General features: G+C 59.8%; 52 protein-coding genes (2 of these 52 only partly in view). 21 read left to right on the top strand and 31 right to left on the bottom strand.

From position 1 onward, the window contains the following. A protein-coding gene (locus tag AC1RKH_RS02730; protein ID WP_493061001.1) for a nitrite/sulfite reductase crosses the window boundary here: on the bottom strand, positions 1–1601 show its 5' portion. It extends 73 nt beyond the left edge of the window; only the first 1601 of its 1674 coding nucleotides appear in the window; it begins with the start codon at positions 1599–1601; the stop codon falls past the left edge of the window. A 264-nt stretch (positions 1602–1865) separates the two neighbouring features. Between AC1RKH_RS02730 and ccoN the strand changes: the two genes are divergently transcribed. Then, complete coding sequence (ccoN, locus tag AC1RKH_RS02725) at positions 1866–3293, top strand: cytochrome-c oxidase, cbb3-type subunit I (protein ID WP_493061000.1); 1428 nt, start codon at positions 1866–1868, stop codon at positions 3291–3293. Between the two features lie 58 nt (positions 3294–3351). After that, positions 3352–3573: a cbb3-type cytochrome c oxidase subunit 3 gene (locus AC1RKH_RS02720; protein WP_123424435.1), complete on the top strand. Its 222-nt coding sequence runs from the start codon at positions 3352–3354 to the stop codon at positions 3571–3573. Positions 3574–3706: 133 nt separating this feature from the next. Here the strand turns inward: AC1RKH_RS02720 and AC1RKH_RS02715 are convergent, their stop codons facing one another. Beyond that, entirely contained in the window at positions 3707–4201 is a 495-nt protein-coding gene (locus AC1RKH_RS02715) for a hypothetical protein (RefSeq protein ID WP_493060999.1), read from the bottom strand. A gap of 70 nt (positions 4202–4271) precedes the next feature. After that, complete coding sequence (locus AC1RKH_RS02710) at positions 4272–5042, bottom strand: helix-turn-helix domain-containing protein (protein WP_493060998.1); 771 nt, start codon at positions 5040–5042, stop codon at positions 4272–4274. 79 nt (positions 5043–5121) lie between these two features. Here AC1RKH_RS02710 and AC1RKH_RS02705 point away from each other — a divergent pair, with 79 nt between their 5' ends. Then, positions 5122–5814: an aspartate/glutamate racemase family protein gene (locus AC1RKH_RS02705; protein ID WP_493060997.1), complete on the top strand. Its 693-nt coding sequence runs from the start codon at positions 5122–5124 to the stop codon at positions 5812–5814. Between the two features lies 1 nt (position 5815). Here the strand turns inward: AC1RKH_RS02705 and AC1RKH_RS02700 are convergent, their stop codons facing one another. Beyond that, positions 5816–6337 carry a GNAT family N-acetyltransferase gene (locus AC1RKH_RS02700; RefSeq protein WP_493060996.1) on the bottom strand — a complete coding sequence of 174 codons (522 nt, stop codon included), beginning with the start codon at positions 6335–6337 and terminating at the stop codon, positions 5816–5818. A 182-nt stretch (positions 6338–6519) separates the two neighbouring features. Between AC1RKH_RS02700 and pdxR the strand changes: the two genes are divergently transcribed. The 4 genes from pdxR (at position 6520) to AC1RKH_RS02680 (ending at position 10185) form a co-directional block, all read left to right on the top strand. Further along, complete coding sequence (gene pdxR / locus AC1RKH_RS02695) at positions 6520–7953, top strand: MocR-like pyridoxine biosynthesis transcription factor PdxR (RefSeq protein ID WP_493060995.1); 1434 nt, start codon at positions 6520–6522, stop codon at positions 7951–7953. Positions 7954–8078: 125 nt separating this feature from the next. After that, a complete protein-coding gene (locus AC1RKH_RS02690) occupies positions 8079–8372 on the top strand; it encodes a putative quinol monooxygenase (protein ID WP_123424429.1) in 294 nt (97 codons plus the stop codon). Between the two features lie 268 nt (positions 8373–8640). Further along, entirely contained in the window at positions 8641–9348 is a 708-nt protein-coding gene (locus tag AC1RKH_RS02685) for an ATPase (protein ID WP_493060994.1), read from the top strand. 75 nt (positions 9349–9423) lie between these two features. Beyond that, on the top strand, positions 9424–10185 hold the full coding sequence (locus AC1RKH_RS02680; RefSeq protein WP_493060993.1) for a lytic polysaccharide monooxygenase auxiliary activity family 9 protein: 762 nt from the start codon (positions 9424–9426) through the stop codon (positions 10183–10185). Positions 10186–10262: 77 nt separating this feature from the next. Here the strand turns inward: AC1RKH_RS02680 and AC1RKH_RS02675 are convergent, their stop codons facing one another. After that, a complete protein-coding gene (locus AC1RKH_RS02675; RefSeq protein WP_493060992.1) occupies positions 10263–15164 on the bottom strand; it encodes an NAD-glutamate dehydrogenase in 4902 nt (1633 codons plus the stop codon). A 504-nt stretch (positions 15165–15668) separates the two neighbouring features. Between AC1RKH_RS02675 and AC1RKH_RS02670 the strand changes: the two genes are divergently transcribed. The 11 genes from AC1RKH_RS02670 to AC1RKH_RS02620 all read left to right on the top strand — a co-directional run bounded on the left by AC1RKH_RS02670 (position 15669) and on the right by AC1RKH_RS02620 (position 28863). Then, positions 15669–16022 (top strand): hypothetical protein, encoded by a 354-nt coding sequence (locus tag AC1RKH_RS02670; RefSeq protein WP_493060991.1) that lies wholly within the window; start codon positions 15669–15671, stop codon positions 16020–16022. Positions 16023–16155: 133 nt separating this feature from the next. Continuing rightward, positions 16156–16338, top strand: coding sequence for a hypothetical protein (locus AC1RKH_RS02665; RefSeq protein ID WP_493060990.1), 183 nt, complete (start codon positions 16156–16158; stop codon positions 16336–16338). Then, complete coding sequence (locus AC1RKH_RS02660) at positions 16325–17284, top strand: AAA family ATPase (RefSeq protein ID WP_493060989.1); 960 nt, start codon at positions 16325–16327, stop codon at positions 17282–17284. Before AC1RKH_RS02665 ends, AC1RKH_RS02660 begins: the two co-directional genes overlap by 14 nt. Positions 17285–17289: 5 nt before the next feature. Then, a complete protein-coding gene (locus AC1RKH_RS02655) occupies positions 17290–18234 on the top strand; it encodes a DUF58 domain-containing protein (protein ID WP_493060988.1) in 945 nt (314 codons plus the stop codon). Next, complete coding sequence (locus AC1RKH_RS02650; RefSeq protein ID WP_493060987.1) at positions 18231–18725, top strand: DUF4381 domain-containing protein; 495 nt, start codon at positions 18231–18233, stop codon at positions 18723–18725. Before AC1RKH_RS02655 ends, AC1RKH_RS02650 begins: the two co-directional genes overlap by 4 nt. Further along, on the top strand, positions 18718–19794 hold the full coding sequence (locus AC1RKH_RS02645; protein ID WP_493060986.1) for a vWA domain-containing protein: 1077 nt from the start codon (positions 18718–18720) through the stop codon (positions 19792–19794). The genes AC1RKH_RS02650 and AC1RKH_RS02645 overlap by 8 nt, the downstream gene beginning before the upstream one ends. Then, positions 19791–21542, top strand: coding sequence for a VWA domain-containing protein (locus tag AC1RKH_RS02640; protein ID WP_493060985.1), 1752 nt, complete (start codon positions 19791–19793; stop codon positions 21540–21542). The genes AC1RKH_RS02645 and AC1RKH_RS02640 overlap by 4 nt, the downstream gene beginning before the upstream one ends. Then, on the top strand, positions 21539–23179 hold the full coding sequence (locus AC1RKH_RS02635) for a BatD family protein (protein ID WP_493060984.1): 1641 nt from the start codon (positions 21539–21541) through the stop codon (positions 23177–23179). Before AC1RKH_RS02640 ends, AC1RKH_RS02635 begins: the two co-directional genes overlap by 4 nt. Before the next feature lie 169 nt (positions 23180–23348). Beyond that, positions 23349–24593 (top strand): exonuclease SbcCD subunit D C-terminal domain-containing protein, encoded by a 1245-nt coding sequence (locus tag AC1RKH_RS02630; protein WP_493060983.1) that lies wholly within the window; start codon positions 23349–23351, stop codon positions 24591–24593. Continuing rightward, positions 24590–28231 carry an AAA family ATPase gene (locus AC1RKH_RS02625; protein WP_493060982.1) on the top strand — a complete coding sequence of 1214 codons (3642 nt, stop codon included), beginning with the start codon at positions 24590–24592 and terminating at the stop codon, positions 28229–28231. The genes AC1RKH_RS02630 and AC1RKH_RS02625 overlap by 4 nt, the downstream gene beginning before the upstream one ends. Next, positions 28228–28863 (top strand): glutathione S-transferase, encoded by a 636-nt coding sequence (locus tag AC1RKH_RS02620; protein WP_493060981.1) that lies wholly within the window; start codon positions 28228–28230, stop codon positions 28861–28863. Before AC1RKH_RS02625 ends, AC1RKH_RS02620 begins: the two co-directional genes overlap by 4 nt. 65 nt (positions 28864–28928) lie before the next feature. On the opposite strand, the gene AC1RKH_RS02615 is transcribed toward AC1RKH_RS02620, so the two are convergent. The 14 genes from AC1RKH_RS02615 to AC1RKH_RS02550 all read right to left on the bottom strand — a co-directional run bounded on the left by AC1RKH_RS02615 (position 28929) and on the right by AC1RKH_RS02550 (position 42852). Beyond that, entirely contained in the window at positions 28929–29186 is a 258-nt protein-coding gene (locus tag AC1RKH_RS02615) for a hypothetical protein (protein WP_493060980.1), read from the bottom strand. After that, the gene (locus AC1RKH_RS02610; protein ID WP_493060979.1) at positions 29183–29395 is read right to left on the bottom strand and encodes a hypothetical protein; all 213 of its coding nucleotides are present in this window, start codon (positions 29393–29395) and stop codon (positions 29183–29185) included. The genes AC1RKH_RS02615 and AC1RKH_RS02610 overlap by 4 nt, the downstream gene beginning before the upstream one ends. A 115-nt stretch (positions 29396–29510) precedes the next feature. Then, on the bottom strand, positions 29511–29636 hold the full coding sequence (locus tag AC1RKH_RS02605; RefSeq protein ID WP_259740217.1) for a hypothetical protein: 126 nt from the start codon (positions 29634–29636) through the stop codon (positions 29511–29513). A 210-nt stretch (positions 29637–29846) separates the two neighbouring features. Further along, positions 29847–30026 carry a hypothetical protein gene (locus AC1RKH_RS02600; RefSeq protein WP_401114868.1) on the bottom strand — a complete coding sequence of 60 codons (180 nt, stop codon included), beginning with the start codon at positions 30024–30026 and terminating at the stop codon, positions 29847–29849. A gap of 158 nt (positions 30027–30184) precedes the next feature. Beyond that, positions 30185–31360 carry a lactonase family protein gene (locus tag AC1RKH_RS02595; RefSeq protein ID WP_493060978.1) on the bottom strand — a complete coding sequence of 392 codons (1176 nt, stop codon included), beginning with the start codon at positions 31358–31360 and terminating at the stop codon, positions 30185–30187. Beyond that, positions 31347–31637: a DUF5629 family protein gene (locus AC1RKH_RS02590; RefSeq protein WP_493060977.1), complete on the bottom strand. Its 291-nt coding sequence runs from the start codon at positions 31635–31637 to the stop codon at positions 31347–31349. The genes AC1RKH_RS02595 and AC1RKH_RS02590 overlap by 14 nt, the downstream gene beginning before the upstream one ends. A gap of 220 nt (positions 31638–31857) precedes the next feature. After that, positions 31858–34233: an efflux RND transporter permease subunit gene (locus AC1RKH_RS02585; RefSeq protein WP_493060976.1), complete on the bottom strand. Its 2376-nt coding sequence runs from the start codon at positions 34231–34233 to the stop codon at positions 31858–31860. Positions 34234–34256: 23 nt separating this feature from the next. Beyond that, positions 34257–35309, bottom strand: a complete 1053-nt coding sequence (locus AC1RKH_RS02580; RefSeq protein WP_493060975.1) for a WD40/YVTN/BNR-like repeat-containing protein — start codon at positions 35307–35309, stop codon at positions 34257–34259. A gap of 1007 nt (positions 35310–36316) precedes the next feature. Then, entirely contained in the window at positions 36317–38974 is a 2658-nt protein-coding gene (gene pepN / locus AC1RKH_RS02575; RefSeq protein ID WP_493060974.1) for an aminopeptidase N, read from the bottom strand. Positions 38975–38986: 12 nt separating this feature from the next. Next, entirely contained in the window at positions 38987–39817 is an 831-nt protein-coding gene (locus AC1RKH_RS02570) for a DUF2797 domain-containing protein (RefSeq protein ID WP_493060973.1), read from the bottom strand. Next, complete coding sequence (locus AC1RKH_RS02565; protein ID WP_123424406.1) at positions 39814–40074, bottom strand: YeaC family protein; 261 nt, start codon at positions 40072–40074, stop codon at positions 39814–39816. The genes AC1RKH_RS02570 and AC1RKH_RS02565 overlap by 4 nt, the downstream gene beginning before the upstream one ends. A gap of 44 nt (positions 40075–40118) precedes the next feature. Continuing rightward, the gene (locus AC1RKH_RS02560) at positions 40119–40994 is read right to left on the bottom strand and encodes a rhomboid family intramembrane serine protease (protein ID WP_493060972.1); all 876 of its coding nucleotides are present in this window, start codon (positions 40992–40994) and stop codon (positions 40119–40121) included. Further along, complete coding sequence (locus tag AC1RKH_RS02555; RefSeq protein ID WP_493061375.1) at positions 40991–41965, bottom strand: metallophosphoesterase; 975 nt, start codon at positions 41963–41965, stop codon at positions 40991–40993. Before AC1RKH_RS02555 ends, AC1RKH_RS02560 begins: the two co-directional genes overlap by 4 nt. Further along, positions 41962–42852, bottom strand: coding sequence for an NAD(+) kinase (locus AC1RKH_RS02550; protein ID WP_095077121.1), 891 nt, complete (start codon positions 42850–42852; stop codon positions 41962–41964). Before AC1RKH_RS02550 ends, AC1RKH_RS02555 begins: the two co-directional genes overlap by 4 nt. A gap of 120 nt (positions 42853–42972) precedes the next feature. Between AC1RKH_RS02550 and AC1RKH_RS02545 the strand changes: the two genes are divergently transcribed. Next, a complete protein-coding gene (locus AC1RKH_RS02545; RefSeq protein WP_493060971.1) occupies positions 42973–43923 on the top strand; it encodes a DUF1853 family protein in 951 nt (316 codons plus the stop codon). Between the two features lie 104 nt (positions 43924–44027). On the opposite strand, the gene AC1RKH_RS02540 is transcribed toward AC1RKH_RS02545, so the two are convergent. The 4 genes from AC1RKH_RS02540 to AC1RKH_RS02525 all read right to left on the bottom strand — a co-directional run bounded on the left by AC1RKH_RS02540 (position 44028) and on the right by AC1RKH_RS02525 (position 47587). Beyond that, positions 44028–45311, bottom strand: coding sequence for an arsenic transporter (locus tag AC1RKH_RS02540; RefSeq protein ID WP_493060970.1), 1284 nt, complete (start codon positions 45309–45311; stop codon positions 44028–44030). A 44-nt stretch (positions 45312–45355) separates the two neighbouring features. Continuing rightward, positions 45356–45703, bottom strand: coding sequence for a metalloregulator ArsR/SmtB family transcription factor (locus tag AC1RKH_RS02535; protein ID WP_493060969.1), 348 nt, complete (start codon positions 45701–45703; stop codon positions 45356–45358). A gap of 123 nt (positions 45704–45826) precedes the next feature. Continuing rightward, on the bottom strand, positions 45827–46930 hold the full coding sequence (locus AC1RKH_RS02530; protein ID WP_493060968.1) for a DUF2855 family protein: 1104 nt from the start codon (positions 46928–46930) through the stop codon (positions 45827–45829). Positions 46931–47029: 99 nt separating this feature from the next. After that, on the bottom strand, positions 47030–47587 hold the full coding sequence (locus AC1RKH_RS02525; RefSeq protein WP_493060967.1) for an NADPH-dependent FMN reductase: 558 nt from the start codon (positions 47585–47587) through the stop codon (positions 47030–47032). 184 nt (positions 47588–47771) lie between these two features. Here AC1RKH_RS02525 and AC1RKH_RS02520 point away from each other — a divergent pair, with 184 nt between their 5' ends. Further along, positions 47772–48008, top strand: coding sequence for a hypothetical protein (locus tag AC1RKH_RS02520; RefSeq protein WP_123424398.1), 237 nt, complete (start codon positions 47772–47774; stop codon positions 48006–48008). 87 nt (positions 48009–48095) lie between these two features. Further along, a complete protein-coding gene (locus AC1RKH_RS02515; RefSeq protein WP_493060966.1) occupies positions 48096–48989 on the top strand; it encodes a LysR substrate-binding domain-containing protein in 894 nt (297 codons plus the stop codon). Here AC1RKH_RS02515 and AC1RKH_RS02510 read toward each other — a convergent pair. The 8 genes from AC1RKH_RS02510 to AC1RKH_RS02475 all read right to left on the bottom strand — a co-directional run. Next, on the bottom strand, positions 48955–49569 hold the full coding sequence (locus AC1RKH_RS02510) for a GNAT family N-acetyltransferase (RefSeq protein WP_493060965.1): 615 nt from the start codon (positions 49567–49569) through the stop codon (positions 48955–48957). The genes AC1RKH_RS02515 and AC1RKH_RS02510 overlap by 35 nt on opposite strands. A 14-nt stretch (positions 49570–49583) precedes the next feature. After that, positions 49584–51839 (bottom strand): Orn/Lys/Arg family decarboxylase, encoded by a 2256-nt coding sequence (locus AC1RKH_RS02505; protein ID WP_493060964.1) that lies wholly within the window; start codon positions 51837–51839, stop codon positions 49584–49586. A 266-nt stretch (positions 51840–52105) separates the two neighbouring features. Continuing rightward, entirely contained in the window at positions 52106–52864 is a 759-nt protein-coding gene (dnaQ, locus tag AC1RKH_RS02500) for a DNA polymerase III subunit epsilon (RefSeq protein WP_493060963.1), read from the bottom strand. Between the two features lie 89 nt (positions 52865–52953). Next, a complete protein-coding gene (locus AC1RKH_RS02495) occupies positions 52954–53727 on the bottom strand; it encodes a 1,6-dihydroxycyclohexa-2,4-diene-1-carboxylate dehydrogenase (protein ID WP_123424393.1) in 774 nt (257 codons plus the stop codon). Between the two features lie 151 nt (positions 53728–53878). Continuing rightward, a complete protein-coding gene (gene benC / locus AC1RKH_RS02490; RefSeq protein ID WP_493060962.1) occupies positions 53879–54892 on the bottom strand; it encodes a benzoate 1,2-dioxygenase electron transfer component BenC in 1014 nt (337 codons plus the stop codon). A 10-nt stretch (positions 54893–54902) separates the two neighbouring features. Beyond that, entirely contained in the window at positions 54903–55391 is a 489-nt protein-coding gene (gene benB, locus AC1RKH_RS02485) for a benzoate 1,2-dioxygenase small subunit (protein WP_493060961.1), read from the bottom strand. Continuing rightward, complete coding sequence (gene benA, locus AC1RKH_RS02480; RefSeq protein WP_493060960.1) at positions 55388–56752, bottom strand: benzoate 1,2-dioxygenase large subunit; 1365 nt, start codon at positions 56750–56752, stop codon at positions 55388–55390. The genes benB and benA overlap by 4 nt, the downstream gene beginning before the upstream one ends. 268 nt (positions 56753–57020) lie before the next feature. Continuing rightward, on the bottom strand, positions 57021–57671 hold the 3' portion of the coding sequence (locus AC1RKH_RS02475; protein ID WP_493060959.1) for an AraC family transcriptional regulator. Its footprint extends 306 nt past the window's final position; the window shows 651 of its 957 coding nt (coding positions 307–957); the start codon falls outside the window, past its right edge; the stop codon is at positions 57021–57023.

Raw genomic sequence — 57671 nt, 5'->3', positions numbered from 1 at the left:
TCGACAAACAGCTCCTCGCTCTCGCGGTAACGGACGAAGGTCGCGATGATCCGCTCGATCACCTGCGGCACTTCGGCCGCGCTGAACGAGGGCCCGATGACTTTGCCCAACGCGCTGTTCTTGCCCTGTGAGCCGCCGAGGGTGACCTGGTACCACTCGCTGCCGTTCTTATCGACGCCGAGGATGCCGATATTGCCGATGTGGTGGTGACCGCAGGCATTCATGCAGCCGGAGATGTTGAGGCTGATGTCACCCAGGTCATGCAGGTAATCCAGGTCGTCGAAACGTGCCTGAATCGCTTGGGCGACAGGGATCGACTTGGCATTGGCCAGCGCGCAGAAATCACCGCCGGGGCAGGCGATGATGTCGGTCAGCAAGCCGATATTGGCGCAACCCAATCCGTGCTCGCAGGCCAGGCACCACAACGCGTACAGGTCGGCCTTGGGTACATCCGGCAGGACAATGTTCTGTTCATGGGCAATGCGGATTTCGCCGAAACCGAACTGCTCGGACCAGTCGGCCACCGCATTCATCTGCGCGTCCGTGACGTCGCCGGGCGGCGAAACCACGCCGGGTTTGGTCGACAGCACCACACTGGTGTAGCCAGGCACTTTGTGCGGCTGCACGTTACGCGCGACCCAGCGCGCGAACGCCGGGTTCTCGGTCAGGCGAGTGCCGAAGTCCAGGTCGGTGTCGGCCAGTTGCTTATAGCTGGGCGGCACGAATGCGCTGGCGACGCGCTGGTATTCGACGTCGGTCAATTGCGCCGGGCCATCCTTGAGGTGTTGCCATTCCTGCTCGACTTCCTGGGCGAAGGCCTCGATGCCCAGCGCCTTGACCAGAATTTTGATCCGCGCCTTGTACTTGTTGTCACGCCGACCGTGGCGGTTGTAGACCCGCAACACCGCCTCGACGTAGGACAGCAAATGCTGCCACGGCAACCCTTCACGGATCTGCAAGCCGAGGATCGGCGTACGCCCCAGACCGCCGCCGACAATCACCCGCAGCAGCATCTGCCCCGCCGCGTCGCGGTAAATGTAGAGGCCGATGTCATGCATCATGATCGCCGCACGATCCTGTTTCGCCGAGCAGATAGCGATCTTGAATTTGCGCGGCAAAAACAGGAACTCCGGATTGATGGTCGACCACTGCCGGAGGATTTCCGCCAAGGGCCGAGGATCAATCAGCTCGTCTGCCGCGACACCGGCAAAGGCCTCGGTCGTGATATTGCGCACGCAGTTGCCGGAAGTCTGGATCGCATGCATTTCGACCTCGGCCAGGCGCTCGAGAATGTCCGGCACCTGGGCCAGTTCGATCCAGTTGAATTGCATGTTCTGCCGGGTGGTGAAGTGCCCGTAACCGCGATCGTAATCCCGGGCGATGCTCGCCAGCGTACGCATCTGCCGAGCACTGAGGGTGCCGTAAGGAATGGCGACCCGCAGCATGTAGGCGTGCTTTTGCATGTAGAGGCCGTTTTGCAGGCGCAACGGCAAAAACTCTTCCTCACTCAAGGCACCTGCCATGAACCGTTCGACCTGATCGCGAAACTGCGCAACCCGCTCAAAGACCAGGGCCCGGTCGTAGTCATCGTACTGATACATGTCGCTACCTCATCAGGGTTGATCGGGCTCTGCGGCTCGTTTCTGGGGGAGTGACTATGCAACAGCAGCTCAGGGCGTTACAGATTCAGCTAAAAACTAAAAAACCATATCAGGGCGCGTCAGATCACCGCAGGCAGGCCTCTGATCTGATCCGTATTAATGCAGTTTTTCTGAGCCTGTTTTGTTTATCCCATGCTTTCTACAGTGAACGGCATGCCAGACCGGGTGGCCTGGCAAGACTTTGCAACCGTGGAAGCATTGACCATGAGCACAGCAACAATCGGACAGGCCTATAACTACAAGGTCGTCCGCCAATTCGTCGTGGCAACAGTGGTATGGGGTGTTATCGGGATGGCGATGGGCGTGTGGATCGCCTCGCAACTGGTGTGGCCGGAGGCGAACCTTGATTTGCCCTGGACCACCTTTGGCCGCTTGCGCCCGCTGCACACCAGCCTGGTAATTTTCGGCTTTGCCGGCAGCGCACAGTTTGCCGCCAGTTACTACGCGGTGCAGCGCACCTGCCAGGTGCGGCTGTACTCCGACAAACTCGCCGCGTTCACCTTCTGGGGCTGGCAATCGGTGATCGTCAGCATGCTGATAACCCTGCCGCTGGGCTACACCACCACCAAGGAATACGCCGAGATCGAATTCTCCGGCGCGGTGTGGATGACGGTAGTCTGGGTCGCCTACGCCATTGTGTTCTTCACCACCGTGGTGCAGCGCAAGACCAAGCACATCTACGTCGGCAACTGGTTCTTCGGTGCGTTCATTGTGGTGATCGCCATGCTGCACGTGGTCAATCACCTGTCGATTCCGGTGGGCTGGTTCAAGTCCTATCCGGTGTATTCCGGGGCCACCGACGCCATGGTGCAGTGGTGGTACGGGCACAACGCGGTGGGCTTTTTCCTGACCACCGGTTTCCTCGGGATGATGTATTACTTTGTGCCGAAACAGGTCGGTCGTCCGGTGTATTCCTATCGATTGTCGATCGTGCACTTCTGGGCGCTGATCACCCTGTACATCTGGGCCGGCCCGCACCACTTGCACTACACCGCACTGCCCGACTGGGCGCAGTCGCTGGGCATGGCCATGTCGCTGATCCTGCTGGCGCCGAGCTGGGGCGGGATGATCAACGGCATGATGACCCTCTCGGGCGCCTGGCATAAGTTGCGCACCGACCCGATCCTGCGCTTTCTGGTGTTGTCGCTGGCGTTCTACGGCATGTCGACCTTCGAAGGGCCGATGATGGCCATCAAAACGGTCAACGCCCTCTCCCACTACACCGACTGGACAATCGGCCACGTGCACGCCGGTGCTCTGGGCTGGGTGGCGATGATCACCTTCGGTTCGCTGTACCACATGATCCCGAAAGTCTTCGGCCGCGAGCAGATGTACAGCACGCCATTGATCAACCTGCATTTCTGGCTGGCGACTATCGGTACGGTGTTGTACATCGCTTCGATGTGGGTCAACGGCATCACCCAGGGACTGATGTGGCGCGCCATCAACGACGACGGCACACTCACCTACTCCTTCGTCGAAGCCTTACAGGCCAGCCATCCGGGCTTTATCGTGCGTTTCGCCGGCGGTGTGTTCTTCCTCAGCGGCATGTTGCTGATGGCCTACAACACCTGGCGCACCGTGCGGGTCGCCGATCTGGAATTCGCCAGGAGCGAAGCGCAGATCGCTTGATCCGGCCCATGACGCAAGCCTTACAGGCTTGCGTCTTTAATCTCAGGGAAAGTTCGTCATGATTGAAGTCATGTTGGATCTGTTGGGCGTGGCGTGCCTGTATTTATCGGTGGAGTATTGCTTGAAGCATCAGTCGGCCGAGAGCCTGGACGATGCCAGTCTGATCCCGTTTGCCGATGACCCGGAAGTGGCACGGCGGGTGGAGCTGGCCACCGGCAAGACTGTGAAAGCAGTTGCACCTGAAGAAGCCAAGCCAGGCTGGGGAAATCTGGAGGTTTGATGCAGCCCAATGTGGGAGCGGGCTTGCTCGCGATGGCGGCGTTACATCCGACATTTATGTTGAATGTAATGGCCTCTTCGCGAGCAGGCTCGCTCCCACATGGGTTACTTGTCGGTCACAAAACCTGTATTGCTCAACCCCGATCGCGAGGTATCAAGAGCTGCAATTGCTGAGCAAGGAAATTCGCATCGAAGGCAAAGGTGTCCGGGTCTTTCAGACCATTGGTCTTGCGCCACTGCCAGTCAGTCGAAGGTGGCTGGCACACCAGCGACACACTGCCGTAACGCGCAGCGGTCAGGCCCATCACCGCCAGTGAAATCAGCCCACCGACACCCATCACTTCGGGCACGATTTCCACCGGTTTGCCGGCAATCAGAATGCTCAGTTTTTCGGTCTTGAAGGTCGAGCTCTCGACCGGCACGTTCGCCCCGAACGCCACATAGGCTTCGCGGCTCACCTCCAGCAAATGCGGGGCCTTGACCGGTTCCAGCCACTGTTCGATCTGCCCGAACAACTCCCCAATACGCGTCGCCCACACCGCCGATTGGCTTTCAAACAGCTGTTTCTTGTGCGCTTCGCTTTCTGCGTAGTGGCGAAGCATCTCACCCAATTGCTGTACGTCGTCCATTGCTGTGTTCCTTTGGTTGAAGCAGTACTGCGGACTTTGAGCATGGCAGATGCACGCTGGCGGCGTACGACTAAAAGCGTGAGCGGTATTGGCTGGGGGTCATCCCCAGCAGTTTGCGAAACGCACTGCCCATGTGCGACTGATGGGCGAAACCGCAGTCCTGGGCGATTGCCGCCAGTGGCAGCGAACTGCGCTCGATCAGCCGCCGCGCCGCCTGAACCCGGACCTCGACCAGGTACGCGTGAGGCGTGAGGCCGATGGCCCGGGTGAAGTCACGCAGCAAACGCAGTTCGGTCTGGCCGCTGGTAGCCGCCAATTGCGCCAGGGTCAACGGTTGCTCGAACTGCTCGGTGATCTGCTCCAGCACCCGCGAGAATGCGTGTGGTGCTTGGCGTTGGGGTTTATCGAGGATCGGCAAACCGGCGAAGGCCAAGGCGCACTCGTCCAGCGCAAACCGGTCAGGCTGTGGATCGAGCAGCAACCGCCGGGCTTCGCGCCCCAGTGCCAACGCCTGAACATGCCCACCAGACTGCACCCGTCGGGTAAACAGGGATCCCGGCTCGTCAGCCAACGGCTCGCTCCAGCGCGCCAACAGGTATTCGCCACCCGTCGCCGATTCGGAAAACACTTCAACACCCGCCGGGGTGTAGGCCAACATACCCGGCCAGGTGTCAAAATCCACCCGATGATCCGAATCGATGGCGTGTACGCCCTGCTGACGCTCCAGCGTCACGCCAAGGGTTTGCCCGGTCGCTGGATCGCGAGCACTGTAGGCCGCACGCGGCAGGAGTTGCAGGCAGAGTTTGCCCCCCAGCAGTCTCTGACTCAGCGGGCCGGGCATGTGAAATTTCCTGATAGATCGAGCCAATGCGACACGGGAAACTCGCTTGTACAGAAGTCAGCCATCACAGGAGCACAGCATGCGCACGATCGGTCTTATTGGCGGCATGAGCTGGGAGTCCAGCGCCGAGTACTATCGCCTCATCAACCAGCAGGTTCGTGACCGGCTCGGGCCGTTGCGTTCAGCGCAGTTGCTAATGTACAGCGTCGACTTCGGGCCTGTCGAACAGGCCCAGCATGCCGGGCGCTGGGATGACGCAGCGCTGATTCTGGTGGACGCCGCCCGCCGGCTTGAAGCCGGCGGTGCCGAGTGCGTGGTGCTGTGTACCAACACCATGCACAAGGTGGCCGAACAGATTCAGGCAGCGATTTCAGTGCCGTTTCTGCACATTGCCGACCCGGCGGGTCAAGCTGCGGTGGACGCGGGTGCGATGACCGTCGGCTTGCTGGGCACGGCCTTCACCATGGAACAGGACTTCCTCAAGGACCAGCTCAGGGCCAAGGGTTTGACCGTGCTGGTCCCGGATGCCGCCGAACGGCAGGCCGTGCACCGGATCATCTACGACGAACTCTGCGTCGGGGTGATCAGCGAAGCCTCACGCCAGGTTTACCAGCAGGTGATTCAAGCGCTGGCCGCACGCGGCGCCCAGGCGATCATCCTCGGCTGCACGGAAATCTGCCTGCTGATCAAACCCGAACACAGCGAGCTGCCGCTGTTCGACACCACTGAGCTGCATGTCCGGGCCGCCGTGGCCTTCGCCCTCGGCGACTGACTCATGAGGCCCTGAGCGTACGGCGCAAGCGCGCCATGCTCAGGGTGTCCGCCAGCACTCCGTCACGGACCGCGTACTCGCGAAACAAGCCTTCAGTGTCGAAGCCAAACTTGCGGTACAGCGCGATCGCGGCTTCGTTATCCGCGTACACCGTCAGTTCGACCCGTTGCACATTCATCCAGTTATCGGCGAGGTCGAGCACCGCCGCGAGCAACCGCGAGCCAACGCCCTTGCCTTGCCACGCGACCGCCACACCCATGCCGATGTTGGCGCAATGGCTACGACGAATTCGCGATAGCTGCTCCAGGCCGATGTTGCCGATGACCTGGCCCTGATGCAGCGCCACCAGTTTCACCACCCGCTCGTTCTCCGACTCCAGACGCTTGCGCCAGACTTCAGTGGACTGAAACGGCATTTGCAGCACCTGGCGAGCGACTGCCGGATCGTTGTAGAGCGCAGTGACGCCCTCGATGTGAGCTTCGTTGAAACGCTCGAGGGTGATGACAGGATCGGTGGCGGACATGGTGATTCTTCCTTGAAAATGGCATGGCTACTGAGTCTAAACGGATCTTCACCTGGGAGACGACAGTAACGTCATCGCGCCTGCATGAAACAGCCACAACGAGTAGTCACCCGAAAAACACCAGCAATCTGGCACCATGCACGCCAGTCCAGAACGCCAACTACCGCAGGAGCCTCGCGAGTATGGAACTTCATCTTGTGATCAACGGCCGCAAGGACCTCGCAGGTCAGCTGTACCAGCAACTGCGCAGCGCCATTGAGTCGGGGCGTCTGGTCGCCGGGACGCAGCTGCCTCCCAGCCGCTTGCTTGCCGAGCAACTGGGTATCTCGCGCAAAACCATTTCCGACACCTACACGCAATTGACCTATGAGAACTTCCTCACCGGCCGGATCGGCAAAGGCACCTACGTCAATGCCCGCCCCTCGACAATCGTCCGCAAACAGAGCCATGGCGAGTTGGCGAGCGCCGAAAGCATCGAGCGTTGGCGCAGCATGCCGTCGTTCTTGCGCCATCCCACCCAGGAAGGTTCGCTGCGTTATGAATTCATCGGAGGCGCCACCAGCAAGGCGCAGTTTCCTCAAGATGACTGGCGCCGTTGCACCGCCCATGCGCTGCGGCAGATTTCCAGCTCGCAGGGCTTTTACAGCCAGCCGGAAGGTCTGCCAGCGCTGCGCAACGCGATTGCCCGGCATATCGCCTTTTCCCGAGGGGTCAATTGCCAGGAAGACGACGTGGTGGTGTGCAACGGCGCGCAACAAGCGCTGGACCTGATCTCCCGCGTACTGACCCAACCCGGCAGCCTCGTGGCCATGGAAGATCCCGGTTACCCGCCCGCACGCCTGCTGTTCGGCTCTCACGGTGCCGAGGTGGTCGGGGTGCCGGTGGACGAAGAAGGCATTCAGGTCGAGCTGATTCCCGACGGCACCCGGCTGATCTATGTCACGCCCTCGCACCAGTTCCCGCTCGGCATGCCGATGAGCCAGGCGCGGCGCGAAGCCTTGCTGGTGAGGGCTCACGAGCTGGGCGCGATCATCATCGAGGACGACTACGACAGTGAGTTCCGCTACGAAGGCCGGCCCACCGACTCCCTGCAGAGCATGGATGAGCGCGGGATCGTCGCCTATGTCGGGACCTTTTCGAAAACCCTGCTGCCGGAGTTGCGTCTGGGTTACGCAATTCTGCCTCCGGCTATTCTCGAAGCAGTGATCCGCGCCAAGCAACTGACCGACCGGCACACCTCGACCCTGCCGCAATGGGCGTTGGCCAAATTCATTGCCGAAGGCTGCCTGCTGAAACACATCCGCCGCTGTCATACGGTCTATGCCGGGCGTCGTGAGCGCATCCTCGCACGCGTTGCCGGGGACCTTTCGCCGTGGCTCGAAGCCGTACCGACCACGGCCGGTTTTCACATGGTGTTGCTGTGCAAGGTCAACGTGGATGTCCCTCTGGTCATCGCCTTGGCGAAAAAAGTCGAGGTCGGGCTGTATGGCCTGAACGACTTTTTCTATCAGCAACCGCCACGGGCCGGGCTGTTCATGGGCTTCGGCGCCATCGAAACCCTGGACATCGATGTAGCTCTGGACCGTTTGCGCGATATTTTGCAGCAAGTCTGTTGAGGTCTATTGGTATGGCGCTTTTACTGCCAATTGGCTGTTGGCCGCTACCCGACACAGGCCTATCCTGCACAAGCGTTATCCCACCGTGAGCGAGACCCGCCCGGCTTGATACAGGAGCGTGTGCGATGCCCAATGAAATAATCAATACGGTCCAGGTGCAGGCCGCCGCTGGCCGCTCGGATGAACTGGGCAAGCAATTGCAGAAGATCGTCGAAACATTGCGTGAGCTCCCAGGCTGCGATTCCTACATGGTCGACCGCTGCCCGGAAGACGACAATCGATGGACGGTCAGTGCCCGCTGGCAGTCCGAAACCGCCATGCAGTCACACTTCTACTGCCCGCAAGTTCAAGGCTTCATCAGCCTGATCGACAGCCGACTGGCCAGCAGTGTCGACTTCAATAGCTTCCCCATCATTTAAAACGTCAATACGATGAAATACCGACGTTATTGAAACGCTAATAGCCGCAAACCCAGCCATAAGTAACAGGGTCTGAAACCACTATTCAGACCCTGTTTATTTCGTTAGGCAATCACCGGCATCATTTTAAATCCCTAATAAATTTTTAATCTGACCAGCGGAACAATTGGCTATTTTATTTCCAGCCCACAGGTTTAGTCTTGAACTACGCCGATACCTCTCGGCAACTTAAGATCCTCGATTAAACTTGTTTCACTGGAGACGAACCATGAAACTGATCCTGGTAACTGGCGTCACCCTCACTGCCTTATTAACGGGTTGTTCGGTGCCCACGGCTCCGCAAGAGCAAGCCGTGCTGAGCAGTTACTTCACCGAACCGGTCATGCGCGCAAGTACCGCCCTTGTTCCCAACGGTCCAAAGGTGTCACTGGGTATTGTCTACAGCCAAAACACCCAGAACAGCCGTGCCTACCTCAAGAATTATCAGGCCAACGCCGGCACCGGTTTCGGCCAGAGCCTGCTGGTGCAACCGATCCACGACGCCTATGTTTCCACGTCCCGGCCCGATATGGCGGTGGATTGGGTCAAGGCCTCCCTGCAACGGCAGTTCGGCTCGGTGACGGTTTACCCGGACATGCAAAGTCTCAAGGCTGCGAAACCGGATGTAGCGGCAATCGTCGACACCCACACTCAGCTCATCACCTCACGCAGTTCCGATGTACAGGCCGACGTCGCGGTGAACTTCTATGACACCAGGCTCAATTACATCGGCACCGCTCAAGGTCACGATGCAAAAAGCCTGAGCCCGGTGTGGGCGGATTTCAAACCGACCCGCGAGATAGTTGCCGACATCAATGAGCAACAGAACACTCAAGTTCGCGCATTGCAAAAGTTTGACCAGTCGCTCAGCATTTTACTGACCAAGCCGTCAGATAAACTTTCGTTATCGAGCGCTGAGTTACAACCAGTTAAATAGCCAACTTCACGCTCTCTTCCAGGCCCGAACACACAGCCAAACAGAACTGTCTACTGTCAACTCTGACAGTAGACAGTGTTTGATCCCGCCTTCTCTAATTCACCTCGACAGACAGGAAACGGGCCGCTGGCCTTTCGTCCGGTCTTTGGTGGTTTCATTGAATGGAGTGTCAATGCGATGGCTTCAAAATACGAACAACTCTCTGAAAGTGAGCTGAAGGAAATTGCGCGCAAAGAGGCGATGAAGCCCATGCACGGCAGGATTACTACGCCAAAATCCCGCGCTCAGTTCCTCCTTGAGGAAGGCAAGCTGGATCCCGGTCAAGCCAATGAGCTTGAGGGCGGAAAACTCTTCCCCGAACTCCGGGGTAATTTGCCGGACCCAGATGCTCCAGATGACGTATACAACCGCGAACCTCCCGCTGATGGGCTGATTGCCAGTGGCGGACATTCTGCCGATGCTCGCGCCCTGCTCAACGCAACCGGGACTCACTGGAAAAAACACGATGTCAGGTCGGGCCAGGACTTTACAGTCACCTGGGAATACAGCCAGACCCACAAAACCCGTCGATGGAAATACTTGATCACCAAAGAGAGCTGGAACCCTGACGAACCACTGGCGAGGAAACACTTCGAAGAAAAACCGGTCGAGGTATTCCTGAACACATTCCAGCCGTATTACGCCCCTGGATCCGACGTTTTGTATCCACCGCCCATTCACCAACATAAAATGAAACTGCCAGATCGCAAGGGATACCACCTCATTCTCGCCGTTTGGGACGTGGCCGATACGGCAGCCGCCTTTTATCAAGTGATTGACCTGAAGTTCCCCGACTGACCGGCAATGCTCACCGGCCACAACGAAAAAAGCCCCGTCTCTCTCGAGACGGGGCTTTTTTATTCAGCGCCTGATGATCAGGCAGCAGGCTCCAGTTCAGCGATTGCAGTGGTCGTGACAGGCACCACTGCTTGCCCGCTCAACGCCAGGTCCAGCAGTTCGCGGTTGGCCACCGCGTACATGGCGTAGTCGGTGCCGCTGGCGGCACGGATGTCCACCAGCATGGCGCGCCAGCGCTCGACCATGTTCTGGTTCTGGTCCATCCACAAGGCCAGACGCGTTTCCACGTCCTGCTCGCCCTCGCCCATTTGCAGGACCGAGATGGTGATCGCCCGTTGCTGCCAGTCGATGTCATCACGGAACGCTTCACGGGCCAGCGCTTGCCAGTTGTTTTCCACCGGCAGGGCGCTGATCTGTTGCAGGTACCAGGTCAGGTCCAGCGCGCTGCCCACGGCGAAGTAGGCCTTGGCCACGTCCGCTGCGTTCTGGCCGGTCACATCCGCCGCCTCGATGATCGGCAGCAAGGTGTACAGGTGACTAGTACCTGCAACCATGCGCGCCAGCAACTCGGGTACGCCGGCTGCGACGTAAGCCTGATAACGGGTCTGCCAGCCTTCACGGGTCGGACCTTCCAGCAGTTCGTCGAGCTTGAGGCCCAGCGCTGCCAGATGTGGACCGAAGTGTGCGACGTCTCGCGCTGCGTTCTGCTCGTTGCGACGGCTGCGCAGGAACCAGCGAGTGGCACGACGGCCGAGACGCATCAGCTCATCCATCAGCTCCAGTTGTACGTCGGCCGAAACCTGGTAATCCAGGGCTTCGATCTGACGGAACCAGTGCGGGAGATGGAAAATGTCACGCACGATCACATAGGCGCCGGACACGTTCGCCGGGCTCATGCCGGTCGACTCTTTGAGTCGTTGAACGAAGGTGATGCCCATGTGGTTGACCAGGTCGTTGGCGATCTGGGTGCTGACGATCTCGCGCTTCAGACGGTGACGACGCATGGCCTCGGAGAACTTGCTCACCAGCATCGGCGGGAAAGCGGTCTCCATGTCGCGGGTCAGGTAGTCGTCGTCCGGCACCAGGGAGTTGAGCAACTGCTCCTTGAGGTCGATCTTGCTGTAGGAGATCAGCACCGAGAGCTCGGCACGGGTCAGGCCCTGGCCTGCCGCAACGCGCTCGTTGAGTTGATCTTCCGTTGGCAGGAACTCGATGGCACGGTCCAGCTTGCCACGGCCTTCCAGGTCGTTCATCAGGCGCTTGTACTCGGCAATCCGCACGTAGGCACGACGGGCCGCCAGGGACAGGGCCTGGGTCTGCTTGTAGTTGTTGCCGAGGACCAGACCGCCGACTTCTTCAGTCATGCTGCCAAGCAACTGGTTACGTTGCTTCTCGGTCATGTCGCCAGCCTGAACCACTTCGTTCAGCAGGATCTTGATGTTCACTTCGTGGTCGGAGCAGTCCACGCCACCGGCGTTGTCGATGAAGTCGGTGTTGGAACCGCCGCCATTGAGGCCGAATTCGACACGACCCAGCTGGGTCATACCGAGGTTACCGCCCTCGCCCACGACTTTGCAGCGCAGTTCGTTGCCGTTCACGCGCAGTGCATCGTTGGCCTTGTCGCCGACATCGGCGTGGCTTTCGGTGCTGGCTTTGACGTAGGTACCGATACCGCCGTTCCACAACAGGTCTACCGGCGCCTTGAGCAAGGCGTTCAGCAGTTCGGTCGGGGTCAGCTTGTCGGCCTGAATGTCGAAGCGCTCTTTCATCTGCGGGGAAATCGCGATGCTTTTCGCACTACGGGAGAAGATCCCGCCGCCTTCAGACATGATGCTGGTGTCGTAGTCGGACCACGCCGAACGTGGCAGATCGAACAGACGCTGACGCTCAGCGAAGCTGTTGGCAGGCTCAGGGTTCGGGTCGATGAAAATGTGCAGGTGGTTGAACGCAGCGACCAGTTGCAGCTTGTCGGACATCAGCAAGCCGTTACCGAACACGTCACCGGCCATGTCGCCGACACCGACCACAGTGATGCTGTCTTCCTGGACGTTGATGCCGCGCTCGCGGAAGTGACGTTGAACGCCAACCCACGCGCCTTTGGCGGTGATGCCCATTTTCTTGTGGTCATAACCGGCCGAGCCGCCGGACGCGAAGGCGTCACCGAGCCAGAAGCCGTAGTCGATCGCAATACCATTGGCGATGTCGGAGAAGGTCGCAGTGCCCTTGTCCGCAGCCACTACCAGGTACGGGTCATCGTCGTCATGACGCACGACGTTGGCCGGTGGTACCAGCGCGCCGTCTTTCAGGTTGTCGGTGATGTCCAACAGACCGGAAATGAAGATGCGGTAGCAGGCGATGCCTTCTGCTGCGATTTCATCACGGCTGCCGCCCAGTGGCAGGCGACGCGGCAGGAAGCCGCCCTTCGCACCCACCGGCACAATGACCGAGTTCTTCACTTGCTGGGCTTTTACCAGGCCCAGGACTTCGGTACGGAAGTCTTCTTCACGGTCGGACCAGCGCAGACCACCGCGAGCAACGTTGCCAAAGCGCAGGTGCACGCCTTCGACGCGTGGCGAGTAGACGAAGATTTCGAACTTCGGAACCGGTTTCGGCAGCTCTGGAATCAGGTGCGGGTTGAACTTGAAGCTGAAGTAGGACTTGTTCTGACCGTTGGCATCGGTCTGGTAGAAGTTGGTCCGCAGTGTCGCTTTGATCAGGTCCAGGTAGCGACGCAGGATGCGGTCTTCGTTCAGTACTTGAACGTCGTCCAGCGCAGCCAGGATCGCGTGTTCCAGACGCAGTTGCTTGTCGTCGAGGTCGTCGCTGGTCAGCTTGCGGGCCAGGTAGAAACGGGTCTTGAACAACCGGGTCAACTCGCGAGCGATGTCGGTGTGGTTGTTCAGGGTGCTGGCGATATAGCCCAGGTCGAAGCCCAGACGAATCTGCTTCAGGTAACGGGCGTAAGCGCGCAGCAGCGCCACGTCGCGCCATGGCAGGCCGGCGGTCAGTACCAGACGGTTGAACCCATCGTTTTCGGCGTCGCCACGAACGATGTGGACGAAGGCGTCCTGCAGGGTGTCGTTGAGCTGCTGGATGTCGAGGTTCAGGCCTTCAGCGGCGGTGAACGCAAAATCATGAATCCAGAACTCGCGACCGTTGTTGTGACGCAGGCGATACGGGAACTCGCCGAGCACGCGCAGGCCGAGGTTTTCCAGGATCGGCAGTACATCGGACAGTGCCAGCGGAGTATCGGCGTGATACAGCTTGCAGTGCAGCAACTGCTGGCCGGTGGACTGAGCCAACGGCTGATAGAAGCTCATCACCAGCGGATTTTTTTCGCTCAGGCTCAGCAGGTGCTGCATGTCGACCACAGCCGAATGGGCTGCGAAACGCTCGCGGTAGCCGGCCGGGAAGCCTTTCGGGAAGTCGGCCAGCACGTTGGTGCCCTGGGCTTCGCCAAAGCTTTCGACCACCAGGCTTGCGTAGTCGTCCTGCCAGCTGCGGCAGGCTTGCACCACTTCTTTTTCCAGCAGCAGCGGGTCGATGTCCAGACGGTTCTTCGGGTCGACCCGCAGAATCAGTTGTACACGGGCCAGCACGGACTCGGAGAAGAAAGTCCAGAACTCGCAATCGCTGGCTTTCAGGCGATCCATCAGCACTTGCTGGATCTTCTGACGCACTTCGGTGGAATAGATGTCGCGTGGCACGTAGGCCAGGCAGTAGCAGAAGCGGCCGTACGGGTCTTTGCGCAGGAACACGCGAATCTTGTTGCGTTCCTGGATCTGCACGATCGACATCACGGTGCTGAACAGCTCGTCGACCGGGGTCTGGAACAGATCGTCACGCGGCAGTACTTCAAGTACCTGGGCCAGTTCCTTGCCCAGGTGCGCCTTGGCCTGGAAGCCGGAACGCTGTTCGATGACGTCGACCTTGCGACGGATGTACGGAATGACCCGCACGCTTTCGCCATACACCGACGAGGTGTACAGGCCCATGAAGCGGCATTCCTTGATGACTTTACCGTTGGCATCGATCTGGCGGATCGACACGTAATCCGGGTAAGCCGGACGGTGCACGCGGCTCGGGTGCGCAGCCTTGGCGAACGACAGCGGAGTCGGTTCGCGCAGGTAGTTCACGGCGTAGTCTTCGATACGCAGGTCTTCGGCCGTCAGGCCGGCACGCAGCAATCGGGTCAGGCCCAGGAACGAGTTCTGGTCGTACTCGATATAGCCGCCATCCTTGTCGTCACGAACCACGAATTCTTCGTAACCGAGGAACGTGAAGTGGTTGCCCACCAGCCACTCGAGGAAACCTTTGATCTCGCTCTTTTCTTCGGCATCAACGGCAAATTTGCTTTTGTCGATACCTTCGATCAGCTCCTGGACCTTGGCTTTCATCGGTTCGAAATCGGCGACCGCAACGCGGACTTCACCGAGAACCTGCTCCAGCTCCTTGCTCAATACATTGAGTTCGGCGGTATGCGCGCAACGGTCGATCTCAAGGTACATCAGCGATTCTTGCTGAATACCGTCGCCGTGGGTGCCTTTAGGCAGGATTTCCAGCAGCTCGCCCTTGGCGCCGCGACGCACGCTCAGCACGGTGGTTTGCAAGGTATGGATGCTGTAACCGCGACGGTTCAGTTCGGTGCGCACCGAGTCCACGAGAAATGGCAGGTCGTGGTGCAGCACTTCGACCGCGGTGTGGGTCGACTGCCAGCCGTGGCGTTCGTAATCGGGGTTGTAAACGCGCACTTGTGGTTGCGCGTGGTCAAAGCGCTCAAGCAGGCGCCAGGCAGAAAGAGTGCAGCCGGCGAGGTCGGACAACCGGCGCTGGGTCAGTTCATCCAGGGAAATAATGCCGAAAAATTGTTCAGCGAACAGCGCCACTTGTGGCAGTGCCTGTTCACTGATGTGCTGCGCCAGTGCCGCTTGCAGTTGGTGCTGGAAGTCGGCTTTGCTGGCTGCGGTGAAGAACGCCATCTGTGGTACTCCGCTTGGGCTTGTTATTGATGGAAGCGTCGCGTGCAAAACCCCTTTCGGGGCGATCCGTCACCCTGTTCCTGAATCTCGGGCAGAGGTTATCAGGGTGACAGTTGGGTGAAGCTGGACGAGACACTCAGGTCACATTCACCTTCCATGAATGGGCATCTGCAAAAACGACTGCGCGATCGATTGCGCACTGTCTTTACAGGTATCCATTGGTTGCGCAGCTTATCGGGTGCGACAACCTGCCTGCTTGCGATGCTGCGACATATTCGGTCATCGGCACGTAACTCATCGGCAGCGCATCGAACAACACTAGCACTCGTGCGAGAAAAAGACGGCTTTATGCCCGTATTTGCGGCACATCCGTACCAGAAATGACCAGCAACACCCGGGATGTTCACGACACATGATCTGACAGTCAGGCGAGCAGAAATTCCCTCCGGCTGGCAGAATTGCCTTTTGTGGCCTTCACCACGCTCGCCGAGCCAGGAATTTCCCATGCAAATGACTACCGCCCACCTGATCGCCAACCCGTGCGACGACGAAGAAGACAACATGGCCATGCTCTGCTGCCACAGCAATCAGGGCGACATGTTTTTGATGACGCGTTACCCGGACGAAGACGAGCTGGAGATTACCCTCGATGGCGAGCCGTCCACCCTCGACGGTGTGAAAGTCACCCTCAGCCCTACCCGCCTGCTGATCGAAATCGCCGCCGCTGATGCCGATGCGCTGAATGGCGATGACTCTTTGGAAATCATTCACAACACCGACGCCGCCGACCTGGCGGAAGTCGAAGAAACCCTGCAGAACATCCTCAAGGGCACTGGCACTTATATCAGCCAGCTCTGAGCCTTGGAATTTCCGCGCCTGTGCCGGCGCCATCGCGAGCAAGCTCGCTCCCACATTGGATTTATGCCGGATGCTGATTTTGCAACCCATACAGATCCCCTGTGGGAGCGAGCTTGCTCGCGATGGCGCCCGAATGAACACCACCATTCACCAGCCCCGCCAATTTCCAACAATCGCCAATCAATTCACGCTCTTTGCGCAAAATGCCGTTAGTCGCCACCCCCTGCGATGGATTAAAGTAACGCCCCCAGCCCTGGCGTTATTAGAACGCCTTGGCTCACCCTCTCCAGGAACAGTCATCGATGGAACATCGTGAAGCGCTGCTTGCGCTGCGAACCTTTCTTTCAACGCAGATTCTCGGCCAGGAAAAACTCATCGAGCGGTTGCTCATCGCACTACTTGCTGACGGCCATATGCTGGTCGAAGGCGCACCTGGCCTGGCCAAGACCAAGGCCATCAAAGAGCTTGCCGAAGGTATCGAAGCGCAGTTCCATCGCATCCAGTTCACTCCCGACCTGCTGCCTGCCGACATCACCGGTACCGAGATCTATCGCCCGGAAACCGGCAGCTTCGTGTTCCAGCAAGGGCCGATCTTCCACAACCTGGTGCTGGCCGACGAAATCAACCGGGCACCGGCCAAGGTCCAGTCGGCCTTGCTCGAAGCCATGGGCGAGCGGCAGGTCAGTGTCGGGCGCAGCACTTACGAGCTGTCGCCGCTGTTTCTGGTCATGGCCACCCAGAACCCGATCGAGCAGGAAGGCACCTATCCGCTGCCCGAAGCCCAGCTCGACCGCTTCCTGATGCACGTCAAAATCGGCTTCCCGGACGCGGCCGTCGAGCGGCGCATTCTGCAACAGGCCCGTGGTGAAGCGCTGAACGGCGAGACCAAGCCCGAGCGCCGAGTCAGCCAGCAAGCGATTTTTGCCGCACGCAAGGAAATTCTCGGTTTGTACATGGCTGACGCCGTGGAGGAATACCTGGTGCAGTTGGTCATGGCAAGCCGCACGCCGGGCAAGTTCGACCCGGAAATGGCCGAGTGGATTGCCTACGGCGCCAGCCCGCGTGGCTCCATTGCCCTCGACCGCTGCGCGCGTGCTCACGCCTGGCTGGCCGGTCGCGATTTCGTCAGCCCCGAAGACATTCAAGCGGTGCTGTTCGACGTATTGCGCCATCGCATCATTCTTTCCTTCGAAGCCGAAGCCGCGGGCATTGACCAGGACCGTGTGGTCCAGCGGATTCTTGACGTCGTAGCTGTCGCTTGACCCTCATGAGCACACCGCTTGCGCCCGAACCGGGTATCCACGTCAGCCTCTCCGAGCTGATCAAGATGCGCCATCGCGTGCGCGAAGTGCAGTTGTTTTCCACGCCGAGCCAGCGCAGCCCGTTGATTGGCCTGCACCACTCCAAGCTGCGCGGGCGTGGCGTGGACTTCGATCAGGTGCGGGTCTATCAGGCCGGCGACGATGTGCGGACCATCGACTGGCGCGTCACCGCACGCACCCAGGAACCGCACACCAAACTGTTTCACGAAGAGCGCGAGAGGCCGATTTTCATCATGGTCGAGCAGAGTCGCCGCTTGTTTTTCGGCTCGGGGCTGATGTTTAAATCAGTCTTGGCCGCACAAGCCGCGAGCCTGATTGGCTGGGCTGCGCTGGGGCATAACGACCGTGTGGGCGGGCTGGTGTACGGTGACAACGAGCACTACGAAATCAAACCCCGGCGCAGCAAGCAAAGCCTGCTGCAATTGCTCAACCGTTTGGTGCGCGTCAACCAGACTCTCAACACCGAAAGAGAACCCGATCGCGACGGCCTGAGCATGGCCCTGCGCCGGGCCCGCGAGGTACTGCGTCCGGGAAGCCTGGTGATCGTGATCTGCGACGAGCGCGCCTTGTCCGAGGGTGCCGAGCAACAGTTGAGCCTGCTGTCACGGCACTGTGATTTGCTGTTGCTGCCACTCTCCGATCCACTCGACCACGCCCTGCCCGCTGCCGGTTTGCTGCGTTTCGCCGAGCGCGGGGCACAACTTGAACTCGATACGCTGAACTTCGACCTGCGTCAAACCTATCGCGCCCAGGCCGAAGCGCGCATCGCCCGCTGGGAACTGCTGGCACAGAAACTGCGTGTCCTGCTAATGCCCCTTAGCACTCAAAGCACGATGGTCGAACAACTGCGTGAATACCTGAACCCGCAACGTCCGGGTAAAAGCAAATGAGTAGCCTCGATCAACTGCAACCATTGATGACCCCGCCCCCCATCGACCTCTGGCCGCCGGCACCGGGCTGGTGGTTGCTGCTGGTGCTGTTGCCACTGATCGGTTTCGGCCTGTGGCAACTGCGCCGTTTTATTCCCGTCAAGCACTCCACTGTGCGCGCCGAACAGCCGCTGGATCCGGTGCGATTGGCTGCGCTGGCTGAACTGGCACAAATGCCCAAGCCGTATGACGGCGCACCGGCCGGCGCCTGGTTGCAGCAACTCAACGGGTTGCTCAAGCGCCTGTGCCGCAACCATTACCCCTACAGCCAGAGCCACACCCTTAATGGTCGTAAATGGCTGGCGTTTCTCGACAACCGCTGTCCGGCAGCCGGCCTGACCCGCTGGATGATCCTGGTTGAAGGCGCCTACAAGCCGGAATGCAAACTCGACGACAAGGCTATCGCCGGCCTGACACAAGCTGTCGACACCTGGATTCGCAAACATGTTTGAGTTCGCCTGGCCGTGGATCTTCGCCCTGCTGCCGCTGCCGTGGCTGATGCGGATTGTGCTGCCAGTCGCCGACAGCGGCGAACCGGCGCTCAACGTCAGCTTTCTGACCGATCTTGAAGGCCTGGTCCGGCGTCGCGCCCGCGCCAACCTGCCGGCCTGGCGCCAGCAAGCGCCGCTTATCCTGCTCTGGCTGCTGCTGTTGATCGCCGCCGCCCGCCCGCAATGGCTCGGCGAACCGCTGCCGATTGCCGCCAGTGGACGCGACCTGCTGGTGGCCGTCGACGTGTCAGGCTCCATGGACTTCCCCGACATGCAATGGCAGGACGAAGACGTCAGCCGCCTGACGCTGGTCAAGCATTTGCTCGGTGACTTCCTCGAAAAACGCGATGGCGATCGCGTCGGCCTGATCCTGTTCGGCAGCCAGGCCTATCTGCAAGCCCCGCTGACCTTCGACCGGCACACCGTGCGTATCTGGCTCGACGAAGCGCGGATCGGCATCGCCGGCAAGAACACCGCCATTGGCGACGCCATCGGCCTTGCCCTGAAACGCTTGCGCCAACGCCCGGCACAAAGCCGCGTACTGATCCTGGTCACCGACGGTGCCAACAATGGCGGCGAAATCGATCCACTGACCGCCGCGCGACTGGCCGCCGAAGAAGGGGTGAAAATCTACCCGATCGGCATCGGTGCCGATCCGGAGCAAGGCGGCCCTCTGGCTTTTCTGGCCGGCAACCCGACCATGGACCTCGATGAACCTGCCCTGAAAGCCATCGCACAAGCCACCGGAGGACGTTACTTTCGCGCCCGCGATGGCGCAGAACTGCAGGCGATCAAGGAAACCCTCGATCAACTGGAACCGGTGACTCAACAACCGACTCAGGCCCGCCCGGCGCAAGCACTGTACAGCTGGCCGCTGGCCGCCGCGCTACTGATGAGCATCTTGCTGGTCATCCGCGCGCGCTGGCCAGACAACCCGCTGCAACGTTTTTTCACCCAGTCGCATTTTCTGCAACAGCACCCGGACTGGCACCAACGGCTTAAACGCCTTCGTCTGCGGAGGCGTCGATGATCGAGCTCTGGCCGCATTGGTTCCGTCCCTGGTGGTTGTTGCTGTTGCCGCTATTGGGCTGGTTGCTGTGGCAACTCTGGCACCGGCAAAAACGCGCGGGACGCTGGCAGATGATCCTGCCGCCGGCCTTCCATGCCGCACTGCTCAGTGGTGGCAGTGGCCGTGAAAGCAAGTTGCCATGGATCGCCCTGGGCCTGGCCTGGGTTCTGGCGCTATTGGCCCTGCTGGGGCCTGGCTGGGAACGGGTTGAACAGTTCGCGCAGAAACCCGCCGACCCGTTGGTGGTTCTCCTTGAACTGACGCCGGAAATGCTCGCCACCGACGTGCTGCCAACTCGCCTCGATCAGGCCCGACGCAAACTGCTCGATCTGTTGCAAGCCCGCAGCGATGCGCAAACCGCCATCGTCGTCTATGCCGGCAGTGCGCACACCCTGGTGCCACTCTCCGACGACCTGTCCACCAGCCGTAACCTGCTGGACGCGCTCAAACCGTCGATCATGCCTCAGGCGGGTCATCGTGCTGATCTGGCCGTGACCAAGGCGCTGACATTGCTCAACCGTGGCGCCCTCGGCCAGGGGCGGATTCTGCTGATCGGTTCATCCCTCACCGAACAGGAGCGCCAGGGTATTCGTCAGGCCCTCAGCGGTCAGGAACCGGAGTGGTTGATGCTCGGCGTCGGCACCCCGCAAGGTGCACCGGTCACCGACGAACACGGCAGTTTCCTCAAGGACGCGCAGGGTGCGATTCTCGTGCCGCGTCTCGACGGGCCAAGCCTGAAAGCCTTTGCCAGCGACATGGACGGACGTTACCGACAAGCACGGCTGGACGACAGCGACCTGCGTGGTCTCGGGCTGTTCGATAGCCCACATGGCTTGCGCAACGGTGGCCAGACGCTGCGTCTGGATACCTGGGCCGATCAGGGCTACTGGCTGTTGCTGCCACTGTTGTTGCTCACGGCCTGCGCGGCACGCCGCGGCTGGCTGCTCTGCCTGCCACTGCTGTTCATGCTGCCGCAACCGAGTTACGCCTTCGAGTTCAACGATCTTTGGCTGCGCCCGGACCAACAAGGTCAGCAGTTGCTCAAGCAGCAACAGCCCGCCGAAGCCGCAAAGCATTTCAAGGATCCGCAGTGGCAAGGGGTCGCGCTCTATGAAGCCGGTGAATACGCCGCTGCCGCCGAGCGCTTCGCCGAAGGCAACGACGCCGGCGCGCACTACAATCGCGGCAACGCCCTGGCTAAAAGCGGCGAACTGGAAGCTGCCGTCGACGCCTATGAGCAGGCCCTTGAACTGCAACCTGATTTACGTCCGGCGTTGACCAACAAAGCACTGGTAGAAGCGCTGATCAAACAGAAGGGCCCCACACCGCCCAGCGAAGCGGAAAAGACCGACGGCGAAGAGAACCCGCAGACTCAGCAACCTCCACCCCCGGGTGCGGCGACACAGCCCTCGACCAGCGACGAGCAGAAGACCGACGCTCAAACAGCGCAACCGAACACTGAAGCCAACAGCGAAAGCAATACCGACAGCCCGCCACAACCGGGCAATAATGAAGTGCCAGGCAGTGAGTTGGGCGACGAACAACACACCACACCGCCGAACCGCAGCGCCGACGCCAACTTCGACGGCGAGCAACGGCAGGCCCTGGAGCAATGGCTGCGTAAAATCCCGGATGAGCCGGGCGAACTGCTTAGACGTAAATTCTGGTACGAACAGCAACAACATCAGGATCAGGGAAAAACTCGATGACCCGCTTCACCGCCTTATTGCTCAGCCTTTTTCTCTGGACCGTTGGCGCCCAGGCTGAAGGGTTGGTTGCCAGCGTCGATCGCAGCCGCGTGAACTCCGGCGAGACGGTCGAGCTGACTCTCGAATCCAGCGATGTCACGCAGTTCGGCAAACCGGACCTGAGCGCACTTGAGCCGCTGTTCGAGGTTCGCGGTACCCGCCAGGTCAACCAGCTCACGGCCCTGGGCGGCGACAGCCACGCCACCACTCGCTGGATCATCACCCTGCTGCCCCGGCAGAACGGCACGATCGTCATCCCGCCCCTTCAGCTCGGTGATTACAAAAGCCAACCGATCAGCCTGCAAGTGGTCGAAAGCGCTACTCAAAACAGCCCGAACACATTGGCGCCGGTGTTCATCGAAGCCAGTCTCGATCAGGACACGGTATACGTGCAGGCTCAGGCTATTCTGACCTTGCGCATCTATCACTCGGTGTCGCTGTTTGACGACAGCAACGTCACCCCGCTGCAAATTCCCGATGGTCGCGTCGAACAGCTGGGCGAGCCACGCACGTACGAGAAGGCCATCAATGGTCTGCGCCACGGCGTGATCGAGCTGCGCTATGCGATCTACCCACAACACAGCGGCGTGCTGACGATCCCGGCGCAAGTGTTCAGCGCTACGCTGGTGGACGCACAACCCACGCAGGCACCCGCGCCCCAAAGCCCAAAACAGGGCAAAGTGATTCGCGTAAGTTCCGCCGAAATGATCCTGACGGTCAATGCCAAACCGGCCGACTACCCGACCGATATTCCCTGGCTACCCGCGCGCAGCCTGAGCCTCAGTGAAAGCTGGAGCCCGGAGCCGGACCGGATTCAGGTCGGCGACTCTCTGACCCGTAGCCTGACCCTGAAAGCCGAAGGCCTGGCCAGTTCACAACTGCCCCCCCTGCCCATCACTGACGCCAGCGGCCTGCGCCGTTACCCCGACCAACCGCAACTGAGCAATCAGCACGGCGAACGCGGGCTGACCGGCAGCCGTGAAGACCGCGAGGCACTGGTGCCGACCCGCACCGGGCAAATCGAGCTATCCCCCGTGGAAGTAATCTGGTGGAACACCCATGAAGATCATCTGGAGCGCAGCAGTCTCCCGGCCCGAACCCTGCACGCGGTCAACAACCCGAACCTTGCGGTCGACACCCCGGCCGGCAATGCGCCGCTTGCCGCAACGGCTGACAGCGAAGAGCTCTGGTACTGGAAACTCAGCACCTTGATCCTCGCCTGCACCACCCTGCTCGGCTTTGGCCTGTGGTGGCGTGCGCGTTGGCAACCGGCGATCCTGCGCGCCGCACAAACCGGCCCGAGCCCGCGCACCTTGCTTGACGACCTCAAGCGCGCCAGCCAGGCCAACGACCCGCACGCCACCCGCCAGGCACTCGACGCCTGGGCTCGCCAACAGCCAGAAACCCTGGCCGACATGGCCGCCCGCTTCGTGCCGCTTTCCGACGCGCTGGACGGTCTGAACGGCGCGCTTTACAGCGAAGCCGGGCAGTACTGGCAAGGCGAAGACCTGTGGCGCGCGATCCGCGCCATCCCGATCGCCGAACGGGTCCACGACCCGGTCGGCGACAGTGGTTTGCCGCCGCTTTATCCCAAGTAGAGCAAAAGATCGCAGCCTTTGGCAGCTCCTACGGGGGAATGGTGTACATCCCGAAGGCTGCGATCTTTTCTGCCTTTCTGCATTCCCGACCTTTTGCCAGTAAACTCCCTCCCCTTTAGCCGCCATCATTTCCCACGCGGCCATCACCTTATTTTTAGCGGAGTACGCCTTGCGTCTGTTTCACACCTCCGACTGGCACCTTGGGCAGAACCTGCATGGCCAGGAACGCGACTTCGAGCACGGTTGTTTCCTTGACTGGCTGTTGCGTCAGCTGGGCCTGGAAAAGCCCGATGTGCTGCTGATCGCCGGCGATATCTTTGACACGGTCAACCCGCCGGTCAAAGCCCAGGAACGTCTCTACGACTTCATCGTCAGCGCGCACGAACAGCAGCCGTCGCTGACCATCGTGATGATTGCCGGCAACCACGACTCCGGCTCGCGAATCGAATTGCCCGCGCCGCTGATGCGGCGATTGCGCACTCACGCGCTGGGTCGGGTGTTGTGGCTCGATGACGGGCAACTGGACGCAGAGCGCCTGCTGATTCCGCTGCCCGATGCCTCGGGTGAAATCGCCGGCTGGTGCCTGGCGCTGCCCTTTCTGCGCCCTGCCGAAGTCACCGGCGCCCATCTGGGCGACAGCTACCTGCGTGGCATCGGTCAGGTGCATGAGTGGCTGATTGAAGCGGCCAATGCCAAGCGCCAACCCGGTCAGGCGTTGATCGCCATCAGCCACGCGCACATGGCCGGCGGTTCGGTGTCCGAGGACTCCGAGCGCAGCCTGATTATTGGCAATGCCGAGGCCCTGCCCGCCAGCATGTTCGGGCCGAGCATCAGCTACGTTGCCCTCGGTCATTTGCACAAGCCGCAGAAGGTCAATGGCGAGGAGCGCATTCGCTACAGCGGCTCGCCGATTCCGCTGTCGTTTTCCGAGATCAGCTACCAGCATCAGATTCTCGACATCACGCTCGATGGCGAGACGCTGCTCAGTGTCGAACCGCGGTTAATCCCCCGCGCGGTCAACCTGCAACGCCTGGGCCCTGCTCCACTCAGCGAAATCCTGACGCAGCTGGCGGATTTACCGAACATCGATCTGCTGGCCGACCTCCAGCGCCAGCCATGGCTCGAAGTCCGCGTGCGCCTCGATGAACCGCAGCCGGACCTGCGTCAACAGATCGAAACCGCCTTGCAGGGCAAAGCCGTGCGGCTGGTGCGAATTGCCGCCGAATATGCAGGCTCCGGCGGTCGAGACGGCACAGACGACAATGGCCAATTGACTGAACTGGATCAGCTCACTCCGCAGGAATTGTTCAGCCGCGCCTGGCTGGACAACTACGGCAGCGCCGTCGACGAACAGACGCTCAAGGACTTTGCGCAGCTGTTGCAAGACGTTCAGCAGGAGAGCGAACAGCCATGAAAATTCTCGCAATCCGCCTGAAAAACCTCGCCTCGCTGGCGGGACCGTTTGAAATCGACTTCACCGCCGAACCGTTGGCCAGCTCCGGCCTGTTCGCGATTACCGGGCCGACCGGCGCCGGTAAAAGTACCTTGCTCGATGCACTGTGCCTGGCGCTGTTCGGCGCGGTACCACGCCTCAACAACACCGGGCGTGACGCCAAAGTGCCGGACGCAGATGGCGAGATCGCCACCGGCGACCCGCGCACCCTGTTGCGCCGTGGTACCGGTGACGGCTATGCCGAGGTCGACTTTGTGGGCATCGACGGCCGTCGCTACCGTGCGCGCTGGGAAGCCAATCGCGCCCGCGAAAAAGCCAACGGCAAACTGCAAGCCAGCCGCCAAAGCCTGCGCGACCTCGACACCGATCAGCTGCTGGCCAGCCAGAAAGGCGAATATAAAACTCAGCTTGAGACCGTGCTGGGCCTGAATTTCGAGCAGTTCACTCGCGCAGTGATGCTGGCCCAAAGCGAGTTCAGCGCCTTCCTCAAGGCCGATGACAACGATCGCAGCGAACTGCTGGAAAAACTCACCGACACCGCGCTCTACACGCGCCTGGGCAAACGCGCTTTCGACAAAAGCAAAGAAACCCGCGAAGCCCACAAGCTGCTGCAGGATCAGGCGACTGGCGTCACACCGCTTGAGCCCGAGGCTCGAGCCGAACTCGATCAGCGCTTCAACGACGCCCAGCAACAACTCAAAACCCGGCAAGCGCAGCTCAAGCAGCTTGAGTTGCAACACACCTGGCTCAAGGAACTGCACCAGTTGCAGGACCAGCAACTGGCCGCCACTGAACAACTGCAACAGGCCCAACAGTCATGGGACGCCCAGGCTGGCGAGCGGCTGAACCTGGCACGCCTGGAACAACTGGCACCGCAGCGACATCAATTCGCCCGGCAAACCGAGCTGAGCGCGCAACTGAGCCCGTTGGCCGCGCTGATTCAGCAACACAGCCAACAACAAGGCGAGCTGCAAAACCGTCAGGTGCAACTCGAAACCAGCCTGGAATCCGCAAAAGCCGCGCTGACCCAGGCTCAAGGCCTACACAGCAGCAACGCCCCGCTGCTGCGTCAGGCGTTCGAAGAACAGAGCAACCTCGCTCGCCTGACCCAGGCCATCAACGTTTCGGCCGAACTCAAGCACAACGCTGAAAAGGCCAGTACTGAGGGCCAGCAAGCCATCGCGCGAATGCTCGAACAGCAACAGCTGGTTGCCCAACGCCTGGCGACGATTGCGATGCAACTGGAACAGAGCATCCAACTGGCTCCCGTCAGTGACGCCTGGAACGCCTACCGCGAGCGATTGCAGCAACTGATGTTGGTCGGTAATCGCCTGAAAAAAGGCCAGGCCGAGCTGCTCGAACTGGAACAACGGGCTGCCGACACCGCCACCCAACTCGGCACTCAACGCAAAAGTCTGGAGCTGCTCTACAGCGAAGCCGGCGCTGAACCCGAAGCCGTTGCTGAACAGATCCAGATCCTCGGCAGCCTGCTGCAAGACAACCGCAAGCAGCAACGCGCTTTCGAAGAACTGGCGCGGTTATGGACCAGCCAGCAGGAGCTCGACAAGCGTGCGCAGGCACTGCAACAACGCCTGCAAACCACCCAGACAGAACGCGAACGCCTGACCCGCGAAGGCGTTCAGGGCAAGGCCGAGTTGACCGTCGCCGAGCAAACCCTGAAGGTCACTCAGGAACTGCTGGAGCGTCAGCGCCTGGCGCGCAGTGCCAGTGTCGAAGAGTTGCGCGGGCAGTTGCAGGACGATCAGCCGTGCCCGGTCTGCGGCAGCGTCGAGCATCCTTATCATCAGCCTGAAGCGTTGCTGCAAAGCCTTGGTCGTCACGACGAAGGTGAACAGGCCAACGCGCAAAAAGCCGTTGATACACTGAAGGAAAAACTCGCAGAGCTGCGCACCGACGTCGGCGGGCTGATTGCCCAACAAAAGGAATTGCTGCAACAACAGGAACAGCTGGAGGCCCAGCAGCAGAGCCTGACACCGAGCCTTGAGGCTCATCCGCTGGCCGCCCAGTTACTGGCGCAAGACGCCGGCAAACGCGACACCTGGCTGAATCAGCAAAGCGCTCAGTTGAACCAGAGCGTTACTCAGGACGAACAGCGACAAAGCGCCCTGCTTACCTTGCAGCAAGACGCTGCACGTCTTCAGCAACAGTTGCAAGCGGCCGACCAGGCCAGTCAACAGGCCGCCCAGCAACTGGCGATCCAGCAGCGCGAGTTGAGCAACGATCGCCTGCGCCTGGAAGAAGAGCTCGCGGCGTTCAGCACTTTGCTCCCGACTGCAATCCTCGACGGTTTGCGCAACGAGCCCGCCGCGACCTTCATGCAGCTTGATCAACAGGTCGCCCAGCGCCTGGAACAACTGGAGCGGCAACGCGAAGAACTCGGCGAGCAACAGCAGCGCCAGCAAAACCTGGAGAAAGAACAGGACCGGCAACTGACCCGTGTGCAGCAATTGGAAGCCGCGCAACAGCAATTCAGCGCACTGACCGAGCAGCAACACGCCACCCAACAGAAACTCGCCGAACTGCTGGGCGACCAGCCAAGTGCCGAGCAGTGGCAACAGCAACTGGATCAGGTCGTCGAGCAGGCCCGACAGGCTGAAGCAACGGCCAATCAGGAGCTGCAAGAAGTCCGCAGCCAGCAGATTCAGTTGGCCGCCGAGCTCAAGGCCGAGCAACAACGCCAGCAAACGCTGGAAACGGAAAGCCTTGAGCTGAGCAGCAAGATTGCCGAGTGGCGCGCCCTTCATCCGGAACTGGATGACGGTGGTCTGGAGCAGTTACTGGCATTCAGCGACGAGCAGGTCAGTCAACTGCGCCAACAGCTTCAGCTAAGCGAAAAAGCTATCGAGCAAGCCAAGGTGCTACTGCATGAGCGCGAACTTCGCTTGCACAGCCATCAGGCGCAGCACAACGGCAACCTCGAGGCAGAGCAACTGGCCAGCGCCCTCAGCGAGCTGCAAAACCAGTTCGGTATCAGCGAACAGCTCTGCGCTGAATTGCGTGCGCAACAAGCTGAAGATCAACGCCGTCAGGACGCCAATCAGGCGCTGGCACAACGTATTAGCGATGCTTACAACGAGTGGCAGCGCTGGGCGCGGCTGAATGCCCTGATCGGTTCGGCCACCGGCGACACCTTCCGCAAGATCGCCCAGGCCTACAACCTCGATTTGCTGGTGCATCACGCCAACGCCCAATTGCGCCAACTGGTGCGCCGCTACCGGCTCAAGCGCGGCGGCAGCATGCTCGGTTTGCTGGTGATGGACACGGAAATGGGCGATGAACTGCGTTCAGTGCATTCGCTGTCGGGCGGCGAAACCTTCCTGGTATCGCTGGCACTCGCGCTGGGCCTGGCCTCGATGGCGTCGAGCACACTGAAAATCGAGTCGCTGTTCATTGATGAAGGTTTCGGTAGCCTTGATCCGGAGTCGCTGCAATTGGCGATGGACGCCCTTGATGGCCTACAGGCACAAGGGCGCAAAGTCGGGGTGATCTCCCACGTACAGGAAATGCATGAGCGAATCCCCGTGCAGATCCAGGTTCGCCGCCAAGGCAATGGCCTGAGCACGCTGGAGGTCAAATGAGCACGCCGACACTCTACTCCTTCCGTCGCTGCCCCTACGCCATGCGCGCACGCATGGCGCTGCGTTACAGCGCAGTAGGGCTGAACATCGTCGAAGTCAGCCTCAAGGCCAAGCCGCCAGAGATGCTCGCGCTGTCGAGCAAGGGCACCGTGCCAGTGCTGAGCCTTGAAGGTCGGGTGATTGAGCAAAGCCTGGAAATCATGCAGTGGGCGCTGGAACAGAACGACCCACAGGACTGGTTGCTCAAGGACGATCCTGCGGCGCAACAACGGGGCGCGGCGCTGATCGAAGCAAACGATCAGGTGTTCAAGCTGCACCTCAATCGCTACAAGTACGCTGAGCGCTACCCGGAACATCCAATGGAGCATTACCGCGCAGAGGGTGAAGTGTTTTTGCGTAACCTGGATGAGTTGCTGCAACAGCGGACTTATCTGGTCGCCGATCATTTGAGCCTGGCAGACGTCGCCCTCGCGCCGTTCATACGCCAGTTCGCGCATGTCGACCGCGAGTGGTTTGCGCAGACGCCTTATCGGCATCTTCAGGCGTGGTTGCAAGGGATTCTGGAGTCAGACCTTTTTACCGCGGTCATGGCGAAGGCCCAGTGTGGGAGCGAGCTTGCTCGCGATGACTGACTGACACTCAACATTGATATCGACTGTCATACCGCTATCGCGAGCAAGCTCGCTCCCACATTTGATTACGCCAACACGTTGCACATTTTCAGCGCCGAGCAATCAATCTCAAACGGCCCCAGAACCACTGCTTTGGGTTTGGCGGGCGGATTACCCGCCAGCAACCCCAGCGCCTTGGCGGTCTGGATGTTGTGGGCGATGTTGTGATTGCACTCGATGGCCCGTGCCAGCGAACCCGCCGAGCCCTGACCGATACCGAGCAGTGAAGATCCGTTGGTCATGAATGCCAGGAAGGCAATCACCCAAAGTCTGCGCCCTTTCATGCTCCCACCGCTCCCGCGACGTCTGAGTGTTCAACGCTGAAGTTCTGTGCGCGATGCTCAAACTGGATGCCGGGATAGGCGACCTGGATCGGCGCTTCTACGATGTGTTGCGATTGCGCCGAGAGGCTGACCACCAGAACCATGGCCACGTATAAACCGATGGCGACGTAAGCACCGTGCTTGGCAGAGGAAAGGATTGCGCTGGCCATGGGATTCTCCGTGGGCATGTTTCAGTGCCCACAGAATCAATCAAATAACCGGCTATGAATAGCGACCTTTATGCATAGTAGCTATCAGTTTAATTGATCGAAAATCCGACGTTTTTCAGTCCTGCAACAAGCTCAACAAGCGCTCGCGCGCGACTTCAGGCTCACCGTCGACCGGCTGGGCAGCCGAGAGAATTGGAGTGGAATAGAGAAACAGCAGCACCACAGCCAGACGCATCGCCATGTCGTCGATCCTTGGAAAAGATTGAGTCAATAAATTAGCGTCAAATTTAAACACATGGCCATGTGATATTACACGCGGTATTTGTGCTGATTGGGGGCGGAGTCGCAAATGCTTTATGCAGAAGCGACATCACTCTGGTCTTTCCGGCGAAAGAATCGCCGATCGGATCAAGTGACTTCGCTCCTGCATAAAGTCGGCAGGGCTTGAATCTCAGTGTTGGATCTTGTGATCCAGCGCGGCGTAGAAGTTGGCGCTTTGTTGCAGGTATTTCTGGGTGTAGGCCTGGGTGCCGGATTTTTTCGAGTTGATCTCGACACTGGCACTGGCTGGCAGAGCAACGGTGGCTGAGATGGCGGAAGCGGCGATCACGGAGAAGAGATTGAAGTTCATGGCGGTAACCCTCGTAGATTCAGTTGGCTTGCTTGCCTGTTTAGGCCGTGAAGCAAACTTACGCCCGAGGGTTGGCGCTCTTGAAATCTTTTGTAGCAGTAGCGGATATCACTCAGATTAATAGAACCGCGCAGGCCCCGGCGTACGGGGCCTGCGGCTTATTGACGCAGGAAGAAGCTGATATCGCTGGGGGCATCGAACGGCAGTTTTTGCACGGTTTTGCCCAGCAAACCGGTCTTCACATCACGCTTGATGATAACGATCTGGTTGCTCTTCTGGTTGGCGATCAGCACGAACTTGCCACTGGGGTCGAGGCTGAATTCACGCGGGTGATCACCCTCCACGGAGCGCCGTTGAAGCTCCTTGAGTTCACCACTGGCCGGATCGATGGCGAACACCAGCAACTCGTTAGCGGTGCCACGGTTGCTGACGTAGAGGAACTTGCCATCCACTGACGCGTGCAGCGCAGCAGCCGCTTTCTGCGCCTGGGGTTTGCCGGCTGCCAGGTCGACCATCTGGCGTTGGGTCAGTTTGCCGGCCTGGTAATCGAACACCGCGACTTGCGCGCTCATTTCCATGGTCAGGTACGCATGCTTGCCATCGCTACTGAACAGTAAATGTCGTGGCCCGCTGCCGGGTGGCAACTGGACCGACGCTGGCGTGGCGGCGGTCAGCGGTCGTTCCGGATTGGCCTTGGGGTCATAGCGGTAGACAAAGATCTTGTCCGCTCCCAAGTCATTGCTGAATACAAACTGGCCGTCCGGCGAGGACACTACCGAATGAACGTGAGCCGACAACTGCCGCTCGGGGTTGACCCGGCTCGACGGATGACTGCTCAGCTGGATCGGAGGCGCCAGCTTGCCATCGCTGCTCACCGGCAATACCGCCAGGCTGCCGCCCGGATCTTCGGCCACGGAATAATTACTGACAAACAGGTGCTTGCCGTCAGCGCTCAGGCTGGAATGGGTCGGCTCGTTGCCCAGGCTCTGCACCTGACTGATCAGGCTCAACTTGTGGGTTTTCGGCTCGACGGCGAAGCTGCTGACGCGCCCTACCGGATCGGCTTGCCCCGGACCGTTCTCGTTGACCACAAACAGTCGACGCTGGTCGCGGGACAAGGTCAACCACGACGGGTTTGCGCTCTTGATCACTTGCAACGGCGCGGCATCGAGCTGACCGCTTTGGCTGTCGAACTTGAGTCGGTAAATCCCCTGGCTCTGGCCCTGGGTGTAGGTGCCGATCAGCAACTCATGAATGTCGGCGGGCGCGGCCTGCACCCCCATCGCGCCGACGCTTCCGGCCATCAACAGTGGCCAGAAGTTACGCATCCTCATTGGTTTCGTCTGCGTCGTCGCTACCGCCGAACGCGTCCAGGCAGACCAGACGATGCTCGCCGGAATCGCCGACGATCAGCCAGCTCTGCAGGCCTTGATCGAAGGTCGCAGCCTCAACCTGAGCCGGGGTGAATTCCCAATGTTTGGCCGCTCGGCCGTCCATGCATTCGATGTGCAGATTGTCGTCTTCGTCGAGAGCGAATTCGAAGGCGTGCAAGCCGTCGATTTCGACCATGGCGCAGTGTTCGAGGGCGTTGAGAAGGGTTTCGGCAGTCATGGCAATCATGTCTTTCAGGGGAAAACAGCAATGATAGCGCATTGTTGCCGCAAACCCTGTGGGAGCGAGCCTGCTCGCGATTGCGGTTTACCAGTGACATTTCCATTGCCTGACACACTGCAATCGCGAGCAGGCTCGCTCCCACAGGGGGATGGTGTGAAATTCGAGAAATAACAAAGCCGCAACCCGAAGGTTGCGGCTTTGTTATTTTCGGCTTCGATCAGTGCGCAAACAACGAATTACCCTTCTGCCCGGCCAGTTTCTCTGGCTTGATCAGGAAACGTGCCAGCGCCGGCAACAGCCACAACGCGCCGAACATGTTCCAGAGCAGCATGAAAGTCAGCATCAGGCCCATGTCGGCCTGGAACTTGATCGCCGAGAAGATCCAGGTGCATACGCCGATGGCCAGGCACAGACCGGTGAACAGTACCGCTTTACCGGTGGACTTCAGGGTCTGGTAATAAGCCTCTTGCAACGGCAGGCCGGCACGCAGGAAGCTTTCGAGGCGGCTGTAGATGTAGATGCCGTAGTCCACGCCAATCCCCACCCCGAGCGCCACCACCGGCAAGGTCGCGACTTTCACGCCGATGCCCATGAACGCCATCAGCGCGTTGCCGAGTACCGAGGTCAGTACCAGCGGCAACACGATGCACAAGGTCGCCGCCCAGGAACGGAAGGTGATCATGCACATGGTGGCCACGCAGATGTACACCAGGACCAGAATGGTCAGTTCCGATTCCTTGATCACCTCGTTGGTAGCCGCCTCGATCCCGGCGTTACCGGCAGCCAGGATGAACTCCAGGCCGTCCTTGTTGTTCTCCTTGGCGAAGTCCTGCACCGCATGCACCGCACGGTCGAGGGTTTCGGCCTTGTGGTCGTTGAGGAACACCAGCACCGGCGCCAGCGAGCAACTGTTGTTGTACAGGCCGTCGGCACGGGCGATGGAGTTGTTCAGCACGTCCGGGTTACGCGACAGGGTTTCCCATTTCAGGTTGCCCTCGTTCATGCCCTTGATCATCTGTTTGGAAACGGTCACCAGGGAAATCGCCGACTGCACGCCCTCGGTGTTCTGCATCTTCCACATCAGCTCATCGATCGGCGCCATGGCTTCGTAACGCGAACAGCCTTCCGCCTTGGTCTTGACCATCACCACCAGTACATCGGAGCTGGTGGAGTAGTTATTGATGATGAAGTTGTTGTCCTTGTTGTAGCGCGAATCCGGACGCAACTCCGGCGCACCCTGGTCAAGGTCGCCGATTTTCAGGTTCTGGCTGTACCAGAGACCGCCACCGAAGGCGATCAGCGCCAGGAGGATCGAGACGGGTGCGACTTTCGAGCTGGCAAAGTTCGACAGCAGACGCCAGAACGGGTGCTCGCGGGTTGCATCTTTCTTGCTGCGCTCGACGGCACGTTTGCTGATGCCGACGTAGGAAATCGCCACTGGCAGCAGAATCAAGTTAGTGAATACGATCACCGCTACGCCAATGGACGCACCGATGGCCAGTTCACGAATCACCCCGATATCGATGATCAGCAAGGTAATGAAGCCCACCGCATCCGCGAGGATCGCAATCATCCCCGGCAGAAACAGTTGACGGAACGTGCGCCGGGCAGCGGTCAAGGCGTTGTCCGCATCGCTGGACTGCAAGGCAATCCCGTTGATCTTCTGCACGCCGTGGGAAATACCGATGGCGAAAATCAGGAACGGTACCAGCATCGAATACGGGTCCAGACCAAAGCCGAAGGCGTGCATCAACCCCAACTGCCAGACCACCGCCACCAGGGTAGTGCTCAACACCGCCACGGTACTGCGCAGGCAGTTGGTGAACCACAACAACAGGATCAAGGTGATGACGAAAGCCACGCCAAAGAACATCACCACCATGATCAGACCGTCAATCAGGTCACCGACCTTCTTGGCGAAACCGACGATGTGGATCTGTACGTTGGGGTTCTGTTTTTCGAACTTGTCGCGGATCTTTTCTTCAAGCTCGTGGGAGAACTTCTGGTAGTCCAGCGCCAGCAGCTTGCCTTGGTCCTGCGGGTCCGGGTAGGACTCCAGCAGCGGAATATCGACGATGCTCGACTTGAAGTCGTTGGATACCAGTCGCCCCACCTGACCGGACTTGAGCACGTTATTGCGCAGCAACTCAAGGCTGTCTGCCGAGCCACTGTAGCTCTGCGGAATCACTTCGCCGCCGGCAAAACCTTCCTCGGTCACTTCGGTCCAGCGCACGCTCGGACTCCACAGCGACTTGAGGCCGGAACGGTCAACGCCGGAGATGTAAAACACCTCGTCGTTGATCTGACGCAGGGTCTCCATGTACTCCTTGGAGAAAATATCGCCATCGGTGGCTTCCACGGAAATACGCACGGTATTGCCAAGGTTGGCCAGGTCATTGCGGTGTTCAAGCATCTTCTCGATGAAAGGATGCTTGAGCGGGATCATTTTTTCGAAGCTGGTGGACGGCCGGATCAGCGTTGCCTGCCAGAACAGGAAAATGCTGACCAGCAGGCAGATGACGATCACTGCCGGGCGGTTGTTGAAAATCAGGCGCTCGAGAAAAGTCGCCTTGTCCTGATGATGACTGCTCATGGATGTCATATCTGCGCCTCTCATTATTTGCCCAGCTCGGCGCCGATTGGCGAAGTAGCGCGAACGCCGCCCTGTCCTACCAGAATCAAGTTGCCATTGCCCGCCGCGGTGACCGCCGAAACGGAAATGCGGTCGGGACGGTTGAATACGCTGAAGGTCACCCCGTCATCGCTGCTGCGCACCACACTGCCGCCATTGCCGACGATCACGATTGTGCCGTCGTCGAGCAAGGTCGCACCGGACAGGCCGAACTCCAGCGCACCGCGCGCAGCCTTGAGCTCGACGGGCGCCCAGGTGCTGCCAAAGTCGGTGGAACGGAACAGGTTGCCGCGAAGACCGTAGGCCAGCAATGTCGCCGGTTTGGCCGTGCCGATCACCCCGAACAGCGACCCCTGGTACGGTCCTTGAAGACGTTCCCAGGTTTGCCCCCAGTCAGGGGAACGGAACATACTGCCCTGCTCGCCCACGATGAACAGCCCGGACTCCTTGACCGCCGCGATGGCGTTGAGGTGGTACTGATCCGGGTTATCGAGGCGGTCGCTGGCGTCTTCCCAGCGCTTTCCGCCGTCGGTGGTTTCCAGCAACGCGCCGTAAGCGCCCACGGCAAAGCCTGTGCCGAGGTCCTTGAACCAGACAGCGAGCAGCGGCGCTTCACGCTTCAAGTCTTCGAATTGTTTGGTCCAGGTAACGCCGCCGTCTTCGCTGGCGAGGATTTGCGCGTCGTGACCGACTGCCCAACCGTGCTTGTCATCGACGAAATAGACTGAGGTCAGCAGTTGCCGGCTCGGCACTTTGGCCTGGGTCCAGGTCTGGCCCTGGTCATCGGAATACAGAATATGGCCACGATCGCCGACCGCCACCAGGCGCTTGCCTGCATGCGCGATATCGAGCATCAGGCCCTTGGCGGACTTGGCGGATTCAATCGAATAGACAGTATCGGACGCAGGCGCAGCTGCGGCCAGAACGGGTGCCGACAGCGCGACAGAGCCCAACAGCGAGAGCGCTGTAGCCAGCAACGCGAATCTGCGTAACGCCGGCGGGCGGCAAAAACCCACACCCATGACAGGCTCACTCATAGACCTTCCCCCATTATTATTGTTAGGTCGTTCAACCTTTCAGGGCGCCGCAGGGCTGCTCGTCGCGATTGACCGTATTGGAACATAGTCCTGAAACGCGCAATCTAGAGCCCCTTCGGAAGCTGGCCTATCCTATCCAGCTTTCGAAAGGTCTGACAATCAACGCCACGTTATGTTTTGTTAACTGGAGGATTACGGACGGTGGCTGAATGACGAGGCATTCGCAGGGATGATTAGAAGCCAGCGATTGAGCGGAAACTTCCGACACAAAGGTTTGAGCTTTGGCTTTTGATCTTGATCTGGCTTTTGATCCACCCGCCCCTTTCGGGAGGCCGAGTGGAGGTGTTCATCCGGGGGTTGGCGCGCAGCGCCGTACGGCGCAGCCGGACACATCGAGAGGAGGTCGTCGCGAAGCAGACCGTAGGCGATGCTCCCTGATGAATGCCGGAGCGAGGGAACACCGAGCCTAAGCGAGGTGCCGTACGCTTGGGGCGAAGCGTTTTGCTTACTTTTCGGCGTCTGGAAAAGTGAGGCGCCGTAAGGGCGAAACCCTAAGCCGCCGTTACCGCAGCAACGGATATGTACATCAGCAAGAGATTGGTTGGTATAAGGCCACCTTCGCGAGCAAGCCCGCTCCCACAGTTTTGATTGGTGTACATCTGCGGGAGATTGGTCGGCTGTCAGGCCGCCATCGCGAGCAGGCTCGGCTCCCACAGTTTTGATTGGTGTACATCCGTAAGAGATTGGTCGGCTGTCAGGCCGCCATCGCGAGCAGGCTCACTCCCACAGTTTTGATTGATGTACATCCGCAAGAGATTGGTCGGCTGTCAGGCCGCCATCGCGAGCAGGCTCGCTCCCACAGGTTTGATTGGTGTACATCTGTGAGAGATGGGGCGGCTGTCGGCCGCCAGGATCAAGAGATCGCAGCCTGCGGCAGCTCCTACGGGGGGAATATCGCGCCCCCTCCCACAGGGTTCGGGTGAACACCTGTGGGAGCGGCTATAGGCTTACGCGAGGCTTTTGCTGACCACTTCAAACACATCGCTGGACAGCTGACCCGAAGCACGAATGCGCTCCAGCTCAGCCTTCATCAACGCCTGACGAGCACCGTCGTATTTACGCCAGCGCGTCAGCGGCGCCAGTTGGCGAGAGGCGATCTGCGGGTTGAAACCGTTCAACTCGATCACCAGATCCGCAAGGAAGCGATACCCCGAACCATCGGCAGCATGGAAGTTGATCAGGTTCTGCCCTGCAAACGCACCGACCAGCGCCCGCACCTTGTTCGGGTTCTTGATGTTGAACGCCGGGTGCTCCATCAACTGCCGAACCCGCTGCAAGCCACCCGGCAAACCGCTGCCGGCCTGAACGCTGAACCATTGGTCCATGACCAGCGGATTGTCCTTGAAGTGCTCGGCAAAACTCGCCAGTGCCTTGGCCTTCTCGGCCTCGAACGGCGAATTCACCAGCACCGCCAACGAGGTCAGACGCTCAGTCATGTTGTCGCAGGCATCAAACTGCTCAAGGGTCGATGCCAGCACTTCGGGCTTGCCACTGAGCATCAAGTAAGACAACGCAATGTTTTGCAGGCTACGACGAGCGAAGTGCTCGGCTTCGGCAACGTAAGCGGTTTGCTTCGACAACTCGCGATTGGCCTGGTAACGCAGCCACAGCGCGTCGAACAGGTTGTCCGCCAGTTGCTTGCGGGCGAACTCACGGGCCGCATGAATCGCATCGACATCCGCCACTTCGCTGATTTCGGTCAGGTAAGCCTCGCTTGGCAGCGAGAGCATTTCGGCGACCATCGCCTGATCCAGGGTTTCGTCCGCCAGTACCGTACGCAATGCGCTGATCAGGCGCTGATCCAGCACCAACGCTTGACCTGCTTGATGCTGAGCAATCAGTTCCTGCAACACTTGCACCGACAATTGCTGGCCGGCTTCCCAACGGTTGAAGCCGTCGCTGTCGTGTTGCATCAGGAACATCAGTTGATCGCGGTTGTACGGGAAGCTCAGTTTTACTGGCGCCGAGAAGCCGCGCAGCAACGAGGGCAACGGTTGTTCAGCAATATCGACGAAGGTGAAGGTCTGCTCGGCTTCAGTCACTGACAGCACGCGGGAGGTCCCGTCAGCGGCCGCTTCACCCGCCAACTGCAGTGCGATCGCCGCGCCTTTGCTGTCCAGCAGACCCAGTTCGAGCGGAATCACGAACGGCAGTTTTTCAACCTTGTCCGGGGTTGCCGGGCAGCTCTGACGGAAGGTCAGGCTGTAGGTTTTCGCCGCCGCATCGTAAGACTCGCTCACCGCCAGACGCGGCGTACCGGCCTGGCTGTACCAGCGTTTGAACTGAGTCAGGTCGACGCCGTTGGCATCTTCCATGGCCTTGATGAAATCGTCACAGGTGACCGCTTGGCCATCGTGACGCTCGAAATACAGGTCGCTGCCTTTGCGGAAACCGTCGGCGCCAAGCAAGGTGCGAATCATGCGCACCACTTCCGAACCTTTCTCGTAGACAGTCAGGGTGTAGAAGTTGGAAATCTCGATGAACGCATCCGGGCGCACCGCATGAGCCATCGGGCCGGCGTCTTCGGCAAACTGGTGAGTGCGCAGGTACGCCACGTCTTCGATACGTTTGACGGTGCGCGAGTGCATGTCGGCGGAGAATTCGGCGTCACGGAACACCGTGAAACCTTCCTTGAGCGACAGTTGGAACCAGTCGCGGCAGGTCACGCGGTTGCCCGACCAGTTGTGGAAGTATTCGTGGGCAACCACTGCTTCAACCCGCTGGTGCGCGGCGTCGGTCGCGGTTTCGGCACGGGCCAGCACGCAGCTGGAGTTGAAGATATTGAGGCCCTTGTTCTCCATCGCGCCCATGTTGAAGTCGTTGACCGCAACGATCATGAAGATGTCCAGGTCGTACTCGCGGCCATAGACTTCTTCGTCCCAGCGCATGGACTTCTTCAGGCTGTTCATGGCGTGCTGGCACTTGTCGATGTTTTCCGGCTCGACGTAAATGCGCAGCGCCACACTGCGCTGGGTCATGGTGGTGAAGGTGTCTTCGACACACCACAAGTCACCGGCCACCAGCGCGAACAGGTAGGCCGGCTTCATGAACGGGTCTTCCCAGGTCGCCCAGTGCCGACCGTCTTCACCGGGACCCGAGGCAATCGGGTTGCCGTTGGACAGCAGTACCGGATAGCTGTGCTGCTCGGCGACCACCGTGGTGGTGAACTTGCTCATCACGTCCGGACGGTCGAGGTAATAGGTGATCTTGCGAAAGCCTTCGGCCTCGCACTGGGTGCAGAACATCCCGCCGGACTTGTACAGGCCTTCCAGCGCGGTGTTGGTTTCCGGGTGAATCCTGACGCTGGTGTCGACCGTGAAACTGGCGCTGGTCGGGTGCAAGGTCAGGTGGTTGTCCGTCAGCTGATAATCCCCGGCGCTCAGTTCGCTGTCACCCAAGGCTACCGACAGCAGTTCCAGTTGCTGCCCATCGAGGACCAGCGGTGGCAGACCAGCACCACGGGCCGGATTGCGGCGCATCACCAGTTGCGCATGGACCAGGCTGTGGTCCTCGTACAACTCGAAGGTCAGGTGCGTCTCGTCGATCAGGTACTCGGGCGCCTGATAGTCCTTCAGGTAGATCATCTTCGGTTGTTCGGTGCGCATGCTGGAGTCCTTCTACTGATGCACGGCGAGCTGGTAAGCCGTGTATTTACGAATATTGATAACGCCGGTATCGAAGATCAGATACTGGCCCTTGATCCCCATCAGCGTGCCTTCGGCAATCGGGTTCTTGTCCAGATTGAAGCTGACAATCTTGGCCGGGTACTGCTCGACCGGGTAATGGATTTCAATCGGTTCGACATCAAATACCGGTTGAATCGCTTGCAGACCGAAGCGCTCCTGCAGTCCTTGCACGCCCTCGGCACAGCTTTCGAACAGTTGATCACGAATCTGTTTCAGGTCAACCGGTGGCGCATCGCCCTTGAGCAAGGCGCGCCAGTTGGTCTTGTCGGCCACCTGACTGCGGAACAGGTCTTCGACGAAGCCGGATTGCTGACGGGTCGACACGCGCATGATCGGCAGTGCCTGGCTGGCGCCCTGATCGAGCCAGCGGGTCGGCAATTGAGTGGCACGGGTGATCCCGACTTTGACGCCCGACGAGTTGGCCAGATACACCACGTGGTCGGTCATGCAGAACTGCTCGCCCCACGCCGGCTCACGGCACGTGCCGGCGTCATAGTGACAACGCTCCGGGCTCATGATGCAGACATCGCACTGCGCCAGTTTGGTCATGCATGGGTAGCAGTAACCCTGGCTGAAACTGGTTTTGGTTTTGCGTCCGCAATGGATGCAATAGATCGCACCCAGGTATTCCAGGCGAACCGTGCTGCCAATCATCGGATTGACCGGCACCTCGGTATCGCCCAGGCGAAAGGCGTATTGCACGGTCGACGCTTCGAGGCGCGCCGACATCTTGCTGATTGCACCGCGGCCAATCTCGATCAATGGATGGCATCCGACTTGAACAGGATATTCGGCACCGTGATCGACTTCGAACTGCATTCCTGCGGGCCCATATAGCCGGTGCGCTCTTCCTCGGGCAGGTTCTGCACCTCCCAGGCGATCATCGCTTGCAACGACAGTTCACGCTGTTCGGCGGTCAGTTTGCCGCCGTCGGACCACTTGCCGATCTCTACCGCCAGTTTCAGGCTCTGGTAGATCTCTGGCGTGATGTTGTTGATCATTTCGTTAAAAGAGGACATCAGGTCTCCGCGCTGGTTATTCACATAGCAATTTGGACGGCGATTTATTGGACAGAGAGTTTACGGCGACCGTACAAGCCGCCCAACAAACCGGTGAGGCATCCGACGAGTAACCCGCCGACGTGCGCCGCATTGGCAATTTCGCCGAAGCCGATCATCGAGATCAGCCCGGACATGCACAGCAGCAGCCACACCAGCATCATCACCAATACCCCGCGAGGCAGACGATACGCCGGGTTCGGCGACAGCAACTGGTAGATCCAGCAATGCCCGAGCAAGCCGTAAAGCACCCCGGACAGGCCGCCAAACAAAGTCGGGCCGCCGTAATAATATTGGGCGAAGTTCGACACCAGGCTGAACAACAACGTCAGCCCCAGCAGATTGATACTGCCCTGACGCGACTCGATGCGTCGCCCCAGTTCCCAGTACCACATGCCGTTCATGGCCAGGTGGAGAACGCCGAAGTGGATCAGCATCGGCGTCACCAGACGCCACCACTGCCCCGCCGCCAGGCTGTCGGCCAACGGCGTGAAGTGGATGTACTCGCCCACCACCCGGAATTCGAGGAAGGTGAACCAGTGCATCGTGTCGAGGTTTTCACCGAGCAAGGTCACCGCGCCGACGATCATGCTCAGCAGCAGAATCAGCGCGGTCACCGGGCTGCTGCGCAATTGCTCGACGAACCCTGGACGCTGGATATTCGCTTGTGCAGCAGGGATATCCAGCTGATGCTCGGGATCGCCCGCAGGAAAACGTTCGTACAGCGCACGCACGTCTTCGCTGATAGCGTCAGGCACCCAGAGCACCTGCTCACCGGCTTCTTCGCTGACCCGATGTGGTACGTGCATGCGTTGCAGCAATTTGACGAAACCACTCAGATCCACCGCCAGTGGCAGACGTAATACAGCAACAGCACTCATTGCAGCTCCTCTGGCCGTTCAACATCGACCCAGACAAATTTGCGTGGATCAAGGCGGGTTTCCTGGTCCAGACGATAGGCAACCAATTTACCGTACAGCACCGCGCTGTAATCCAGGCAGGCCAGGTTCGGACGGATCGGCGCCGGTTTGCCACTGCGCCAGTAGTGGCCGACAAACAATAGTGGCTCGTCGATGCCGTAGCGCAACAGCGTGTCCTTCTCTACCGGCGACAGCGGCGTCCGCGCCACGGGCTCGGGCAAGGCGTCTGGCTGGAACACAATGTCGCCGTAGGTTTGCGGGTTGTCTTCCCAGAATTTGGTGCGAAAGAACGAACGCGTCAGACCGTCGCCGCTGGTCATGGTCAAACCGTGCGGCAAGCGCATGTCGGTGCCGCGCAGCAAACGGTCGAACGCCATGCAGGCGAAACTGCCGGAAACCGCCGCCGCCTGGACGAAGTGCTCATCGACGCGGCCATCGGGATGTTGCGCGCGCAGCACGTCGATCAGGCCACCGTCCCAACAGGCGTGGACCACCCGGAAGCGCCCGGCATCGACAAACAGCGGCATCTCGTAGAACCACGCGAGAAAGTCGTGCCAGTCGGCCGGGTGATTGGCAAACTGTGTCAGGGTTTCATCGATCAGCCGTGCATGCCGTGGCGTGTGATCACGCACGTACTGTTTGCCGCTACCGGGCGGTGCCGGCGTGCTCCAGCCGAGCGCGTTGAATTCATGGTTGCCCATGATGCACAGCGCCTGGCCGGCCTCGACCATGTCGTGAACGATGTGCAGCGCTTCGCGAATCCGCGGGCCACGGTCGATCACATCACCGAGAAATACGGCCATACGTGACGGATGGCGCCAGATGCCAGCTTGTTTGTGATACCCGAGTCGGTCCAGCAAATGCTCAAGGGTATGAGCGCAACCGTGCACGTCACCGATCAGGTCGTAGCTACGCGCGGGATCGAGCATCAGTCGCCTCCACCACCCAACCGGCTGCCCCAGCCAAGCTTGGTCCGGCAGACTTCGTAGTAGTTGTGATCCAGCGGATGAATCAACCGCAGTTTTTGCGCCTTCTTGCTCACGGTGATGGTGTCACCGGGGGCGCAGGTGAAGTGGTTCTGCCCGTCACAGGAGACTTGCGGGTAAATCTGCATATCCTTCGACACGACGATTTTCAGCTCGCTGTTGCCATCGACCACAATCGGCCTTCCTGACAAGGTATGGGGGTACATCGGCACAATCACAATGGCATCGAGCTTGGGATGCATGATCGGGCCGCCTGCCGACAGCGCGTAAGCGGTCGAACCGGTGGGTGTGGCGACGATCAGGCCGTCGGCTTTTTGGCTGCAGACGAACTGGCCGTCGATGTACAACTCGAACTCGATCATCCGCGTCGACTTGCCGGGGTGCAGCACTACGTCATTCAGCGCATCGCCCTGACCTATGGCCTCGGCATGACGGCGAACTTCGGCCTGCAACAGAAAGCGGTTTTCGACCAGGTAGTGCCCGTCGAGCACTTCGGCGACTTTGGTTTCCAGTTCATCCGGACGGATGTCGGTCAGAAAGCCCAGGTTGCCGCGGTTGATCCCCAGCACCGGAATGTTGTGCCGGGCCAATGCCCGGGCGGCGCCCAGCAGGCTGCCGTCACCGCCAACGACAATCACCATGTCACAGACTTCGCCGAGCATCTTGCGCGATGAGGTTTGCAGGCCATGGCCGGGCAGGACCTCAGCAATGGTGTCCTCGAGAATGACATGCAAGTGCCGGTCAAGCAGGAATCTCTTCAGTCGGCGAACGGTATCCAGCACCTGTGAACTGCCCAGGCGACCGATGATGCCGATATTGCGAAATTGCTCCATGGGGCTCCTAGTCAGGATCTGTTGACGCTTGGTCTGTGACGGCGAAAAACACGATTATGGGCGAAAGCGGGCCGTAGACAAAATCCTTTCAGCCGCGAACCAAAGCGCTATGCTCGCAAGATGACCTTATTTCCTGGCTTGCTCACCCTGCCCCGCCAGTTGCGCCATCCCGAAGTGCGCGACCTGGCCTGGGTCATCCTCGCGCCACCGATGCTCAGCGAAACACCCTGGCCACAACGCCATCCACTCACTGGCAGCGACTGGGTACAAGCGCCCGAACGACTGGAGCACTGGCTGCGGCAGCTGGATCAGGACAGCCGTGAATTGCAGCGCTGGCTGGCGCTCGGCGCGACTCGTCGGCTGGGCTTGTATTACGAGCGGCTCTGGCAGTTTGCCGTGCAGCACGCGCCGGGAATCGAGCTGATTGCCGCCAACCTGCCGATTCGCCGCGAAGGTCATACCCTCGGCGAGCTGGACATGCTGCTGCGTGACCGCGACGGTGTGCATCATCTGGAACTGGCGATCAAGCTGTATCTGGGACCGCAAAACGGCGACGGCCACGACACCGCCCAGTGGCTTGGCCCGGGATGTCACGACCGACTGGACCGCAAACTGGCGCATCTGGCCCACCATCAACTGCCAATCTCTGCTCGCCCCGAAAGCCGCGAAGCCTTGGCCGCACTGGATATCCTGCAGTTCAGCGCACACCTGTGGCTGGGCGGTTATCTGCTGTATCCATGGCCAGGCGAAGCTCAGTCACCGGACGGTGCCCACCCGCACCACCTCAAGGGTTGCTGGTTGCATCAGCGAGACTGGGTGCACTTCATCGCCCAGAGCTCACCCGGTCGTTGGCAACCGCTGCCACGCCACGCCTGGCTCGCACCTGCCCACTACCCTGCCGAGCACACCTGGGACCGCACGCAACTCGAGACCTGGCTGACAGCGCTAGACGCTCAAGCGCCTGCGCAGTTGCTGGTACGCCTGACCGAAAACGGCGACGGAGACTGGGAAGAAGCCGAGCGGTTGTTTCTGGTGGCTGATTTGTGGCCGAACGTGCCGGGGCAGAGTTGAGCTTTGTGCCGCCTGAACCGGCCTCATCGCGAGCAGGCTCGCTCCCACAGGGGTACGCGTTCCAAATGTGGGAGCGAGCCTGCTCGCGATAGGGTCGACACGGTCTAGATAGACAGGCGCAATGCCAACGCCGCCAGGGTCACCAGCAATACCGGCACCGTCAGCACGACCCCGACCTTGAAGTAATACCCCCAGCCAATCCGGATATTCTTGCGCTCCAGCACATGCAACCAAAGCAACGTCGCCAGACTACCGATCGGGGTGATTTTCGGCCCCAGATCGCTGCCGATCACGTTGGCGTAGATCATGGCTTCTTTCACCACCCCGGTGGCCTGGCTGGCATCGATCGACAACGCACCGATCAGCACTGTCGGCAGATTGTTCATGATCGACGACAACAGCGCAGTCAGCAGCCCGGTGCCCATGGCGGCGCCCCACACACCGTAATCCCCAAACACGTCCAGCCAACCGGCCAGGTGCGCGGTCAGTCCGGCGTTACGCATGCCGTAGACCACCAGGTACATGCCCAGGGAGAAAATCACGATGTGCCACGGTGCTTCTTTCATCACCTTGCGCGTTGATATCTTGTGCCCACGGGCGGCGATGGCCAGCAGCAATGCCGCGCACACCGCCGAAATCGCGCTGATGGGAATCCCCAACGGCTCCAGGGCAAAACAGCCGAGCAGCAAAATCACCAGCACACACCAACCGGCAAAGAAGGTTGCCTTGTCGTGAATCGCAGTCTTCGGGTCTTCCAGCTGCTGCGGATCGTAATCAGCCGGAATGTCCCGCCGGAAGAACCACAGCAACACCGCCAACGTCGCCGCGACGGCCACCAGATTGACCGGCACCATGACCGCCGCATAGCGGTTGAATCCAATGTGGAAGAAGTCCGCAGAAACGATGTTCACCAGGTTCGACACCACCAGCGGCAGACTCGCGGTATCGGCGATAAATCCGGCGCCCATGACGAACGCCAGCGTCGCTGTCGGAGAAAACCGCAAAGCCAGCAGCATCGAAATCACGATAGGCGTGAGGATCAATGCCGCGCCATCGTTGGCGAACAAAGCCGATACCAGCGCCCCGAGCAACACCATGTAAGCGAATAGCTTGCGCCCGTTACCCTGCCCCCAGCGAGCCACATGCAACGCCGCCCAGGCAAAGAAACCCGCCTCGTCCAGCAACAGGCTGATGATGATCAGTGCGACAAACGTCCCGGTGGCGTTCCAGATGATCTCCCACACCAGCGGGATATCGCTGACGTGTACCACGCCAGTGAGTAGCGCCAGCACCGCCCCCAGTACTGCACTCCAGCCTACGCCGAGGCCTTTGGGTTGCCAGATCACCAGGGTGATGGTCTGGAGAAAAATCAATGACGCGACGAGCATGCGAAACAGCCTTGAACAATGGGTAAAAAAAGATGAAGGGGGAGTCAGCAGCAGCGGATCGGACGGTCATCCATCGCCTGCAGACGCGCGATGTCAGCGGCAAGCCAGACACCGTTGGCAGCCAGCGCGCCTTGCAACAACGTCACGACCCACGGAGATAATTGCGGGTGCAGGCGATAGAAAACCCATTGCCCCTGGCGACGGTCCGCCAGCAATCCATGGCTGCGCAATTGCGCCAGGTGACGGGAGATTTTCGGCTGGCTCAGGTCCAGCGCAGCAGTCAGCTCGCACACGCACAACTCACCCTCTCGGGCGATCAGCAAAGCGATACGACTGCGAGTGTCATCGGCTAGCGCCTTGAACACATCGACAGGATTGCGGGAATCGGGCATGGAAGTGAGAACGCCTGAACAAACGAAGCGAGAATATATGGAATTTCGAATATAGGGTAAAGCGGGTAAGTGAAAACCGGGCGATTAACCGTGTCGTAAGCCCCCTAAGCATGCGAAACCGCCTCACAAACGGATCACATGCCCTTCGATTGGTGCGATCTGCCCATGAAACAGCCGTGAAATAACCGCCTGTGCGGCTTCAAGCCCATCACTCTCCACCACCTTGAGCAATGGATTGGCCGGTGCCGTCACTTGCCGATAAAACTGCTGCACCGCCTCGCCGATGTACTGGCTGAGCCGCTGCGCGCCCCATTCGGCGTTGCGTTTTCGAATCTGGATCGGGGCAAAGAAAAACGCCGGCTGCGGCCCTGTTATAGCGCTCAATTGCGCCTCATCAGTGCTTTGGGTAGAACCTACAAAGCAGCTGTAAACCAATCGCTCGGCGAAATGCTGATGCACTTGGTCGCGTAAATCCAGATCGCCGGAAAAATCCACGTACAAGGTCTGACGGTCAGTGGGCAACGACGCCAACTCGGCATACCCGAGCGTGCGCTCGTAACACCCTAGATGCTCGACAAACGCCTTGTTCCCCGCCGACGTCAGTGCCACTCGCTCCAGATCCGACTGGCCCGCCAGGCAAACAGCCGTGCCAAAAGCGGTTTTACTCGAAGCACTGGAGAACACCAGACGAGTCGCACCGAAGAACTGATTGTCCTGAAGGAAGTCTGCCAACATCAACGACGTCAAAAACAGCGGGGTTAGCAGAATTTGCAGGTTTTCGTTCTCCGGGCTGTAGTACCTGTCCCAGCTGCAACGGGTGTATTGGTTGTAAACCGATAGCAGTGTTTGCCGGTGCGGCGCGGCGTCATGAAAACCACGCTTGGTCACCCGCTCCGGGCGCACCCAGAGATGACTGGCCAGTGGGAAGTACCCGTAAAAGCGCTCCCCTAGCGCAATGCCATCGACCTCAGAAGCCAGCACATCGGCAAAACCCCAGGCCGGGATCTGGCCCCATTCCGATTGCCCTGTCGGAAAGAACTCCCAGTAATGCATCGAGTCGCCATAGGCTGCGTAGGTGATGTTATTGGTGGTCAGAGCGCAGCGATCAATCTTCAGGATCACCTCGCCAACTGCCGGAATCAGGCTGTGCTGCTCATACTCGACACGACTCTGGTCGATGGCGTTTTTACGGGTGATCAGCCGTGTGACCGTGGTCGGACTTTGCATTGTTCAGACTCCTTGTCGCGTCGCTGTCCAAAATAGAATGATTCGATCAACAGTCGACTGGCCAGCGCTTCCCGAGTGCAAGCGCTGGCCCCCGACCGATCAGGCCTTTTTAAATTGCTCGACCCACTCGGCGTAGGCATTGATGAATTTCTGCAAAAACGGCCGAACCGATTCGGTCACTTTGCCCGAGTCGTCGAACGCCGAACCAGCGTTGCTCAGGTAGGCTTCCGGTTGTTGCATGCAGGGCACATTGAGAAACACCATGGATTGGCGCAAATGGTGGTTGGCGCCGAAACCACCGATCGCGCCAGGCGAAGCACTGATTACCGCACCCGGTTTACCGCCCCAGACACTCTTGCCATAAGGGCGGGAACCGACGTCAATCGCGTTCTTCAAAGGGGCAGGCACCGAGCGGTTATATTCCGGTGTCACAAACAGCACCGCGTCGGATGAACTCACCTGATCTCGGAAAGTGCTGTAGGCTGCCGGCGGGGTTACGTCGATGTCTTCGTTATAGAGCGGCAGATCACCAATCTCGACGATGTTCAGCCTGAGGTTCGCCGGCGCCAGTTCAGCCAGCGCCAGCGCGACTTTGCGGTTGATCGACTGTTTTCTCAAGCTGCCAACCAGGACAGCAATCGTATAGACCTTGCTCATCGGAAACTCCCGACTATCTGGCTAAAGGAGCCTGTAGTTATAGATGATTCGGCAGTACTTCACGTGCTCCGTGTCGCGGAATGGCGGTTAAATACTATTTTTTTCCTGTAGGAAAACTTACCACGCTTATCGACGGTCTACAGAACCGCAAATTGAGTGACTTATCTCCAGAGGTTCTAAGCAGATGGCAGCAGTACTCGTCGGACAATTCCATGCAAGAGACGCGGAAGGCCGTGTTTATTCAGTGCATGAGTTCCAGGAATCCACCCCGTCGCAGGACGGTATCGCCGGCTCTGCGCCTGTCACCACCTATAAGCTGGCTATTGGCGATCGCATCAACAAACTCGATGACAACGAATTTGTCCTGGTGCAATCGGGCGTTACCATCACCCGCGAGCCTGAATCAAACGTCGCCTCATAAACCACCGTTATGAGCTGAAGTCATAGGCACGGACTTGGGTTAGGATTCAGTCACTGACCCCTCACCTGCTGAACATGGACTTCACGCATGCGTTTACGTCATATCGAAGTGATCCAGGCGCTCCTGCAAACCGGTCATCTGGGCACCGCTGCCGAGATGCTGCAATTGCCGGTGGCCGGGGTCGAGGGGATTTTGCGCGAAGCCGAGGATCAACTCGGCTTCATGCTGTTTGCCAGCGTACGCGGGCGTTTGCAGGCCACCCGTGAGGCGCGGGAGTTGCAGGTCGAGATCGCTCACGTCTTTGACGCGCTTGAACCAGTGCAGCGGCTGGCCAACAGCCTCAAACAGTACCTGGCGCCCCCCTTGCGGATCATTTGCACGCCGCCCTTGGCGCAACAGTTGTTGCCGCACGGCATCGCCACCCTGCGTCGGCGTTTTCCGGATGCGCCCTGCTCGCTGCTCAGCCAGCCCACCCGTGAAATCGTCAGAAGCCTGCTGCTGCGTGAGAGCGATCTTGGCTTGAGCCTGCACGACCCCGACCACCCCGACATTCAGTGCCAGATCATTGCCCAAGGCAAACTCCAGCTCCTGGCGCCTCACGGCTGGCTGCAACCCAGGCAAAAGTACATTTCCGTGCAGGACCTGGCCGGCCAATCGATGGTCGGGCTCGAAGGTCACGATCCGCTCAGCGTGATGTTCGAGAGCAAACTGCACGCCTTGCGCCCGGCACCGGTGGTGCAAACCCGGGTCCAGACCCATCAGATGATGCGCAGCATGGTGGAGGCCGGCGAAGGCCTGGCGATCGTCGACCCGTTTACCGCGATCGGCGCCAAGGCCAGCGGACTGGACGTTTGCCCGCTGTCACCGGCGGTGCCGATCAGCCTTTATGCCTTGACCCTGAACAACGTCGCCCCCTCTCCCGCGATTCAGGCCTTACTGGACATCATCAAGGAACAAGCCGAGGCGCTGTTGACGGGGTAAGCGGATTTTCCAACGGATTGTCGAACAGCCGATACCAGAACAACGCCACCTCCGCCGTTTGCGGGTCGATACCGCGATAGCGCAGATGATCGATGCCACCGATCACATAACCGCAACGCTCATACAGCCGGCAGGCTCCCAGGTTGTTGTTCTGGGTTTCCAGCATGATGCCCGGCAGTTTCTTCTTGCGACTCCAGAACTGCGCAACGTCCAGCAACGCCTTGGCCACCCCGTGGCGACGCGCCGGAGCGTGCACCGCCAGCTCATCGATATGGGCAAAACCGTTCCAGTTGGTACTGACCACGATGTGCCCTACCGGATGGTCATCGAGAAACGCCATGAAGATCGCACTGTCGGCCGCGTCCCGGTAACTGGCGAACTCTTGCGGGTCGATGCCGTAGCATTTGCGGTAGGGCGTAACGGTTTCCAGCGCCCACTGATCCACCGGTTTATCGATCTCTGCGGCGGCGTAAGCCCGGACTTCAAAACTGAAGTCACTGCCCCAGATATACGCAGCAAATCCTTGATCGGCGACACGTACCGCCAGACCTGGATGCTTGGGATTGATGACCGGTTGCATACTCGGAAAAGTCCTCAAAGCTTGATGCAATCGACGGTATAACACCGCCCATTGCCCTCGTCTTCGTGCTGCAAGCCGTGCACATCGGCGACGAAACCCGGGAAGCTGCTGTCGAACGTGCGGGCGAATGCCAGGTAATCGATGATCGAGCGAGTCGACTCGGTGAAGCGTTCGCCGGGCATGATCAACGGAATCCCTGGCGGGTACGGCACCAGCATCACCGCCGCGATACGCCCCTGCAACTGGTCGATGGACACCGCCTCGACCTCGCCCCGGACCAATTGATCATAGGCATCGGCCGGTTTCATGGCGATCTCTGGAAGCACGGTGTACATGCGCTTGAGGTGCTTGGCGGTGGCATTGCTGCGGTAGCAGGCGTGCAATTGGTCACACAGGTCGCGCAGCCCCATGCCTTGATAACGCGCCACGTCTCGTTGTGCGACGCACGGCAGACACGCCGCCAGACTGATGTTGGCGTCGTAGCTGCGTTTGAATTCGAGCAACTCAGTGAGCAAAGTGCTCCATTTGCCCTTGGTGATGCCCATGGAAAACAGCACCAGGAATGAATACAGGCCGGTCTTCTCCACCACCAGCCCACGCTCCCAGAGGAACTTGCTGACCACTGCCGCCGGAATCCCCCGCTCGCTCAGTGCGCCACCGGCCGTCAGACCCGGCATCACCAGCGTCACTTTGATCGGGTCCAGCAACACGTAATCCTCGGCGATGTCGCCAAAGCCATGCCAGTCGGCTTCGGGCTGCAACAGCCAGTCCGAGGTCGTCACCTTGTCGATCCCCTCCACCAGCGGCGGCTGCCAGATGGAGAACCACCAGTCATCGGCAGCGATGTGCTGACGCAGGTTGGCCAGCGCCCGGCGAAAGCTCAGCGCCTCATCGAACATTTCCTGCAACAGCGACCGGCCGGCCGGGCCTTCCATCATAGCCGACGCCACATCCAGCGAGGCGATGATGCTGTACTGCGGCGACGTGGAGATGTGCATCATGAACGCTTCATTGAAGCGGTCGCGGTCCAGTTGCCGGGCGCCGCCATCCTGCACGTGAATCATCGACGCCTGACTGAAAGCCGCGAGCAATTTGTGAGTGGAATGGGTGGTGAACACCAGCGGGCTGTCTTCAGTGCGCGAGGTGCCCATGCCATAACGCCCGGCGAAGAACTCGTGAAACGCCGCATAGGCGTACCAGGCTTCGTCGAAGTGCAGGACTTCGACGCTGTTGCCCAGGGTCTGTTTGATCAGCTCGGCGTTGTAGCAGAGGCCGTCGTACGTCGAATTGGTCACCACCGCCAGCTTGACCTTCGGCTCTCGACCCTTGGTCAGCGGGCTCGCGTCGATCTTGGCCTTGATCGATTCGCGGCTGAATTCGCTCAGCGGGATCGGCCCGATGATCCCCAGTTCATTGCGCTCCGGACACAGGTACAACGGGATCGCCCCGGTCATGATGATCGAGTGCAACACCGATTTGTGGCAGTTGCGGTCCACCAGCACCAGATCGTCACGCGCGACCATGGCTTGCCAGACGATCTTGTTGGCGGTCGAGGTGCCATTGATCACGAAAAACGTGTGATCGGCGCCGAAATTACGCGCAGCGCGAGCCTCGGCTTCCGCCAGTGGCCCGGTGTGGTCCAGCAATGAGCCGAGTTCCGGCACCGAGACCGACAGGTCCGAACGCAAGGTGTTCTCGCCAAAAAACTGGTGAAATGCCTGCCCTACCGGACTTTTGTGATAGGCCACGCCACCACCGTGCCCTGGGGTGTGCCAGGAATAGTTGGAATCGGCGGTGTGTTGCACCAGGGCCTTGAAAAATGGCGGAAGCAAGCCATCAAGGTAATTACGCGCCGCGCGGGCGACCTGGCGCGCCAGAAACGGCACGGTGTCTTCGAACAGATAAAGAATGCCGCGTAACTGGTTCAGTTCGCTCATGGCATCGGCCGGGGCGTTTTCCAGCGTCACTTGCTCGCCCAGGGCGAAAATCGGCAAATTCGGCGCACGGGCGCGAGCCACACGAATCAATTCGACCATGTTCTGTAAAAGATGGGTGTTTTCCCCGGCGCCTTCGGCAGCGATCAACATGCATGCGAGGCCGTGGTGGGTCGAGGCGACCAGCCGCCCTTCGGCGTAATCCACCGCCGAAAAGATACTGAAGCCTTCCTGTTCCAGTTCCCGGGCGATACCGCGCACACGATCACCGGCGACCGTGTCAGCCTTGATGTCGCGGTGGACAATAAGGACCGGGAACTTCAAGTCTTTATACATGGGGCTCGGTGTCCTGAGGCGGCAGACCGTGGTCTGCCAATACACTCAGGGTAGAGGGTTGAGGCCCTTGTGGCGAGCGAGCATTGCCCAACACCGCGATCCGTAGCAGCTGCCGAACCTGTGAGGCTGCGTTCGGCTGCGAAGCAGTCGCAATAGGTAAACGAGTTCCTGCAGAAAAACTGCGCATTGCTTGTTTGCGAGGACTTCGTCCTCGAACGCAGCCTCACAGGTTCGGCAGCTGCTACGGTAAGCGTGCAGCACCTTAATTATTGACTTGCCTTGGCCTCGGCCAGTTGGGTCCACAGTGCCGGAGCACCGGCGGACTTGGCGATGACTTCAAGGCGCGAGGCGTGCTCGGCCAGGTCCGCTTCACTGGCGCGAATGATCCGCGTCGGCCTGCGATCGGCTGGCAGACGACGAATCTCGCTCGCCTGATTACCCGAACCCTCGCCCGAACCGTTACCGTCAGACGCATTACCCGCCAGCGACAGACTGGTCTGGCCGCCGGTCATGGTCAGGTAAACGTCAGCGAGAATCTCGGAGTCGAGCAAGGCGCCGTGCAGCTCACGACCGGAGTTGTCGACGCCATAACGTTTGCACAAGGCATCGAGGCTGTTGCGCTGCCCTGGGTGACGCTCACGGGCCATCATCAGGGTGTCGAGGATCGAGCAATGCTGGGTGATATCCGCCCGATCCTGCTGACCCATCAGCGCGAATTCGTTGTTGATGAAGCCAACGTCGAACGCCGCGTTATGGATGATCAGCTGCGCGCCCTTGATGAATTCGAAGAACTCATCGGCCACTTCAGCGAAACGCGGCTTGCCCACCAGAAACTCGTTGGTAATACCGTGGACGCCAATCGCGCCCTCGTCACTTTCCCGGTCTGGTTGCAAATAAACGTGGAAATGCCGGCCCGTCAGGCGTCGACCGATCAACTCGACGCAACCGATCTCGATAATCCGGTGGCCGTCGGTCACCGGCATGCCGGTGGTTTCGGTGTCGAGCACCACCATCCTCTGAGCCATCGTTGTTCACCCCTTCTGTGTAGCGTTTACATAGGGGCGCGATGTTAACACAGAGCTTGAAAGGGCTCAGCCCAACCCTGTGGGCTACCTTAGCCCTGGTCACCGCCGCCGACCGGCATCACCAGACCGGTGATGTAGGCCGCGTCGTCAGAGGCCAGAAACAGAATCGCCCCGACCTGCTCGTCAATGGTGCCATAGCGTTTCATCAGGCTGCTGTCGACGGTTTGATCGACAATCTGTTGATACCAGACCTTCTCCTGCGGGCTCTGCTCGGCGCTGTTGCGCGGAATCCGCCGTGGCGGTGCTTGCGTACCGCCCGGCGCGGTGGCATTGACCCGCACGCCCCGTTCGGCGGTTTCAAACGCCAGGCACGCGGTGAGCGCATTGACCCCGCCCTTGGCCGCACCGTAAGGCACGCGATTGACTCCCCGTGTCGCAATGGACGACACGTTGACGATAGCGCCGCTGCCCTGCTCCAGCATGAACGGCAACGCCGCATGGCAGCACCACAGGGTTGGAAACAGCGAACGGCGGACTTCGGCTTCGATCTGTTGCTCTTCGTAGTGTTCGAAAGGCTTGGCCCAGATAGTCCCACCGACGTTGTTGACCAATATGTCCAAACGACCAAAGCGCTCGATCGCCGCCGTCATCACGCGGTTGCACTCGGCGTACTGTTCAAGGTCGGCGGTCAGGGTCAGTACTTCGCTGGTTTGCCCCAGCTGTTCTTGCAGCTCAAACACCAGTTCGGAGCGATCAACCAGCACCAGGCGTGCGCCCTCAGCCGCCATCCGCTCGGCGACGCGGCGGCCAATCCCCTGGGCCGCGCCGGTAATCAGTGCGACTTTTTCGTGGAATCTGTTCATTTCAAATCCTCAATGTCCCTGTTGGCATCCATAACCTGTGGGAGCGAGCTTGCTCGCGATGACGGCAGTGCATTCAACATTGATGGTGACTGGTCCGCCGCTATCGCGAGCAAGCTCGCTCCCACAAGGTTCGTGTCGGCGCCTGAATTGTTTACGCCGCGCTCGCAGCGAATTTTTCGTAGTAGAAGTTTTTCGGGGCGATACCCTGCTCGCGAATGAACTGGCTGACCGCCTCGACCATCGGCGGCGGGCCGCAGAGGTAGACGTCGACATCGCCGTCGTTCAGGTGCTGCCGCTCGATGTGCTGAGTGACGTAGCCCTTGAGCGGGTGCGCGCTTTGCGGGTTGGCCACGCAGGCGCTGAAGCTGAAGTTCGGGATCCGCGCAGCCAAGGCTTGCAGTCGGTCCAGTTCCACCAGGTCAAAATCGTTGGTCACGCCGTAGATCAAGTGCAACGGGTATGCGCTGCCCTGCTCGGCAATTTTTTCCAGCATGGCGGTGAACGGCGCCAAACCCGTGCCGCCGGCCAACAACAGCAACGGACGCTGAATGTCGCGCAGATAAAAACTGCCCAACGGCCCGGCCAGGCTCATGTTGTCGCCGGCCTTGGCGATGCTGGTGAGGAAGCTGCTCATCAGCCCACCTGGCACATTGCGGATCAGGAAGCTGACTTCACCGTCGCGTTGCAACGAGCTGAACGAATAGGCGCGGGTCTGCTCGCTGCCGGGCACGCCAAGGTTGACGTATTGCCCCGGCAGGAACGCCAGTTTGCTCAGTGCTTCGCCTTTGATCGACAGTGCAATCGTGCTGTCCGACAGCTGACGCACTTCACTGATCGCCGCACTGTAGCGGGTTTGTTGGGTACGGCAGACATCCGAGGACGCCGGCACCCGCACCACGCAATCGCTCTGGGCGCGCATCTGGCAGGTCAGCACAAAGCCCGCTTCGGCCTCCTCGCGGCTGAGAGCGTCTTCGATGTACTCCTCGCCCAGATCGTAACGCCCGGCCTCGGCGAAGCATTTGCAGGTCCCGCAAGCGCCGTCGCGGCAGTCCAGCGGAATGTTGATGCCTTGGCGATACGCGGCGTCGGCCACCGTTTCACCGGGGTTGGCCTCAACGAAACGGGTGACGCCGTCTTCAAAATTGAGTGCGATGGAATGAGTCATGACGGCCGCCTCACAGGTGATAGACATCGATGACCTGACGAACGTAGTCGTTCTTCAGGATCACTTTCTTGGCCTTGATCAGCGGGCTGTCGCCACGCACGTCGAGGGTGTAGAAACTGCTGCCGAAATAGCTGTCGACGGTCTTGTAGCGAAAGCTCAGGGTGTGCCAGTTGAAGCGCACCTTGCACAGCCCGTCGTCCTGCCCGAGCAGTTCGATGTTGCTGATGTTGTGCGAGGTTCGGGTGTCCGGCACGCTGGCGCTGGAGCGCTCGGTCTTGATCCGGAAAATACGGTCTTCAAGCCCTGTGCGGTTGCCGTACCAGATCAGCGAGATTTCCCGTTGCGGATCCTCGGTCAGCTCGTCGTTATCGTCCCAGGACGGCATCCAGAAGGTTGCGTCGGCGGCGTACAGTTCCAGCCAGTTGTCCCACTCCTTATCATCGAGGTAGCGCGCTTCGCGGTAGAGAAAATCGCGCACGGCGTCGTAAGTGATGCTCATGACAGTTCCTCCACCTTGATCATTGCCGACTGCTCTTCGCTCAAGGCCTTGAGCATGGTTTCCTGCCAGTACTTGTGTTGCAGCACGAACAGGCCTTCGTCTTCAGTGCGCACACCGCTGAGCAACGGGTGCAGATCGATCTCTTTGGCCGCCTCATCGGCCCCTTCAACCCAGTGCTCGGCGCCACGGGACATGTCGTTCCAGGCGGTGGTGCTGCCCTGGTAGCCCATCTGGCAGGAGCGGAATTCTTCGAGGTCGTCCGGAGTGGCCATGCCGCTGACGTTGAAGAAGTCTTCGTACTGACGAATCCGGCTCGAACGCGCGGTGTCGCTTTCGCCTTTGGGGGCAATGCAGTAGATGGTGATTTCGGTGCGGTTGACCGAGATCGGCCGGGCGATGCGGATCTGTGAACTGAACTGATCCATCAGGTACACGTTGGGGTACAGGCACAGGTTGCGCGAGTTCTCGATCATCCAGTCGGCGCGGGCCTGACCGAAATCCTTGGCCAACTCATCGCGGCGCTCGTACAGCGGCCGGTCTTCAGGGTTGGACCAACGGGTCCAGAGCAGCATGTGCCCCTTGTCGAAGGAGTAGAAACCACCGCCTTGTTTGGCCCAGGTGCCGGCGCTCATGGTCGGGTTCTCGTCACCGCATTCGCGCTGCTTGCGCTGGTTCTGGGTAGCGGCGTAGTTCCAGTGCACGGAGCTGACGTGGTAGCCGTCGGCGCCATTTTCGGCGGTGAGTTTCCAGTTGCCTTCGTAGATGTAGCTGCTGGAGCCGCGCAACACTTCAAGGCCATCGGCGGACTGGTCGACGATCATGTCGATGATCTTCGCCGACTCGCCCAGATGCTCGACCAGCGGCACCACATCGGCCTTGAGGCTGCCGAACAGGAAGCCACGATAGGATTCGAAGCGCGCAACCTTGGTCAGGTCGTGTGAGCCTTCGCAATTGAAGCTGGCCGGATAACCGGCCGACGCCGGATCCTTGACCTTGAGCAGCTTGCCGGAGTTGTTGAAGGTCCAGCCATGGAATGGGCACGTGTAGGAGGATTTGTTGCCGGTCTTGTGTCGGCAGAGCATCGCGCCACGGTGGCTACAGGCGTTGATGAAGGCGTTGAGTTCGCCGTCCTTGTTGCGCGCAATGAAAATCGACTGGCGGCCCATGGTGGTGGTGTAGAAATCGTTTTTGTTCGGAATCTGGCTCTCGTGGGCGAGGTACAGCCAGTTACCTTCGAAGATGTGTTGCATCTCGAGATCGAACAACCGTGGGTCGGTAAACATCTCCCGCTTGCAGCGGTAGATGCCCTGGTCTTTGTCTTCTTCAAGCAGGGAGTGAAGGTATTCGGGTCGCAGGGACATGGCCGCCGCCTCCATTGTTTTTATTCAGGCAGGCTCATGCTAGGGCGGGCGGCTACCGGACAATATCCGCTGGGTGCAGATCACTATCCGTTTTGTGCAAAGGGCGCCAATGATCGTCGATGGAACAACCAATCCCTGTGGGAGCGAGCTTGCTCGCGATAGCGGTAGTACATTCAACATTAATGTCGACTGACCCACCGCTATCGCGAGCAAGCTCGCTCCCACAAGTTGCGTGTCTTAACTGACAAACCGTGCACCAGGTTTTGCTTCAGTGGCGGCGCTTTAGGGTGTCCGACGGCAATTCGCCGAACTGTTTGCGGTAGCTTTCGGAGAACCGCCCCAGGTGCAAAAAGCCGTAATCCATGGCCAGCTCGGTCACGTTGCGCACCGTGCAGGTGGGGTCGCCGAGACAGGCGTTGACCCGCTCGAGCTTTTTCTGTCGGATGTAATTCTTCGGTGTGGTCGCCGCATTGCGCTCGAACAACCCATACAGCGAACGCAGGCTCATCTGTGCCTGGCGCGCCAGTTCTTCGCTGCAGATGTCCTGCTTGAGGTTGCGTTCGATGTAGTCGGCGATCAGCTCGAAGTTCGCCGACTGCGAGCCGAGGCTGAGGCGCCTGATGTTCGTTTTCATCAGGCTGAGCATCTTGCTCACGACAATTTGCGTGTAGTGCTCCTGAACCCGCGGCATGCGCTCGGTCGCTTCGGCCTCCTGGCAAACCATGCCCAGCAGGTTGACGAAGCCTTCAAGCTCATCCAGTTGGTAGCGATTCTCCAGAAACCGCACACCCTGCCCCGGGTGCAACCAGCGCTGCTCCTGGCACACCGATTCCAGCAGGCTGGTGGGCATTTTCACGATGAATTTTTCGCAATCGTCGGAGTACGTCAGGTCCACCGGATCGTCCGGATTGATCAGCAG

Source organism: Pseudomonas sp. GW822-FHT06B12, assembly GCF_058799675.1.
This window is presented reverse-complemented; position numbering and strand designations above follow the sequence as displayed.

Excerpts from the sequence above, each read along its gene's own strand:
- AC1RKH_RS02700 (WP_493060996.1), bottom strand. The coding sequence starts at position 6,337 with ATGTCCGCCACCGATCCTGTCATCACCCTCGAGCGTTTCAACGAAGCT.
- AC1RKH_RS02565 (WP_123424406.1), bottom strand. The coding sequence starts at position 40,074 with ATGTCCTCTTTTAACGAAATGATCAACAACATCACGCCAGAGATCTAC.
- AC1RKH_RS02635 (WP_493060984.1), top strand. The coding sequence starts at position 21,539 with ATGACCCGCTTCACCGCCTTATTGCTCAGCCTTTTTCTCTGGACCGTT.
- ccoN (WP_493061000.1), top strand. The coding sequence starts at position 1,866 with ATGAGCACAGCAACAATCGGACAGGCCTATAACTACAAGGTCGTCCGC.
- AC1RKH_RS02615 (WP_493060980.1), bottom strand. The coding sequence starts at position 29,186 with ATGAAAGGGCGCAGACTTTGGGTGATTGCCTTCCTGGCATTCATGACC.
- AC1RKH_RS02645 (WP_493060986.1), top strand. The coding sequence starts at position 18,718 with ATGTTTGAGTTCGCCTGGCCGTGGATCTTCGCCCTGCTGCCGCTGCCG.
- AC1RKH_RS02715 (WP_493060999.1), bottom strand. The coding sequence starts at position 4,201 with ATGGACGACGTACAGCAATTGGGTGAGATGCTTCGCCACTACGCAGAA.
- AC1RKH_RS02720 (WP_123424435.1), top strand. The coding sequence starts at position 3,352 with ATGATTGAAGTCATGTTGGATCTGTTGGGCGTGGCGTGCCTGTATTTA.
- AC1RKH_RS02660 (WP_493060989.1), top strand. The coding sequence starts at position 16,325 with ATGGAACATCGTGAAGCGCTGCTTGCGCTGCGAACCTTTCTTTCAACG.
- AC1RKH_RS02510 (WP_493060965.1), bottom strand. The coding sequence starts at position 49,569 with ATGCAACCGGTCATCAATCCCAAGCATCCAGGTCTGGCGGTACGTGTC.
- AC1RKH_RS02540 (WP_493060970.1), bottom strand. The coding sequence starts at position 45,311 with ATGCTCGTCGCGTCATTGATTTTTCTCCAGACCATCACCCTGGTGATC.
- benA (WP_493060960.1), bottom strand. The coding sequence starts at position 56,752 with ATGTCCCTGCGACCCGAATACCTTCACTCCCTGCTTGAAGAAGACAAA.
- AC1RKH_RS02625 (WP_493060982.1), top strand. The coding sequence starts at position 24,590 with ATGAAAATTCTCGCAATCCGCCTGAAAAACCTCGCCTCGCTGGCGGGA.
- AC1RKH_RS02515 (WP_493060966.1), top strand. The coding sequence starts at position 48,096 with ATGCGTTTACGTCATATCGAAGTGATCCAGGCGCTCCTGCAAACCGGT.
- AC1RKH_RS02620 (WP_493060981.1), top strand. The coding sequence starts at position 28,228 with ATGAGCACGCCGACACTCTACTCCTTCCGTCGCTGCCCCTACGCCATG.
- AC1RKH_RS02665 (WP_493060990.1), top strand. The coding sequence starts at position 16,156 with ATGAACACCACCATTCACCAGCCCCGCCAATTTCCAACAATCGCCAAT.
- AC1RKH_RS02505 (WP_493060964.1), bottom strand. The coding sequence starts at position 51,839 with ATGTATAAAGACTTGAAGTTCCCGGTCCTTATTGTCCACCGCGACATC.
- AC1RKH_RS02650 (WP_493060987.1), top strand. The coding sequence starts at position 18,231 with ATGAGTAGCCTCGATCAACTGCAACCATTGATGACCCCGCCCCCCATC.
- AC1RKH_RS02520 (WP_123424398.1), top strand. The coding sequence starts at position 47,772 with ATGGCAGCAGTACTCGTCGGACAATTCCATGCAAGAGACGCGGAAGGC.
- AC1RKH_RS02560 (WP_493060972.1), bottom strand. The coding sequence starts at position 40,994 with ATGAGTGCTGTTGCTGTATTACGTCTGCCACTGGCGGTGGATCTGAGT.
- AC1RKH_RS02710 (WP_493060998.1), bottom strand. The coding sequence starts at position 5,042 with ATGCCCGGCCCGCTGAGTCAGAGACTGCTGGGGGGCAAACTCTGCCTG.
- pepN (WP_493060974.1), bottom strand. The coding sequence starts at position 38,974 with ATGCGCACCGAACAACCGAAGATGATCTACCTGAAGGACTATCAGGCG.
- dnaQ (WP_493060963.1), bottom strand. The coding sequence starts at position 52,864 with ATGGCTCAGAGGATGGTGGTGCTCGACACCGAAACCACCGGCATGCCG.
- AC1RKH_RS02685 (WP_493060994.1), top strand. The coding sequence starts at position 8,641 with ATGAAACTGATCCTGGTAACTGGCGTCACCCTCACTGCCTTATTAACG.
- AC1RKH_RS02495 (WP_123424393.1), bottom strand. The coding sequence starts at position 53,727 with ATGAACAGATTCCACGAAAAAGTCGCACTGATTACCGGCGCGGCCCAG.
- AC1RKH_RS02550 (WP_095077121.1), bottom strand. The coding sequence starts at position 42,852 with ATGGAGCAATTTCGCAATATCGGCATCATCGGTCGCCTGGGCAGTTCA.
- AC1RKH_RS02585 (WP_493060976.1), bottom strand. The coding sequence starts at position 34,233 with ATGAGCAGTCATCATCAGGACAAGGCGACTTTTCTCGAGCGCCTGATT.
- AC1RKH_RS02640 (WP_493060985.1), top strand. The coding sequence starts at position 19,791 with ATGATCGAGCTCTGGCCGCATTGGTTCCGTCCCTGGTGGTTGTTGCTG.
- AC1RKH_RS02545 (WP_493060971.1), top strand. The coding sequence starts at position 42,973 with ATGACCTTATTTCCTGGCTTGCTCACCCTGCCCCGCCAGTTGCGCCAT.
- AC1RKH_RS02675 (WP_493060992.1), bottom strand. The coding sequence starts at position 15,164 with ATGGCGTTCTTCACCGCAGCCAGCAAAGCCGACTTCCAGCACCAACTG.
- AC1RKH_RS02600 (WP_401114868.1), bottom strand. The coding sequence starts at position 30,026 with ATGAACTTCAATCTCTTCTCCGTGATCGCCGCTTCCGCCATCTCAGCC.
- AC1RKH_RS02655 (WP_493060988.1), top strand. The coding sequence starts at position 17,290 with ATGAGCACACCGCTTGCGCCCGAACCGGGTATCCACGTCAGCCTCTCC.
- AC1RKH_RS02610 (WP_493060979.1), bottom strand. The coding sequence starts at position 29,395 with ATGGCCAGCGCAATCCTTTCCTCTGCCAAGCACGGTGCTTACGTCGCC.
- AC1RKH_RS02605 (WP_259740217.1), bottom strand. The coding sequence starts at position 29,636 with ATGGCGATGCGTCTGGCTGTGGTGCTGCTGTTTCTCTATTCCACTCCA.
- AC1RKH_RS02595 (WP_493060978.1), bottom strand. The coding sequence starts at position 31,360 with ATGAGGATGCGTAACTTCTGGCCACTGTTGATGGCCGGAAGCGTCGGC.
- AC1RKH_RS02535 (WP_493060969.1), bottom strand. The coding sequence starts at position 45,703 with ATGCCCGATTCCCGCAATCCTGTCGATGTGTTCAAGGCGCTAGCCGAT.
- AC1RKH_RS02580 (WP_493060975.1), bottom strand. The coding sequence starts at position 35,309 with ATGAGTGAGCCTGTCATGGGTGTGGGTTTTTGCCGCCCGCCGGCGTTA.
- AC1RKH_RS02590 (WP_493060977.1), bottom strand. The coding sequence starts at position 31,637 with ATGACTGCCGAAACCCTTCTCAACGCCCTCGAACACTGCGCCATGGTC.
- benB (WP_493060961.1), bottom strand. The coding sequence starts at position 55,391 with ATGAGCATCACTTACGACGCCGTGCGCGATTTTCTCTACCGCGAAGCG.
- benC (WP_493060962.1), bottom strand. The coding sequence starts at position 54,892 with ATGACTCATTCCATCGCACTCAATTTTGAAGACGGCGTCACCCGTTTC.
- AC1RKH_RS02530 (WP_493060968.1), bottom strand. The coding sequence starts at position 46,930 with ATGCAAAGTCCGACCACGGTCACACGGCTGATCACCCGTAAAAACGCC.
- AC1RKH_RS02705 (WP_493060997.1), top strand. The coding sequence starts at position 5,122 with ATGCGCACGATCGGTCTTATTGGCGGCATGAGCTGGGAGTCCAGCGCC.
- AC1RKH_RS02525 (WP_493060967.1), bottom strand. The coding sequence starts at position 47,587 with ATGAGCAAGGTCTATACGATTGCTGTCCTGGTTGGCAGCTTGAGAAAA.
- AC1RKH_RS02670 (WP_493060991.1), top strand. The coding sequence starts at position 15,669 with ATGCAAATGACTACCGCCCACCTGATCGCCAACCCGTGCGACGACGAA.
- pdxR (WP_493060995.1), top strand. The coding sequence starts at position 6,520 with ATGGAACTTCATCTTGTGATCAACGGCCGCAAGGACCTCGCAGGTCAG.
- AC1RKH_RS02690 (WP_123424429.1), top strand. The coding sequence starts at position 8,079 with ATGCCCAATGAAATAATCAATACGGTCCAGGTGCAGGCCGCCGCTGGC.